The sequence below is a fragment of the Streptomyces sp. NBC_01142 genome, from assembly GCF_026341125.1.
GTDB lineage: Bacteria > Actinomycetota > Actinomycetes > Streptomycetales > Streptomycetaceae > Streptomyces.
The window spans coordinates 2959552-3014382 of sequence record NZ_JAPEOR010000002.1 but is presented as its reverse complement, the minus strand read 5'-3'; the positions used below and the strand labels follow the sequence as shown (position 1 = coordinate 3014382).

At 69.9% G+C, this 54831-nt stretch carries 63 protein-coding genes and 5 pseudogenes (2 of these 68 cut by a window edge); 17 read left to right on the top strand and 51 right to left on the bottom strand.

Going from position 1 to position 54831, the window contains the following annotated elements:
- A protein-coding gene (locus tag OG883_RS31360; RefSeq protein WP_266547835.1) for a hypothetical protein crosses the window boundary here: on the bottom strand, positions 1-966 show its 5' portion. Its footprint begins 315 nt before the window's first position; 966 of the gene's 1281 nt are visible here — the first part of the coding sequence; the start codon lies at positions 964-966; its stop codon lies off the left edge, out of view.
- Positions 967-1178: 212 nt separating this feature from the next.
- On the opposite strand from OG883_RS31360, the pseudogene OG883_RS31355 reads away from it, so the two are divergent.
- The 3 genes and pseudogenes from OG883_RS31355 to OG883_RS31345 all read left to right on the top strand — a co-directional run.
- Positions 1179-1319 (top strand): annotated as a pseudogene (locus OG883_RS31355) (IS5/IS1182 family transposase); the annotation flags it as partial.
- A 152-nt stretch (positions 1320-1471) separates the two neighbouring features.
- Positions 1472-2308, top strand: a complete 837-nt coding sequence (locus tag OG883_RS31350) for a hypothetical protein (RefSeq protein WP_266547833.1) — start codon at positions 1472-1474, stop codon at positions 2306-2308.
- 332 nt (positions 2309-2640) lie between these two features.
- Positions 2641-2961 (top strand): hypothetical protein, encoded by a 321-nt coding sequence (locus OG883_RS31345; RefSeq protein ID WP_266547830.1) that lies wholly within the window; start codon positions 2641-2643, stop codon positions 2959-2961.
- 191 nt (positions 2962-3152) lie between these two features.
- Here OG883_RS31345 and OG883_RS31340 read toward each other — a convergent pair.
- Positions 3153-4054: pseudogene (locus OG883_RS31340) on the bottom strand (bifunctional DNA primase/polymerase).
- 348 nt (positions 4055-4402) lie between these two features.
- Here OG883_RS31340 and OG883_RS31335 point away from each other — a divergent pair.
- The 8 genes and pseudogenes from OG883_RS31335 to OG883_RS31300 form a co-directional block, all read left to right on the top strand.
- Positions 4403-4708: pseudogene (locus tag OG883_RS31335) on the top strand (hypothetical protein).
- A 222-nt stretch (positions 4709-4930) separates the two neighbouring features.
- Positions 4931-6121: an acyl-CoA dehydrogenase family protein gene (locus OG883_RS31330; protein WP_266547828.1), complete on the top strand. Its 1191-nt coding sequence runs from the start codon at positions 4931-4933 to the stop codon at positions 6119-6121.
- 121 nt (positions 6122-6242) lie between these two features.
- Complete coding sequence (locus OG883_RS31325; protein WP_266547826.1) at positions 6243-7163, top strand: bifunctional MaoC family dehydratase N-terminal/OB-fold nucleic acid binding domain-containing protein; 921 nt, start codon at positions 6243-6245, stop codon at positions 7161-7163.
- A 1-nt stretch (position 7164) separates the two neighbouring features.
- Complete coding sequence (locus OG883_RS31320) at positions 7165-8202, top strand: acyl-CoA dehydrogenase family protein (RefSeq protein ID WP_266547824.1); 1038 nt, start codon at positions 7165-7167, stop codon at positions 8200-8202.
- On the top strand, positions 8189-8581 hold the full coding sequence (locus OG883_RS31315) for a MaoC family dehydratase (RefSeq protein ID WP_266547821.1): 393 nt from the start codon (positions 8189-8191) through the stop codon (positions 8579-8581). The genes OG883_RS31320 and OG883_RS31315 overlap by 14 nt, the downstream gene beginning before the upstream one ends.
- Positions 8578-9744 (top strand): lipid-transfer protein, encoded by a 1167-nt coding sequence (locus OG883_RS31310; RefSeq protein WP_266547818.1) that lies wholly within the window; start codon positions 8578-8580, stop codon positions 9742-9744. The genes OG883_RS31315 and OG883_RS31310 overlap by 4 nt, the downstream gene beginning before the upstream one ends.
- 237 nt (positions 9745-9981) lie before the next feature.
- On the top strand, positions 9982-10554 hold the full coding sequence (locus OG883_RS31305; protein ID WP_266547815.1) for a SigE family RNA polymerase sigma factor: 573 nt from the start codon (positions 9982-9984) through the stop codon (positions 10552-10554).
- A 149-nt stretch (positions 10555-10703) separates the two neighbouring features.
- Positions 10704-10928, top strand: a pseudogene (locus OG883_RS31300) (fatty acid--CoA ligase); the annotation flags it as partial.
- Between the two features lie 334 nt (positions 10929-11262).
- Here the strand turns inward: OG883_RS31300 and OG883_RS31295 are convergent.
- From OG883_RS31295 to OG883_RS31280, 4 genes are all read right to left on the bottom strand, one after another.
- Positions 11263-12330, bottom strand: coding sequence for a methyltransferase domain-containing protein (locus tag OG883_RS31295; protein ID WP_266547812.1), 1068 nt, complete (start codon positions 12328-12330; stop codon positions 11263-11265).
- 17 nt (positions 12331-12347) lie between these two features.
- Entirely contained in the window at positions 12348-13328 is a 981-nt protein-coding gene (gene tgmB, locus OG883_RS31290) for an ATP-grasp ribosomal peptide maturase (protein ID WP_266547809.1), read from the bottom strand.
- Positions 13325-13546: a hypothetical protein gene (locus tag OG883_RS31285; protein WP_266547806.1), complete on the bottom strand. Its 222-nt coding sequence runs from the start codon at positions 13544-13546 to the stop codon at positions 13325-13327. Before OG883_RS31285 ends, tgmB begins: the two co-directional genes overlap by 4 nt.
- Positions 13547-13767: 221 nt before the next feature.
- Entirely contained in the window at positions 13768-14157 is a 390-nt protein-coding gene (locus OG883_RS31280; RefSeq protein ID WP_266547803.1) for a hypothetical protein, read from the bottom strand.
- Between the two features lie 125 nt (positions 14158-14282).
- On the opposite strand from OG883_RS31280, the gene OG883_RS31275 reads away from it, so the two are divergent.
- Positions 14283-15632, top strand: a complete 1350-nt coding sequence (locus tag OG883_RS31275; protein ID WP_266547801.1) for a hypothetical protein — start codon at positions 14283-14285, stop codon at positions 15630-15632.
- A 70-nt stretch (positions 15633-15702) separates the two neighbouring features.
- Here the strand turns inward: OG883_RS31275 and OG883_RS31270 are convergent, their stop codons facing one another.
- The 21 genes from OG883_RS31270 to OG883_RS31170 all read right to left on the bottom strand — a co-directional run bounded on the left by OG883_RS31270 (position 15703) and on the right by OG883_RS31170 (position 32285).
- Positions 15703-15960, bottom strand: coding sequence for a hypothetical protein (locus OG883_RS31270; protein ID WP_266547799.1), 258 nt, complete (start codon positions 15958-15960; stop codon positions 15703-15705).
- Positions 15957-16193: a hypothetical protein gene (locus OG883_RS31265; protein WP_266547796.1), complete on the bottom strand. Its 237-nt coding sequence runs from the start codon at positions 16191-16193 to the stop codon at positions 15957-15959. The genes OG883_RS31270 and OG883_RS31265 overlap by 4 nt, the downstream gene beginning before the upstream one ends.
- A 44-nt stretch (positions 16194-16237) precedes the next feature.
- The gene (locus OG883_RS31260; protein ID WP_266547794.1) at positions 16238-17191 is read right to left on the bottom strand and encodes an N-acetylmuramoyl-L-alanine amidase; all 954 of its coding nucleotides are present in this window, start codon (positions 17189-17191) and stop codon (positions 16238-16240) included.
- Between the two features lie 67 nt (positions 17192-17258).
- The gene (locus OG883_RS31255) at positions 17259-18620 is read right to left on the bottom strand and encodes a hypothetical protein (protein ID WP_266547791.1); all 1362 of its coding nucleotides are present in this window, start codon (positions 18618-18620) and stop codon (positions 17259-17261) included.
- 192 nt (positions 18621-18812) lie between these two features.
- On the bottom strand, positions 18813-19541 hold the full coding sequence (locus OG883_RS31250; protein ID WP_266547788.1) for a hypothetical protein: 729 nt from the start codon (positions 19539-19541) through the stop codon (positions 18813-18815).
- A gap of 11 nt (positions 19542-19552) precedes the next feature.
- Positions 19553-20647, bottom strand: coding sequence for a hypothetical protein (locus OG883_RS31245; RefSeq protein WP_266549618.1), 1095 nt, complete (start codon positions 20645-20647; stop codon positions 19553-19555).
- A gap of 12 nt (positions 20648-20659) precedes the next feature.
- Positions 20660-21661: a hypothetical protein gene (locus OG883_RS31240; protein WP_266547785.1), complete on the bottom strand. Its 1002-nt coding sequence runs from the start codon at positions 21659-21661 to the stop codon at positions 20660-20662.
- Positions 21662-21673: 12 nt separating this feature from the next.
- A complete protein-coding gene (locus tag OG883_RS31235) occupies positions 21674-22552 on the bottom strand; it encodes a phage tail domain-containing protein (protein ID WP_266547783.1) in 879 nt (292 codons plus the stop codon).
- A 2-nt stretch (positions 22553-22554) separates the two neighbouring features.
- A complete protein-coding gene (locus OG883_RS31230; RefSeq protein ID WP_266547780.1) occupies positions 22555-24777 on the bottom strand; it encodes a hypothetical protein in 2223 nt (740 codons plus the stop codon).
- A gap of 44 nt (positions 24778-24821) precedes the next feature.
- The gene (locus OG883_RS31225; protein WP_266547778.1) at positions 24822-24974 is read right to left on the bottom strand and encodes a hypothetical protein; all 153 of its coding nucleotides are present in this window, start codon (positions 24972-24974) and stop codon (positions 24822-24824) included.
- Positions 24975-25018: 44 nt separating this feature from the next.
- Positions 25019-25489: a hypothetical protein gene (locus OG883_RS31220; protein WP_266547776.1), complete on the bottom strand. Its 471-nt coding sequence runs from the start codon at positions 25487-25489 to the stop codon at positions 25019-25021.
- Entirely contained in the window at positions 25486-25941 is a 456-nt protein-coding gene (locus OG883_RS31215; protein WP_266547773.1) for a phage tail tube protein, read from the bottom strand. The genes OG883_RS31220 and OG883_RS31215 overlap by 4 nt, the downstream gene beginning before the upstream one ends.
- 11 nt (positions 25942-25952) lie before the next feature.
- Entirely contained in the window at positions 25953-26381 is a 429-nt protein-coding gene (locus OG883_RS31210; RefSeq protein ID WP_266547770.1) for a minor capsid protein, read from the bottom strand.
- Positions 26374-26727, bottom strand: coding sequence for a minor capsid protein (locus OG883_RS31205; protein ID WP_266547767.1), 354 nt, complete (start codon positions 26725-26727; stop codon positions 26374-26376). Before OG883_RS31205 ends, OG883_RS31210 begins: the two co-directional genes overlap by 8 nt.
- Positions 26724-27041 carry a hypothetical protein gene (locus OG883_RS31200; RefSeq protein WP_266547764.1) on the bottom strand — a complete coding sequence of 106 codons (318 nt, stop codon included), beginning with the start codon at positions 27039-27041 and terminating at the stop codon, positions 26724-26726. Before OG883_RS31200 ends, OG883_RS31205 begins: the two co-directional genes overlap by 4 nt.
- A complete protein-coding gene (locus tag OG883_RS31195) occupies positions 27038-27430 on the bottom strand; it encodes a hypothetical protein (RefSeq protein ID WP_266547762.1) in 393 nt (130 codons plus the stop codon). Before OG883_RS31195 ends, OG883_RS31200 begins: the two co-directional genes overlap by 4 nt.
- A 3-nt stretch (positions 27431-27433) precedes the next feature.
- On the bottom strand, positions 27434-27682 hold the full coding sequence (locus tag OG883_RS31190) for a hypothetical protein (RefSeq protein ID WP_266547760.1): 249 nt from the start codon (positions 27680-27682) through the stop codon (positions 27434-27436).
- Positions 27682-28692 carry a major capsid protein gene (locus OG883_RS31185; protein WP_266547757.1) on the bottom strand — a complete coding sequence of 337 codons (1011 nt, stop codon included), beginning with the start codon at positions 28690-28692 and terminating at the stop codon, positions 27682-27684. The genes OG883_RS31190 and OG883_RS31185 overlap by 1 nt, the downstream gene beginning before the upstream one ends.
- Before the next feature lie 17 nt (positions 28693-28709).
- Complete coding sequence (locus OG883_RS31180; protein WP_266547754.1) at positions 28710-29471, bottom strand: hypothetical protein; 762 nt, start codon at positions 29469-29471, stop codon at positions 28710-28712.
- Positions 29472-29883: 412 nt separating this feature from the next.
- Positions 29884-30057 carry an Rmf/CrpP fold protein gene (locus OG883_RS31175; protein ID WP_266547751.1) on the bottom strand — a complete coding sequence of 58 codons (174 nt, stop codon included), beginning with the start codon at positions 30055-30057 and terminating at the stop codon, positions 29884-29886.
- An 11-nt stretch (positions 30058-30068) separates the two neighbouring features.
- A complete protein-coding gene (locus tag OG883_RS31170) occupies positions 30069-32285 on the bottom strand; it encodes a phage minor capsid protein (protein WP_266547749.1) in 2217 nt (738 codons plus the stop codon).
- 113 nt (positions 32286-32398) lie between these two features.
- Here OG883_RS31170 and OG883_RS31165 point away from each other — a divergent pair, with 113 nt between their 5' ends.
- Positions 32399-32842, top strand: coding sequence for a hypothetical protein (locus tag OG883_RS31165; RefSeq protein ID WP_266547747.1), 444 nt, complete (start codon positions 32399-32401; stop codon positions 32840-32842).
- Here the strand turns inward: OG883_RS31165 and OG883_RS31160 are convergent.
- From OG883_RS31160 to OG883_RS31050, 23 genes and pseudogenes are all read right to left on the bottom strand, one after another.
- On the bottom strand, positions 32817-34304 hold the full coding sequence (locus OG883_RS31160) for a phage portal protein (protein WP_266547745.1): 1488 nt from the start codon (positions 34302-34304) through the stop codon (positions 32817-32819). The genes OG883_RS31165 and OG883_RS31160 overlap by 26 nt on opposite strands.
- A complete protein-coding gene (locus OG883_RS31155; protein ID WP_266547742.1) occupies positions 34291-34476 on the bottom strand; it encodes a hypothetical protein in 186 nt (61 codons plus the stop codon). The genes OG883_RS31160 and OG883_RS31155 overlap by 14 nt, the downstream gene beginning before the upstream one ends.
- Positions 34477-34489: 13 nt before the next feature.
- The gene (locus OG883_RS31150) at positions 34490-35722 is read right to left on the bottom strand and encodes a PBSX family phage terminase large subunit (protein WP_266547739.1); all 1233 of its coding nucleotides are present in this window, start codon (positions 35720-35722) and stop codon (positions 34490-34492) included.
- A complete protein-coding gene (locus OG883_RS31145) occupies positions 35712-36239 on the bottom strand; it encodes a helix-turn-helix domain-containing protein (RefSeq protein ID WP_266547737.1) in 528 nt (175 codons plus the stop codon). The genes OG883_RS31150 and OG883_RS31145 overlap by 11 nt, the downstream gene beginning before the upstream one ends.
- A 146-nt stretch (positions 36240-36385) precedes the next feature.
- The gene (locus OG883_RS31140) at positions 36386-36847 is read right to left on the bottom strand and encodes a hypothetical protein (protein WP_266547734.1); all 462 of its coding nucleotides are present in this window, start codon (positions 36845-36847) and stop codon (positions 36386-36388) included.
- Positions 36848-36929: 82 nt separating this feature from the next.
- Entirely contained in the window at positions 36930-37424 is a 495-nt protein-coding gene (locus OG883_RS31135; RefSeq protein WP_266547731.1) for a hypothetical protein, read from the bottom strand.
- A 58-nt stretch (positions 37425-37482) separates the two neighbouring features.
- Complete coding sequence (locus OG883_RS31130; RefSeq protein ID WP_266547728.1) at positions 37483-38970, bottom strand: hypothetical protein; 1488 nt, start codon at positions 38968-38970, stop codon at positions 37483-37485.
- 164 nt (positions 38971-39134) lie between these two features.
- Positions 39135-39980 carry a hypothetical protein gene (locus OG883_RS31125; RefSeq protein WP_266547726.1) on the bottom strand — a complete coding sequence of 282 codons (846 nt, stop codon included), beginning with the start codon at positions 39978-39980 and terminating at the stop codon, positions 39135-39137.
- Positions 39981-39999: 19 nt separating this feature from the next.
- Positions 40000-40218 (bottom strand): hypothetical protein, encoded by a 219-nt coding sequence (locus tag OG883_RS31120; RefSeq protein WP_266547723.1) that lies wholly within the window; start codon positions 40216-40218, stop codon positions 40000-40002.
- Positions 40215-40823, bottom strand: coding sequence for a hypothetical protein (locus tag OG883_RS31115; protein ID WP_266547720.1), 609 nt, complete (start codon positions 40821-40823; stop codon positions 40215-40217). The genes OG883_RS31120 and OG883_RS31115 overlap by 4 nt, the downstream gene beginning before the upstream one ends.
- 97 nt (positions 40824-40920) lie before the next feature.
- Positions 40921-41409 carry a single-stranded DNA-binding protein gene (locus OG883_RS31110; RefSeq protein WP_266547717.1) on the bottom strand — a complete coding sequence of 163 codons (489 nt, stop codon included), beginning with the start codon at positions 41407-41409 and terminating at the stop codon, positions 40921-40923.
- A 2-nt stretch (positions 41410-41411) separates the two neighbouring features.
- Entirely contained in the window at positions 41412-41924 is a 513-nt protein-coding gene (locus OG883_RS31105) for an HNH endonuclease signature motif containing protein (protein WP_266547714.1), read from the bottom strand.
- A gap of 114 nt (positions 41925-42038) precedes the next feature.
- Entirely contained in the window at positions 42039-42209 is a 171-nt protein-coding gene (locus OG883_RS31100; protein WP_266547711.1) for a hypothetical protein, read from the bottom strand.
- Entirely contained in the window at positions 42206-43033 is an 828-nt protein-coding gene (locus tag OG883_RS31095; protein WP_266547709.1) for a cell surface glycoprotein, read from the bottom strand. The genes OG883_RS31100 and OG883_RS31095 overlap by 4 nt, the downstream gene beginning before the upstream one ends.
- Positions 43030-43980, bottom strand: coding sequence for a mucin-2 (locus OG883_RS31090; protein ID WP_266547707.1), 951 nt, complete (start codon positions 43978-43980; stop codon positions 43030-43032). Before OG883_RS31090 ends, OG883_RS31095 begins: the two co-directional genes overlap by 4 nt.
- Before the next feature lie 218 nt (positions 43981-44198).
- Positions 44199-44363 (bottom strand): hypothetical protein, encoded by a 165-nt coding sequence (locus OG883_RS31085; RefSeq protein WP_266549713.1) that lies wholly within the window; start codon positions 44361-44363, stop codon positions 44199-44201.
- Positions 44364-44383: 20 nt separating this feature from the next.
- Complete coding sequence (locus tag OG883_RS31080) at positions 44384-45205, bottom strand: hypothetical protein (RefSeq protein WP_266549711.1); 822 nt, start codon at positions 45203-45205, stop codon at positions 44384-44386.
- Between the two features lies 1 nt (position 45206).
- Positions 45207-45662, bottom strand: a pseudogene (locus OG883_RS31075) (DNA cytosine methyltransferase); the annotation flags it as partial.
- A gap of 134 nt (positions 45663-45796) precedes the next feature.
- On the bottom strand, positions 45797-46486 hold the full coding sequence (locus OG883_RS31070; protein ID WP_266547705.1) for a hypothetical protein: 690 nt from the start codon (positions 46484-46486) through the stop codon (positions 45797-45799).
- On the bottom strand, positions 46483-47601 hold the full coding sequence (locus tag OG883_RS31065) for an ERF family protein (RefSeq protein WP_266547702.1): 1119 nt from the start codon (positions 47599-47601) through the stop codon (positions 46483-46485). The genes OG883_RS31070 and OG883_RS31065 overlap by 4 nt, the downstream gene beginning before the upstream one ends.
- Positions 47598-47972: a hypothetical protein gene (locus tag OG883_RS31060; RefSeq protein ID WP_266547699.1), complete on the bottom strand. Its 375-nt coding sequence runs from the start codon at positions 47970-47972 to the stop codon at positions 47598-47600. The genes OG883_RS31065 and OG883_RS31060 overlap by 4 nt, the downstream gene beginning before the upstream one ends.
- Positions 47969-48256: a hypothetical protein gene (locus OG883_RS31055; protein ID WP_266547697.1), complete on the bottom strand. Its 288-nt coding sequence runs from the start codon at positions 48254-48256 to the stop codon at positions 47969-47971. The genes OG883_RS31060 and OG883_RS31055 overlap by 4 nt, the downstream gene beginning before the upstream one ends.
- Before the next feature lie 179 nt (positions 48257-48435).
- Positions 48436-48627 (bottom strand): hypothetical protein, encoded by a 192-nt coding sequence (locus OG883_RS31050; protein ID WP_266547695.1) that lies wholly within the window; start codon positions 48625-48627, stop codon positions 48436-48438.
- Positions 48628-49090: 463 nt separating this feature from the next.
- Here OG883_RS31050 and OG883_RS31045 point away from each other — a divergent pair, with 463 nt between their 5' ends.
- From OG883_RS31045 to OG883_RS31030, 4 genes are all read left to right on the top strand, one after another.
- Positions 49091-49537, top strand: coding sequence for a helix-turn-helix transcriptional regulator (locus tag OG883_RS31045; protein ID WP_266547692.1), 447 nt, complete (start codon positions 49091-49093; stop codon positions 49535-49537).
- Positions 49538-49596: 59 nt separating this feature from the next.
- Positions 49597-49914 carry a hypothetical protein gene (locus tag OG883_RS31040; protein ID WP_266547689.1) on the top strand — a complete coding sequence of 106 codons (318 nt, stop codon included), beginning with the start codon at positions 49597-49599 and terminating at the stop codon, positions 49912-49914.
- Positions 49911-51530 (top strand): recombinase family protein, encoded by a 1620-nt coding sequence (locus OG883_RS31035; protein WP_266547686.1) that lies wholly within the window; start codon positions 49911-49913, stop codon positions 51528-51530. The genes OG883_RS31040 and OG883_RS31035 overlap by 4 nt, the downstream gene beginning before the upstream one ends.
- Positions 51531-51606: 76 nt before the next feature.
- Positions 51607-53253 (top strand): long-chain fatty acid--CoA ligase, encoded by a 1647-nt coding sequence (locus tag OG883_RS31030; protein WP_266547683.1) that lies wholly within the window; start codon positions 51607-51609, stop codon positions 53251-53253.
- A 56-nt stretch (positions 53254-53309) separates the two neighbouring features.
- On the opposite strand, the gene OG883_RS31025 is transcribed toward OG883_RS31030, so the two are convergent.
- Positions 53310-54831, bottom strand: the 3' end of a protein-coding gene (locus OG883_RS31025; RefSeq protein ID WP_266547681.1) for a PAS domain-containing protein. Its footprint extends 2471 nt past the window's final position; only the last 1522 of its 3993 coding nucleotides appear in the window; its start codon lies beyond the right edge, outside the window — the gene reads right to left on this strand; the stop codon is at positions 53310-53312.

Below are 54831 nucleotides of genomic sequence, written 5' to 3'. Positions count from 1 at the left end.
GTCGTTCGCCTTGTTCTCGTCGTACGGACGGGGCTGCTCCCCACCGAGCTGCACCGAGCCCTTGGCCCCCGGCACCTTCTTCTCGATCTTCAGCTTGAAGGTGTAGGTCTCCGTCGCGCCCTCGTCGATCCAGGACTGTCCGGTGCCGCACCGGTAACTTCCTGTCTCGACCTTCGTGCAGCGCTTGTTCTCGACCACCGTCGTGCCGTCAGGGACCTTGATCAGAGCGAAGACCGGCGGCACGTCGACAGGCCTCATCACCCAGGCGGGCCCGGCGTTGGTGAACTTCACGTCCAGGGTGACCTTGTCCCCGACACGGCCCTTCAGCTTCGCTCCCGTGACCTGCAAGTCGGCCGTGTTCACCGAGGTCACCCGCACATCGGCCGCGTCCCAGTCCAGTTCTTCCGCCGCAGTGGCGTCATCAGCCGGGGAGGCCGCAGACTTTTCCACCAGTTTCACAGCGGGAGCGGTTCCCTGTACGGGACCGGAGGCGTTCTCGTCGGCGCCCTCATCGTAGTTCGTGACCGCCACCCGGAGGTCGTCGTACAGGGCGTGGTCGAGCGCCTTCAGCGTCAGTGGCCTCTCGGGCGCGTAGACCCCACCGGGTGCCACGGTCTGGTCGAACTCGCAGATCACCGTGGACTTGGCCGTCATCTCGTCGTACGCGATCACCTCCCACCGCTCGCAGTTCGAGGGCACCTCGGTGTGGCTCAGGCCTCGCGTGACCGAGTACGACAGCCAGACCTTCTTCAGCGCCTCGGTGCCCTTGTTCGTGAAGCTCACCGGCACGTCGAAGGTGCTCCCCGGCTTCACCCCGTTGACGGGGGCGATCTCGCCCAGCACCAGCCCCGTCTCGGCGTCCTCGGCCACGGCACCGGGCGCGGCGCCCAGCGCGATCAGCGCACCGGCGCCGATGACGCCCGCGGTCCTGCGCAGGGTACGGAGGCCGGGAGTGGTGTGCAGCATGCGGATCCCCTGGTGAAACGACGACGATGGACGGGTGAACTGCGCGCGAACGACAGTTCCGCACATGAGACACGCGACGGGGCGCAAGGGTTGTGCGCCGGCGGGAATCCTCACTCACTCACGGACGGCCCGGGGCCGGCTGCGGCGTGGCGCCGGTCGGCGCGGGCACTAAAGCGTGTTGCAGGAGGCTGTGTTCCGAACATTTCCCTTGTATGCGTGGGGTGTTGAGGGTTGAGCCGTTGTGGATGGAGATGTTCACCGGGCTGTGGATGAGGCAGTTCGAGGGGCTGTTGCGGGTGGTGCGGGAGCGGGGTGGAAACGGTCCCGGTGGCGGGCGGCCGTGGTGCCTGCCGCCGACGGCAGGCACCTACTGGCCGGCGAGCTCCGTCAGGAGCTCCGGTCTGAGACTTCACCTACGTGGGTGCCTGCTCATCCAGGCACCTGGCGGCTTACGAAGCCGCAGCCGCAAAAGGGATTTTCCACACCAGAAGGCTAAGGTCGGCAGGTGACCCGAATTGAGGAGCACGCGGAGGGCGCGGGGCCGTTCACAACCCGGCTGACCTGGCGCCTACTGGATGGGGGCACTGCGGTCTGGGAGTCACGCCCGGCACGCAAGCGTGGCCTGCTCACCGTGCGGGCCGCGGGCGAGCTGGAGCCCCGTTCCCGAAGAGCGGACAGCGTGTCGGTCGGCCGTCTGCGCAGGCTGAATGTCATTGCCGCGGGCGCGTTCGCAGTCGGCGGTGCCCTTTTCGCTCTCGGGGCCGGGGCGGCTCAGTTCGGCCCGGGCGATGCGACGAGCGCCTGGATCTACTTCGCAGGCGGCCTGTTCTTCAACGCCGGTGGATACGCCTCATTGCTCCAGACGATCAACGCTCCTCGCCGGGACAGCGGGGCTGGTGCGCTGGCCGCACGGAGCTGGAGATGGTGGAGCTACGAGCCCACTCGGATCGACTGGCTCAGTACCTTCCTGCTGTTCGTGGGAACGCTCGTGTTCGGCATCAACCTGCTGAATTCTTTGCTGGAGGGGCTCTCGGTCCAGCAGGTGAACAGGCTGATCTGGGCCCCCGACATGGTCGGGTGCATCCTGTTCCTGGTCTCGGGGCACCTCGCACTGGTCGAGGTCTGCCATGGCCGGCCAGGCGTCCGCCCCCGAGACCTGGGCTGGTGGATCGTCGCGATCAATCAGCTCGGATCCTTTCTCTTCCTGGGTTCGGCGCTGGCTGCCTTCACGCGTCCCACGACAGGAAGCATGGTGAACGTCGACATCGCCAACTGGGGAACGCTCGCGGGAGCACTGTGCTTCTCCGTCGGAGGCCTGTTCCAGTTCTTCGAGCGCCCCTGACCCATCGTCTCGGCTGACGGCCGCCCCGGGCCGGTCGCCCGTTTCTCGTCAAGAGGGGTGTGTGGCAAGGCCGGGGTGCTCCAAACCGCTTGAGTGCGCTCGCGAGGCAGATGGCGCAACACTGTTCAACGCTGCACTGACTGGTGTCCGGACCAGGGGCGTTGGCGTCTACGTGCCACATGCCGAGCGGATAACTCGGCTATGCGGGCGGTCGTGTCCATTGCAGAAACGATCAAGCCCCCGTGAAGTCCGTTCGCACCGGTTTCCTGTGGAACGTTGGCGGTCCAAGTCCCGCCGGAAACGCCGGCGGGAGCTGAAGAGCGGAGCGAGCCATGAGTACTCAATTGCCGCCCGGCGTAGTCCAGATCACCCCTGACGGTGCGCCCTGTCCGCCCAAGACTCTGGGCCTCTACCGGCACTACAACTGTCAGGGCACGGGGTACGGGATCGGAGCCGGCTTCGAAGTGGACCTCGGTCAGCTTCCCCTCCCCGGCGGCGGAAGCATGTCCAAGAATGTCTCGTCATGGGTGAACCTGACGGACAGCGACGCGAAGCTGATCGGCAAGGGTGAGCGCATCCTGAAGGCCGGCGAGAAGCTCGAGGAGCCGGCGGGGTACAACGACACGGTGGAACGAATCGACTGGGTGCAGTAACCCTGCCGACCCATGTGCGGGGCGAGCGTAAGAAGCGGCGCCCGCCCCGCATCGGCCGGGACCGGACATCAGGCGCCGAGACGTGCCGGGCCGAAGGCGTTCACGGTCCCAGAGGTGCAGGGGTGTCCGGAGTTTCCGGGCACCCCTTTCGCGCTCGGGCCGTGGATGAGGGGCTGCGATACCCGGCGGGTTCAGCGGCCGCGGACCGAGGTGAGGCGGTCGGCCGAGGCGATCGTGGCGCGGGCCTCGCGTTCGGTGAGGCCGGCGTGGACGGCGGCCTCGGTGAGGGCGTCCGCGAGCTTGTCGCCGAAGCCGTTCTCGTACGCGCGGCAAGCCGCCCAGAACAGACGGGTGTTGCGCTGGCCCTCGTGGGCCGCGAGCACGAACTGGACCAGGCCCTGCCCCTGGGGCGAGCGCGGAGATGCAAGGTTCGTGGGGTTCTCGGGGCGGTGGGGGCGTGCTGAGGGGTCACGAGGCGCAGGAGTGCGCGGGGGCAGGGTGCGGGTGACAGATCCGCCGTGCCGGGGGCGAGGCGGTACGCGCCGTGGGCGGCGACCGAGCCCGGGCCCACCAGATAGCCGCCGGCGCCGCGGATGTCGATGCCGGGGGCGAGACGGCTCGCCGAGTTGGGGACGACCACGTCGGGCGGGCCGGTCAGCCAGAGGTGGCGGCCGCCGCTGGGGGTGAGGACCGTGACTGTCTCCGGGATCGTGAACAGATGCCGCAGGGCCAGGTCCTCAAGCGCGGCCACCGAGTCGGTCGCGGACGAGGAGTCCGTCGCGGACTTGGTGTCGAGGTCGATGCCGATCAGATGGTGCGGGGGCCGGCCGCAGGCGATGCCGTAGCCGGTGGCCCAGGGGGCGGCGGCGAAAAGGGCGCGTACGGCCGCCGGGTCCGTGGTGGCGTCGTGGACGCCGTGGCCCGGGAGGCCGCATTCGCCACGGCACAGGACCGGCTCGGGGTCGCCCCGGTGGGGGGAGCGCAGGGCGGGGAGCTTGGTGGGGGACAGCGGGATGACAGGGAGCCCGCGCTCGGCGGCGGAGAGAGCGTGGGCAAGGGCCAGGGTGGCGGTCTGCCGGTCGGTGGTGGCCATAGCCCTATGTTCGTACAAGTGTTCGAAGAAGGGAAGGGGCCTCTGCGGAGGCCCCGGGGCGGATTGGCCGAAAACATGCCGGAACGCTTCCTCCCTTGCGGTGGCGGGGTTCGGCGGCTTGTGGCGGCCCGGGCCGGGGTTCTGGTGGCATGAAGGTGTTTATCGACATGTCATCACGCTTGAGGGGGAATCAGGGTCTCCAGGGTGGTTTGCCGGGGATTCGGTGGGCAACTCTGATCTCGCGACGTCGTGACCAAGATCCCGGGCGGTTGGGCAACGGTTGGCCAACTGCCTTGGAGCAAGCCGTACTTCCGTCCATTCGCAGTGCCGGTTCCTGGAGGAAATGACATGGCAAGCATCCGTGCCGCCCGCGTTCTCGCCGCTGTTTCCGCTCTGCCCCTCGCGGCCGCCCTGTTCTCGGGTGTTTGCCCAGGCCGACAGCGGCTCCTTTGCAGGCGACGGATCAAACGCGACCGTGGTCACGGTCCTCGGTAGCGGCGTCGGCGGCGACAACAACGGAATTCGACCACCACCCAACAAGTGGCGACCGGCGCCGGCGCGACCAACCAGAACAACACCGCCGGCGTGGACGGCTCCGGCTTCGCAGCTGTCGACCAGTCGAACACCCTGGTGAATTGCACGAACTTCTGGTGACCGACGGCCCGAGGGGGGTTTGACCGAGAGGGGTTTGACCGAGGGGTGAATGACCGCCTGTGCGACGGTGCTTCGGCGCGCCGTTCGCGCAGGCGGTTGTGCGTGTGCGGCATCGCAGGGGTGCGACGGTGGCGAAGTGGGCGGCGGCCCGGACCTTGACAGTGAGTACAGATCTGACGGACAGTCAGAAACCCTGATCCGTACGCCCGGGAGGCGGCCGCCGTGCACCTCGCCCCGACGGAGCGGCAGCAGCAGCTGCGCGCCGAACTTCGTTCGTACTTCCGTGATGTGATGCCGGACGGTCCACCGCACGCCGACGACGGTACCGAGCAGCGCCGGCTGCTGCGGCGGATCGGTGCGGACGGGATGCTCGGCCTCGGCTGGCCTGTCGCATACGGGGGCCAGGGGCGTGGTCCCGATGAGCAGTTCGTCTTCTTCGACGAGGCGTACCGGGCCGGAGCGCCCGTCTCCATGGTGACGCTGAACACCGTCGGCCCGACGTTGATGAAGTACGGGACCGAGGAGCAGAAGTCGTTCTTCCTGCCGCGCATTCTCAGCGGGGAGCTCGTCTTCGCCATCGGCTACAGCGAGCCGGAAGCCGGGACCGACCTCGCCTCGCTGCGTACGAGGGCCGCGCGGGAGCGAACTGCCGACGGCGACTTCTGGGCCGTCGACGGGCAGAAGATCTTCACCAGCAACGGCCAGAACGCGGACTGGATCTGGCTCGCCTGCCGTACGGATCCCGAGGCGCCCAAGCACAAGGGCATCTCGATCATCCTCGTGCCGACGGATGTGCCCGGCTTCGCGTGGACGCCCATCCAGACGGTGGGCGGGCTGACGACGACATCGACGTACTACGACGGGATACGGGTGCCCGCCGCGAATCTGGTCGGCGAGGAGAACGGCGGCTGGGGGCTGATCACCAACCAGCTCAACCATGAGCGGGTGGCGCTGGCGGCGATCGGAATGCAGGCCGAGGACTTCTACGAGGCGGCGCTTCAGCGGGCTCGTACACCCGATCCAGTGGCTGGCGAGCGCCGGATTGACGAGTCGTGGGTGCAGTTCAGGGTGGCCGAAGTACATGCCCGGTTGGCGGCAACGCGCCTGCTCAGCTGGCGTTTGGTGGGGGATGTGGGGGCGGGTGGACCGGCGCCCGGGGATGCGAGCGGCGTGAAATTCGCGGGAACCGAATCCGCTGTCGAGGTGTATCGAATGTGCCAGGAAATCACGGGGGAAGCGGGCCTGATCCGGGCAGGTTCGCCCGGCTCGGTCGACATCGGCGTTCTGGGGGACGGGGAGCTGGAGCGGATGAACAGGGCGGCGCAGATCAACACCTTCGGGGGCGGGGTGAGCGAGGTGCAGCGGGAGATCGTCGCGACGATGCGGCTCGGCATGAAGAGGGGGAAGAGGTGACCAAGATGCCGGAGATGCCGGAGATGCCGAGGGTGGCAGGGGTGGCAGGGGTGACTGGGGTGGCTGACATGGCTTGCGTGACGACATGACTTACGTGACGGGCACGAAGGACATGACGGACGTGACTGACGGGACTGAGGTGTCCGACGAGTTGTACGTACGGCTGAAGGCGTACGAGGGGAGGGCAACTGCCACCTCAGTCGTCGGCAAGGATCTGGTCAACGAGGCGATGATCAGGCACTGGTGCGAGGTGATGGGGGATGCCAACCCCGCGTACGGCGGGCCGGACGCCATAGCTCCGCCGGCCATGCTGCAGGCGTGGACGATGGGCGGTCTTTCGGGGCACACGGACCGGACCGTGGTGCACGACGAACTGTTCGGGCTGCTCGACGGGGCGGGATTCACCTCGGTGGTTGCGACCGACTGCGAGCAGGACTATCTGCGGCCGCTTCGGCCTGGGGACCGGATCACGTTCGACGCGGCCATCGAGTCGGTGTCGGAGCGGAAGACCACCAAGCTGGGGACGGGCTACTTCGTCACCACGCGGATGGACGTCCGGGCGAACGGGGAGCCGGCGGGCACACACCGCTTCAGGATCCTCAAGTACGCGCCGGCCGCGCGGCCGAAGCGCCCGGGCAAGCGGCCGCGCCCGGTGATCAACCGGGACAACGCCGGGTTCTGGGACGCAGTGGCCGAGCACCGGCTGCTGATCCAGCGCTGCGGGGGATGCGAGGCGCTGCGCTTCCCCTGGTTGCCTGGGTGCAGTGCGTGCGGGTCCCCCGAGTGGGACACGGTCGAGGCGAGCGGCGCGGGGAGCGTGTACTCGTACGTCGTGATGCACCACCCGCCTTTCCCTGCCTTTGACCCGCCCTATGCGGTGGGCCTGATCGAGCTGGCGGAGGGCGTGCGGATGGTCAGCAATGTGGTCGGGGTGCCGTACGACAAGGTGCGGATCGGGATGCCTGTGCAGCTTGAATTTCTCCGGGTGGACGAGGAATTGGAGCTTCCTGTCTTCCGGGCCTCGGAGGGGGGTGCGGGCTGATATGGACTTCACGCCCACGGAGGAGCAGACGGCTGCGCGGGAGCTGGCGGCGCAGATATTCGGCGACCTCTCCACCCACGAGCGCCTCGCCGCGGCGGGGACGGGCAGTGACGCCGAGCTGTGGAAGGCGTTGTGTGCGGCGGGGCTTGTCGGGGCCGCCGAGGACATAGGCCTGCTCGGTCTGGTGCTGGTGCTGGAGGAACAGGGGCGGACCACCGCGCAGGTGCCGCTCGCGGCCACCTGTGTATACGGACTGCTGGCGGTGGCCGCGCACGGCACCGACGAGCAGCGGGCCCGGCTGCTGCCGGTGCTCCGCGACGGCAGGGCGGTGGCGACCGGCGCGTTCCCTGCCCAGGGTGGTGTACGAGCCTCCGCTCCGGGGCGGCTGACCGGATCGGTGCCGTACGTCCCCTGGCTGCGGGACGCCACGCATGTGCTGGTCCCCGACGCCGACCGTGCGCTGTGGCTCGTACGGACCACCGATGCGGAGGTGGCGGAGGTGGAGACCACCGCGCCCTGGGCGGCCGGGCGGCTCGTCCTGTCCCAGACCCCGGGCGAACGGATCGGCGGGCCCGGTGCGTACGAGTCCGTACTGGCTCTGGGCCGTACCGCCTTCGCGGGGCTGCAGGCCGGGGTGTGCACGGGCTCGCTCGCCCGGGCCGTGGAGTACACCTCGACCCGCGAGCAGTTCGGGCGTCCCCTCTCCACCAACCAGGGCGTGCTGATCCGCGCCGCCGACGCATACATGGATACCGAGGCGATACGGGTCACGGCCTATGAAGCGGCCTGGCGGTACGACGAAGGGCTGCCGCACGCCACCCAGGTGCTCACCGCCGCCTGGTGGGCCTCCGAGGCCGGAAAGCGCGTCGTCCATGCCGGGCAGCATTTGCACGGCGGGACGGGCGCCGACCTGGACCACCCTGTCCACCGCCACTTCCTGTGGGGGCGCCAGCTGGACGCCTACCTCGGATGCGGTTCAGAACTCCTCGCTGAACTCGGCCAGTTACTCGCAAGGGAGCCCTCGTGTGAAAGCCGGTGACGCACTGCCGCCGCTCACCATCCCCATCACCCGCACCCTGATCGTCGCCGGAGCCGTCGTCTCCCGCGACTACCAGGACGTGCACCATGACACGGAGCTCGCCAGGGAAAGGGGCTCCCCGGACATCTTCATGAACATTCTGACGACCAACGGACTGGTCGGGCGGTACATCACCGACTGCATCGGAGAGCGTGCCGTGCTGCGCAAGGTAGCCATCCGCCTCGGGGCGCCCAACTATCCGGGAGACACCATGGTGTTGAGCGGCACGGTGACCTCCGTCGAGGGCGCCACAGCCGAAGTGAGGGTCGTCGGAGCCAATGGCATCGGTAACCACGTCACCGGCACGGTGACCGTGATCCTCCCGGAGGCCGGCGCATGAGCATCCATCACCGCGACTCACTCGGCGGCAGGGCGGCCGTCGCCGGGATCGGGGCCACCGAGTTCTCCAAGGACTCCGGGCGCAGCGAGCTCAAGCTGGCCGTCGAGGCGGTGCATACCGCCCTCGACGACGCGGGGCTCTCCCCCGCCGACGTCGACGGCCTGGTTACCTTCACGATGGACACCAGCCCCGAGATCACGGTCGCCCAGGCGGCCGGTATCGGCGAGCTGTCGTTCTTCTCCCGTGTCCACTACGGCGGTGGTGCGGCCTGCGCCACCGTGCAGCAGGCCGCCCTCGCCGTCGCGTCGGGCATCGCCGAAGTCGTCGTCTGCTACCGGGCGTTCAATGAGCGTTCCGGACGGCGTTTCGGCTCCGGTGTGCAGCACCGGGAGCCGTCCGCCGAGGGCGCGGCGCTCGGCTGGAGCCTGCCCTTCGGGCTGCTTACCCCCGCATCCTGGGTCGCCATGGCCGCCCAGCGCTATCTCCACACATACGGGCTCACGCCCGAGGCGTTCGGGCCCGTCGCCGTCACCGACCGCCGTCATGCGGCGAACAACCCCGCGGCGTACTTCTACGAGAAGCCGATCACCCTCGCCGACCATGCCGCATCGCGCTGGATCGTGGAGCCGCTGCGTCTTCTCGACTGCTGTCAGGAGACCGACGGCGCCCAGGCGATCGTGGTCACCTCCGTCGAGCGGGCCCGGGATCTGCCGCATCCGCCCGCGGTGATCGTCGCCGCGGCGCAGGGGGCCGGCCGCAACCAGGAGGCGATGACCAGCTTCTACCGCGACGACCTCACCGGCCTGCCCGAGATGAGCGTGGTCGCCCGGCAGCTCTGGCGGACTTCCGGGCTTGCGCCCGGTGATATCGATGTGGGCATTCTTTACGACCATTTCACGCCATTTGTGCTGATGCAGCTGGAGGAGTTCGGGTTCTGCAAGCCGGGTGAGGCGGCGGAGTTCGTGGCGGCGGACTCCCTCCCGCTGAACACCCATGGAGGGCAGCTCGGAGAGGCGTATCTGCACGGGATGAACGGCATCGCGGAGGCGGTGAGACAGTTGCGCGGCACCTCGGTGAACCAGATACCGGGCGCGGCCCGCGCCCTGGTCACGGCGGGCACCGGAGTTCCCACATCCGGGCTGATCCTGGGCGCGGACTGCTGAACGGGCTGCTGAGCGGACTGCTGAACGGACTGCCGAACGGACTGGTGAGTGGGCTGCTGAGACAGCTGGGCGCACCCTGTGCCGACGGCTGGGGAGCCGGGTGGCCCGTATCCGACCCTGAGGGTCTCCTCCACCTTCAGGAGGTGGGGGCAGCACCACCACTACAACCTGAGGCGGAGAGGGCTTCGGGACCTGGGGCCGATCCGCGACGGTAGTGCCCGCTCCTAGCGTGGACCTATGACCACGCCAGTCTGCACAAGCGCTTCCAAGCCCGCCGCGCCGGTGCCGTCGTACGCGCCCCAGACGCGCAGTGCGACCTACTCGTCGTTCTCCTCGTACGTACGGGCGCGGGGGCCCGTACTGCTGCGTACCGCCCGCTCGCTCACCGCGAACCCGAGCGATGCCGAGGACCTGCTGCAGACCGCGCTCACCAAGACCTACGTCGCGTGGGAGCGGATCGAGGACCACCGGGCGCTCGACGGCTATGTCCGCCGCGCACTGCTGAACACCCGCACCTCACAGTGGCGCAAGCGCAAGGTGGACGAGTTCGCCTGCGACGAGCTGCCCGAGCGGGAGGCCGTGCCCGAGACCGACCCGGCCGAACAGCAGGTTCTGCACGACGCCATGTGGCGCGCCGTGATGAAGCTGCCGGACCGGCAGCGGGCGATGGTCGTCCTTCGCTACTACGAGGATCTGAGCGAGGCCCAGACGGCCGAGGTGCTCGGCGTCTCGATCGGCACGGTCAAGAGCGCGGTATCGCGGGCGCTCGGCAAGCTCCGCGAGGACCCGGAGCTTTCGCCGGTCCGCTGACCTGCCGCCGGCGGCGCGGTGCCCCTGCGGATCCGGACGGCCTCCACCGTGATTCCTTACTCCCGGGTAGTGACATACCGCGCGGTATGTGAGCAGAATCTACACACCCGTAACTGCCACGTAGCGCTAGCGCCCACCGGGAGGACGCCGTGCTGAGCACCATGCAGGACGTACCGCTGACTGTGACCCGCATCCTTCACCACGGGATGACGATCCACGGTAAGTCACAGATCACTACCTGGACAGGGGAAGCCGAGCCGCAGCGCCGCACCTTCGCGGAGGTGGGTGCGCGGGCGACCCAGCTGGCCAACGCCCTGCGGGACGAACTCGGAATCGACGGCGACCAGCGCGTCGCCACCCTCATGTGCAGCAACGTGGGTAAAACACTCTCGGTGTGACCTGGGGTTTTGCGGCGTTAGGGCAGACAGACGGCCCCGGCCCCTCCTGTGGGAGGAACCGGGGCCGTCGTGGGCAGGAGACCGCGCCGCCCGGTGGGGGAACGAGGGCGGCGCGGCCGGCTCGTGCGGGGCCGGGGTTCAGCGGCCGGGATCGCCGAGGATGGCCAGAGGCAGCACCACAGCGACCGAACTGATGATCATCACGAGGCAGAAGAGGCGTTGTCTCATCGTGAGCGGCCTCGGTTGTGAGTGAGGGTGTAGTAAGCCGTTGCCGCGCCGCATAACGCGGCGATGGTGCCGAGCATGGTGATCATGGGCCGTCTCCTCCGGGCAGTTCCCATGAAGGCCCGTCGGGCGCGTTGTACCAGACGGTTTGCCGACTGGGCGTGATGGTCATGTGGAAGTCATCGCGATGCGGCACGTTCTCGAAGATGGCAAGGTCTTCCACGACATCCCACAGGCGCCGTGGCCCGATCTGGCGGACGGAGCCGGAGACGTGGGCGGTTGCTGTTGAGCCGTCCTCGGTCCACAGGCCAACGGCCGTGAGTTCGCCGTCATCGTCCCGCCACGAGCACGAGCTGTGGCCGGGCAAGGCGATCGACAGGGGAAAGCGCAGGCGGTCGAGGACGTCGGTTGGCGCCACCTTGGTATCCGTTGGTTCCACGCTACGCACCGCGTCGAACGCAGGGGCAGCGCCGGGCGTCCGGCGAGGCATGAAGTGCGCGGGTGTCGGCAGGAACCTGCCCGTGGCGTGGCCGGGGGCGGTGATGGTGGCACGTAGTACGCCGTACCCGATGGGGGCGACGATGATCGCGCCAGGTGCGGCCTGGTCGAGGAATGGGGCCGGCACGGCACGCAGCGCGGCGGTGGCGATGATCCGGGTGTAGGGGGAGCGCTGCGGCCAGCCGCGGGCGCCGTCGCCGGTCGTCACGAAGGGGCGGTACCCGGCCTTTTCCAGCCGGAAGGCCGCAGCTTCCACGAGGCTCGGGTCGACATCGATACTTGTCACGTTGTCGTCGCCGAGCCGGTGCGAGAGCAGCGCCGTGTTGTAGCCGGTGCCCGTCCCGAGTTCGAACACCGTGTCGCCTTGGTGAGCGTCGAGGGCGTCGAGCATTTCCAGCATGAGGGCGGGTTCGCTTGACGAACTGGTGGGGATGCCGTGTTCGTCAAGCTGGGTGGTCAGTGCCTGGTTCGAGTAGATCGTTTCCATGTAGCCCGGGTCACCCAAGGTGACACTCCGCCACGACCTGTCGTCAGACTGGGCGTAGTAGCGGGGGACGAATACGTGCCGGGGGACGGCCGCGAACGCGTCTACCCACCCTCTGTCGAACTGTGGGTCGAGTTCCGCGGCGAACGTTTGCCGCAGCGCGGCCGACACTCCGGTGTCCGGCCAAGTCATTCGGTGTCTCCTTGCAGGTAGTCGGCATGGGCAGCGGCGATCGGCAGGCCGGTTCGGTTCTCCACCCATGCCCATGTGCCGGCGGGGTTGTTCTCGAAGAACACCCACTCGTCATCAGGAGTCACGGCGAAGTCGAACGACCCGAACACGATCCCGTAGTAAGCCAGGAAGCGCCGTACGCCGTAGATGATGTGGTCGGGAACGGACGTGGTGCCGTACTCGATGTGTTTGTAGTCCGTGCGCCAGTCGGTACGCGCGCGTTCCGACGTGGTGTGCAGGGTGCCGCCGAACACCTGATCGCCCACGGCTACGAGGCGTACCTCGTATGCCTTGTCGATGGCTTCCTGGAAGTAGTGGGCGGTGGTGCGGATGCTGTCGTCGAACTCCTTGGCATTGACGTAGTGCGTGGCCACCATCAGGGAGCGACCTTCTTCGACAGGGAGGCGCCCGCCGAGGATGGGCTTGCAGATGATCGGGGCGTCGATCTGCTTTGCGAATGCTTGGGCGGCCTTGGGGTCGTTCGTGATGAGGCTGCGTGGCACCCTCAGTCCGCAGTGCGTTGCGGTGGTGAGCTGCTGGGGCTTGTGGGCGGCGATCCGGTCGTGATGAGGGTTGTTGATCCATCGGACACCCGGGAGGGCTGCTAACAGGTTGAGTAGGGCGGCGTCAGCCTGGTTCTGGGCCCACGTCGCATATGGCTCGGGGACGGTGTCGGCGATGGCGGAGCGTCCGGGCCGCCTCCAGTAGACGGCCCGGACGTCTTCAAGCCGCGCCGTCCGGTGCCCGTCGTCCAGTACCCCGGTCCATCCCAGCTCGGTCGACCCGTGGCCGGCTGTGAGCGTGAGTTGTTGGGGGAACACGGCGGCGTCGAACCGTATGACGGGAATGTCGCGCTGGTTCAGCTGGTCGACGACCATGTCGGCAGCCGCATCGAGCTGTTCAGCGACGATGAGCACAGGGCGGGCGGCGCTTGTCATGACGCGGGCGCGTAGTACGGGTCAGAGACGTCGTCGCCCTGGCCGTCGAGGTTGGTGTCGGTGGTCGAAGCGGCCATGTCCCCCGTGTGCCAGGGGGTGCCGTCCGCGTTCTCGTTCAGCTGCCGGCCACTGTTCCACGTCACCCCGGCGATTGAGGTGGTGACTAGGCAGGGCGGTGCCGCGGCACGCGCGGCGAACGGAATCGTGGTTGTCGTCATGTTCCCTCCAAGGGAATGCGATGGGTGGTGCAGGGCTCCCGCCGCGCGCTCGATTTTCCTGCGCGTTCGCCGTTCGGCGGACGCAGCAGAGCGCGCGACGGGGGTCTATGGGGTGGCGCTGCTGTAGAGAGCGGCGCCGAAGGCGGTCACGATCAGGGCGACGAGGACGGTCGTGATGACGATTTCGCCGATCTGTGACAGGCGGCGTGGCGGTCGCGCGGTCACGGAACCTGGTACCGGCGGTGCAGGTCGAGCAGCGTGTGAGTGGCGTTGGCGAGGTTGCGTGTGTACATCCATGCCGTGTAGTTGGTCGTGGTCGGCGTGGGTCTGTGGGCAAGGTCGAGCAGTTTGTACAGGGCGCGGAACGCTGCGATCACAACCGGGTTGTTCTGCTCGCCTGCCGGGTAGTCCTCGCGTAGCAAGCGCTGGGCGTGCTCGGTCAGTTCTTGCGTGTGCTGGTCGACTTGGCGGCGCGGGGGCACGTCGAGCCAGATCGTGTTGGCTTTGCTGATCGCCTCTTGAACGGCGTCGACGTTGATGGGCGGTTCGGCGTTGGCGCTGTGCGCCCCTGTGGCCGTGCCGACTGCCTTCTTTTCGGTTGTGGTCACCATCAGCCCCCTTTCAGGCCGAGAACTTTCGGGGTTCGGTGAAGAGGTAACCGTGCGGTCACCCTCCGCGGGTACCGTTGGAAGCTGGTGACAACGTGAACGCCATGAACGCCGTCGGGAGATGAGGCATGGCCACGAAGAAGCGCACACCCAACCCTGCGCTTGCGGGGTTACTTGACCAGGCGAAATTGACGCGGACGCAGCTTGCGCAGCGCGTGAATCGCCTCGGCGTGCAGGCGGGATTGGATCTTCATTACAGCCAATCCACCGTTTCGCACTGGATTGCCGGTGCGCAGCCGAAAGCCGAGGCCAGGGCGCTGATCGTTGAGGTGCTGTCGGCGCAGCTTGGTCGACCGGTCACGCATGCCGAAGCTGGCCTGACGCCCGCTCCGTCTGTCTTGAGGTCTGAACCGGCGGACACTGTCGAGGAGTTGATTGACCTCGGAAGGGCGGATATGGACCCATCCCGTCGCGGCGTGCTCGCCGCAGGCGTGTTCTCGGCGGCACTGGCCGTTCCCGGCTTCTCCGGCGCCGTGCATGCTGCTGATCAGCCGGTGAGTCCCGGCAAGAAGACGATTCGTATCGGTGCTTCGCAGGTTCAGGCCGTGCGCACCATGACGGAACGTATCGCGGACATCCTCGACGAACTCGGAGCGGGGCATGCCCGCCCCATGGCCGCCGCGTTCCTTGTCAATACCGTAGGCCCCTGGCTACGTGCACAGGCGACTGAACGGGTTCGCCTCGACATGCTTGCCGCATCATCCGACCTCACGTACCTCACGGGGTGGATGGCCATGTACGAGAAAGCCCACGGCCTTGGCCAGACCTACTACGTCAAGGCATTGAAGCTGGCGAACGAGGCGCAAGACCACGTGACCTACTGCCGGACGCTGCGCGGCATGAGCTTGCAGGCGTCCAACCTGGGCTACGGCCGGAAGTCATTGGAGCTTGCTGACTCGGCTGCGGAAGCGGCGCCCGCCGCAGGGCCTCGACTCGTGGCGTTCCTGCGGGGGCAGCAGGCACACGCCGCGAGCATGGTCGGCGATCGGCACTTGTCGCACAGGCGTCTGCGGGAGGCCGAGGCCGCACTATCCAAAGCCGACAGCCGGCGAGATGCGATCGGTGGGTACGATCAAACAGCGTGGCTGTTCCACGTTTCCCATGTGCTGTACGAAGAACGAGATCTTCCTGGCAGCATCAAGGCACTTCAGCAGTCCATCAAGGTGCAACCGAAAGTGGAGCGTCAGGGGCGCGTGCACTCGTACGCGTTGTTGGCGCAGCGGCAGTATGCCTTTGGACACCTCGACGCCGCCTGCGACTCCTGGGGGCGGTTCCTGGACGAATACGAGCATGTCTCTTCGGCTCGTGGTGACGACCACTTCGAGATGATGACCACTCAGCTGCGGAGGCATACGAACGCCCGGCCGGTTCGAGAACTGGCCGGCCGCGCCCGCAAGGTGGCGGCATTGAAGAACTGACGGGGAACCCTGAAAGCACAACGACGCCCCCCGTACGGCCACGCAGGGCCGTACGGGGGGCGTTGCTGTGTCACTTGGTGGCGAACTGCCAAAGGGACAGGGTGAGGCCGAGAGCTCCGACCAGGGCGGCGACCGATGGCAGGGGCCACCGGGAGCGTTCGAGGGCGTCGAGCCGTTGGTCGTGGTCGGTGAGCTGCTGGTCGGTCTGGTCGCCACGTTGTACGAGCAGGGCGAGCGATCCGTCGACGCGGGCGAACCCCGCAGCCATCGTGCCGCGTAGCTTCTCCAGCTCGACGGCGACGGACTCGGGCCGGGATGGCTGGGTCACGCGCTACCGCCGTTCTCCTCGTCGACCAGGCCGAGGCCGACGCGGTCGAGCAGCTGCTCGACGGTGGGCAGGGCCATGACGCGCGCGAGGCCACCTGCGGCGGCGAGGCCGCTGGCGACCCAGGGCAGGGAGTCGGACACTCCGGACGCGGCGACGATGCCGGGGAGCGCGACGGTGAACGCAATGACGCCTTGCAGAACGGTGCGGATGGTGCGCTTGTTGGCGGGTGCCATGGCTATTTCTCCGGTGGGGTGAGGAACGTACGGGCGGGGGTTGATCAGGCGGCGACGCCGAACCCGTGCCGTTTGGCAAGGGCGTCCAGCGAGGCGCGGCCCGGGATGCCGTCGGCGGCGGCCCCGGAGTAACCGCATCGGCGCTGCCACGCGGCGTACGCCGCCTTGGTCTGCGTGCCGTAGTGGCCATCGACGTACTTCCGGGCGAGCAGTCCCTCGGCGGCGAGGGCGTCCTCGACGATGCGCGCGCCCGCGTACGAAACGGGGGTACCGGCCTGAACCGAGTCGTGGCGGGCGGCGGCGATCAGCTGGGAGAGGGCGACGACCTTCGCCGGCGGCTTGCCCGGCGTCGGCTTGCCCGGCGCCGGCGCGGTGTCGTCGTCGAGGAGCTGGGCGACGCGTGCCCTGATCTTGTCCATGGTGAGGGCGGGCCCGCCCTTGTGGCCGATCGGGCCGCGGGGGTCGACCTTGCCGGTCTGCCATTCCGAGTGTCCGATCACGGAATGGGCGCCCCACCCGTGCGCGCGGCAGATGCCGGCGGCGGTGCGGGCGATGGCCTCGACCTGAGCCTCGGGCCACGGGTCGGCGTTGTCGCCCAGGTTGATGCACTCGAACCCGTAGAACGACCGGTTGCCGTCGGCGTTGAGTTCGTTGTCGACGGGGAGCGGGGACCGCTCGGCGATGACGGCGTCGAGTACGTCGTCGTCGCCGCTTCCGGCGTGGTTGGCGCGGCCGAAACCGACGAGGTGCACGGTGCCGGTCTTGTCGATGACGCCATGGCACAGAGGGCCGGGCAACTTGGTGTATCCGCTGCGGCACAGAGCGACGCTGTGCGCGGTGCCCTCGCTCACGGTGTGGTGGATCATCACGCCGTGCAGCGGGCCCCATGCGCCCTTGTGGTTGCGGTTGTGGGTAGGCCAGGAACCGACCTCGACGACGCTCACGCCTTCGCGCTTGATGGCGTCGCGGAACGCGGTTGCGGACAGGGGGGATGCCATAGGGGTTGTCTCCAGACATGAAAAAACGCCCGCAGCGCGGTGCCGGGGCGTACGGAAGGTGGGAGCGTCAGACCATGGCCAGGGCCATGACGGCAGGGTCGAGGCCGACCTCGCCCGTCGACTGGTTCACGGTTGCGGGCAGTGACGCCTGGCTGTTGAGGCACCATGCGCGCTGAAAGGCGGTGCCAAGGAAGAAGTTCGCCGGGGCGCTCGGGCTCTCGTTCTGAACGTGCATGTAGTAGAAATCCGTCGCACTTCCGGCGGACAGCAGGAACGCAGCCCAGTACCGGCCTGGTTGCAGGTCGGCCGTTGCCGTGAGCGATACCGGGACGGCACCGATGTGGTTGTCGTTCCCGCCGGGCGCGGTTCCGGCGATCTGGCCGGCGGCTGGCAGGCTCGACACGAGTCCGGATGTGGCGACGCGTGACCCGCTCTCGTTGTAGATCCCGGCATAGAACCGGGCTGCGGGGACAGCCGTCGATCCGGCCCACCCGCGAGCGAAGATCACCACGCGGTTTACCTGGGTGGGTTCCGTGATGTTGATCCCGCTCATGTAGATGCGTTGCAGTACGGCGGCCTTGAGCGTCGTCGGGTTGCTGACGTGGGCTGGGTCGCACGACCACGCCTGAAAGCCGAGGCTCTGCGGGGTCCATGTGTTCTTGGCGACCGCGGTCGGCATCTGTGCGATGGGGAGCCTGGTCGAGGCGTCGAGGGACGCGACACCGTTCGCTGCGCTGCGGGCGGTCGTTGCGAGGGCGCCCACAGTCGCGGCTGTGTGGGTGTGGGTGGTCGCCGAGGCGCCCACATCGGCGGCGGTGAGGTTGACGGCGCCCGTGTACCCGTTGACGGACGCGACGGCGCCCCCGCTCGATGCCGGGAGCTGCGCGGCCGGGACCTTACCGGATGCGTCCAGCTGGGCGACGCCGTTCGCTGCGCCCGGTGCGGTGGCGGGCACGGCGCCTACGTCGGCGGCGGTGAGGACGACTGCGGCGAGGGACTGCCCGTTGACGGACTGGACGACGCCCGGCGTACCGGGCGTTCCCTGGTCGCCGTTGACGCCCTGCGGGCCGACCAGCGAGGCGAGCCACTGGGCGACGGTGCCGGTAAACCCGTTCTTGACGGCGACCTCGTACGCGCTGTCGCCGCGTACGGCAACGTAGTTCGGCGTTGAGGGATCGGTCGGGGCAATGTCGGCGAGGTCGACCGCGGGCGTCTCGGCGGGCAAGAGGATCTGATAGACGCGGTTGACCGGCACGCCTGCGAGCTGTTCGGCGACGGTGTACGACCAGCCGCTCGGGTTCATCCCGGGGGCGTTGGTGGCCGGTAGAACGATCTCGAACGCGCCCATGGCGTCAAGCGGCGCGGTGACGGGCCCGCCGAGGATCACGTCGTACGCACCGAACGTGACCAGGCCGGGCGCGCGCCACACGACTTGGCCCGTCAGGGGCTTTCCGTCAGGCGTCAGGAACCGGCCCGTTACTCGGACTGTCGGTATTCCCTCGGGGAGCGGCATCGGTGGTGTCCTCCATTGGCGGCGGGGCGCTGGGGTTGGGGTCGTTGCCCGGTTCGGGCATCACGCCGCTGCTCGCGGAGTCCGGAGCGGGGGCGGGGGTCGGGGTGGTCACGGGGCCTCCGAGGGCGTGAACGTGTTCCGGGTGTAGACACCGAGGCAGTTCGTTTGGATCGGGCCGTTGCCGGACCGTACGGAGTGTTTCAGCCGGTAGTTGACGTGGTTCATGAAGTCCTGCCGGACAGGCTTGGTGATCTGCCGTAGCGTCCAGCCGTTCGAGGTGTTGGCGACCCACGACTCGATCACGCCGTCGCTGTCCTCGAACCGCACGTCGGCCGTGGTGCCGGCGGGCGTGTAGGTCTCGAATGCGGCATAGAGGACCGGGTTCATGAGCCTGGTCGCGCCGGTCCATGCGGTCGTGTCGTTCGTGCTGGCGGTCATCTGTCCGGCGGTCGATTGCATCGGGATCGGCATCGACGGCCGGCCGAGGAACCGGCCCGAATAGGCGTCGTCCATGACGATGATCCGGTCGGGCGCGGTGGTGTCGCGTGACCACATGCGGATCATTTGGGCTTTGCCGCTGTTCACGTCGTCGCCGACGGTAAGGGCGGCCGTGCCGTTTTCGCGGCCGAGGCCGACACCCCAGTCGCCTTCCGGGGTCTGCCCGACGACGAACGTCCGGATGCCGCCGGGGGTCTTGGCGATCAGCTGCCCGCCCTCGCCGATCACGACGTCGCCGTTCAACACCTGGTTAAGGGCGGGGCGCATCTGTGCGCGCCCGCGAAGCTGCCTGATCTCGCGCTCGATGGTGGCGAGGCGGTCGAGTACGTCCTGTGGCACGTACGGCACGGTTACGGGACCTCCAAGTACAGCTGCGCGGTTTCGGGGCGTCCGCGCTCGGGCGGGGTGACGGACATGCCGACGACGCGGTATCGGGCGTCGAGGGCGGTCGGGTGCCACAGGTCGCGGATGCGGATTCGGATCGTGGCGCCGAGCAGGGCGGGCGTGATGGTCCCGCCGAGCAGGACCGTGATTTCTGGGATGGTCACCGGGTTGCGGGCGGCGGTCCAGTCGGCGCGGGCGTGCGCGTCGAGGGTCGTCTGTCGCTCAACGGTGGTGTAGTCGCTCGATCCGTCGAGGCGGGGCCACCCGGCGTCGATGTCGTCCTCGGCGACCAGAACCGGCGAGGTCAGGGGGTAGCTGTCTACGGCCTGGTTCTTGTTGATGCTCGCGCCGCGGCTCTGCCACCCGTTTGCCTTGGCGGTCGCGTCGATTGGCCATGTGTAGGACAGGACCGGCCCCGGATGGTCGAGGACGATGTCGGATGCGCCGGTACGGATCACGGGGTGCCCCAGTTGCAGCCGCTTGACCCTGCGGCCGTCGCGGTCGCGGAAGCTTGCGATGCGCCATTCGAAGCCGTCCTCGACTGCGGCGAGGTCGTCGAGCAGGTCGCCGATGCTGTTCAGGTCGTAGCGGGTGAACGTGCGGTCGCGCGGTACGCCGACGAGGCCGGTGTCGTATGTGATGCCGATGTCGCCGCCGCGGGTGTTCTGCGCGTAGTCGACCAGGCCGCGCACGATGTCGAATTGATCGACGCCGTCGGCGGTCTGGGTGTCGAACAAAAGGCGCCGGTAGAGATAGGACTCCCACCCGCCGGCCTGTATCTGTGCGCCGAGGCGCCCGCGGCTGTCCGAGGCGAGGGCGAGCGTCCACAGGACACCGCCCCACCACAGCTCGCGCCCCCGCTCGACCCATACGCCCGTACGGCCGGGCAGGATCGCCCGGCGTGCCCGCTCGGCCATGGCGCGGTTGGGGATCGGCACGGTGCCGGTGAGCCGGCCTGTCTTGCCGATGTAGTCGTCAAGGGCGACGCCCTGTACGGGCAGGGCGTCGAGCAGCTGGTCGGATCGCAGGTCACAGAACAGGACCCGGTAGGGGGTGGCCACGTTCACCCCCGATCACGTGACGAAGCATCCGGACATGCGGATGGTGCGGCCGGTCTGGATCGTTCCGGCCGGCACCCACACGCGGAGGGTGATCAGTCCGGCGGTGTTCAGGTAGGCCGTTCCGTCGCCGAATCCGTCGGATGCGGCGAGTTCGAGGTCGTGCCCGCTCGGGGGGCGCCACCCGGACGGGAGGGTGACGAGCGGCTGATCGGCGATGTTGCCGCCGGCGGGCGAGGTGATCGTCGCTCCTGTCCGCTGGACGGCGACAGTGAATGACTGAACGCCGGGCACACGACGGGCGTGAAAGGACGTAACCGAGTAGCCGGTCGAGGCGGTCGCCCCCGTGGTGGTGACGAGTGGCGTCTCGGTCGGGGCGCGGTAGGTCTGCCACGCGCCGAGCGGGCCCGACCAGCGTTCCAGTACGCCCCCGCTGTCGCGGTACTGGCCGTCGTAGGCGCCATCGAATGCGAGTCCCCAGCCGCGCGGGATGATGCCGCCGGCTGCCGCGGTGTAGCGGCGCCGGTCGGCGAGGGCGGCGGCCCAGTTGATACCGCCCACGCCCGCGGACGCGCCCGCGGGTACCGTCACGTCCCACAGGCGCAGCGTGGCAGAGGGCATGTTCGGCGCCTCGGGGGTCGCTGACGGGGTACCTGGGACGATTTCGACGCGGGCGAGGTTCTGCCCGCTGGTGTCGAACAGCTGGTCGTAGACGCGCAGCGCGACGGCGTCGATGCGGCCGAACTGTGCGTCGCCGTCGGCGAACTGGACGGTCACGGGTGCGTCGAGGGCGATCGGGTATGCGCCCTGCGCGTCGGTTCCCTGCACCATGGCGCGCCCGACACCTATCTGTAGGCCCATCGCGCCGGCTCCGGTCGCGGCGAACGGGTTTCCGCCGGCGAGCACTCCGTCGCGGATGCGGGTCTCTGTCTCGGGCGTCATCGGGGCGACGGGCGCGAGGCGGGTGTCTTCGCGGGTCTGTCCCTCCGGCAGAAGCCATGCGGTACGCACGGTCACGGGCGTGTCTCCTTACCAGTAGGCCGAGCGGTAGCGCACGGTCGCGGACGCTGCGGGATCGCTGCTCCCGGTTGCCGCGCGAAAGTGGAGGGTCGATGTGCCGGGCGGGAAAGTGAACGTCTGCTCGGGCACAGAGCGCGAGGTCGCGGTGTAGATCCGCGACGCGGTGCGGTTGAGGACGACCGTCCCAGCAGCCGTGTCGATGCTGAGGACGTCGTCGGCGGCGAGCGCGATGTCGTATTCGAGTACGTCGCCCGTGCCGATGTTGGTCAAGGACGGGCGCACGACAGGCCCCCGGAACTCGATCACGGGATGTGTGTCGGCGTCGCCGACGTTCGCCGCCGTGACTGCTCCGGTACTGCCTGGCGCGCCGAAGGACAGCGGCCACGCCAGCGGCCACGACAGTCCAGCCTCGGACGCGGGCAGCATCGAGGAGGCGGCGCGGGCGGCGAGTTCGTACCGGCGCGGGTCGGTCGCCACGAACTCAAGGGCGCCGCCCGTGATGGTACCGAGCCGGTACCCGAGCGTCGCCGGAACGGCCCGACGGGTCGCTCGCGCGTACGCGAGCAGGGGCCCGCGGTCGTCGAGCCACGCGACGAACGGTCGCTCGTCCTCGACCGGCACCGTGCCGGCGTTCAGGGCGCCGACGACCGCGCCGACGGATGCCCGCGGGGCCCGGATGACCAGGCCGTCGAGGCCGATCGTCCGGGCCTGTGCGAGCAGGCCACCGGGGAACGCGCCGTGCGCATCGCTGCGCACGGCCGTTCCGGAGTCGAGGGCGGGCAGGTCTTCCCACCCGGTGATACCGCGCCACCGGTACGGGGTGCCCGCGCCGAGCAGCAACTCGCCGTACTGCACCTGCCCGGGGCGGGTGACCAGGGAGCCGACCATCGTCACCCCCTTGCCTTCGCGAGCCAAGCGAGGGCCTTCGCGTTGTCGTCGGGGGTGCCGTTCTCGGCGGCGTGCCAGTGCTCGACGTGGACGGTCGCGCCGGACGCCGAGGCGGTGAACGGGTTCCCGTACGCGCCTGCGCCCGCGAGGGCGGGCGAGAGGGACGGAACGTTGGGAGGGGTCACCAGATTGCGCATCGTGCGATCCACCGCGCCGGCGCCGCCTTCGATGCCCTTGACCAGACCGGCGGGAATCCACCGGCCCACCTCGCGTGCCATGACGCGCGAGGGCGAGGCGATGCCAAGAGCCTTGGCAATCGGGCCCGGTACGAGATCCTTCGCCCAGCTGGTGAGCGTGGATCTCAGCCAACTGCCCATGGATTTGATGCCGTTCCACAGGCCGCGAACGACATCCTTGCCCTTGTCGACCAGCAGGGTTCCAAGGTTGCCGATCGCCGAGCCGATCCGGCCGGGCAGGCCGCGCACCCACGCGATCGCCTCGCTGGCCTTGGTGACGATCGAGTCTTTGAAACTGGACAGGGCCGACACCGCGCGGTCACGCAGACGCCCAGAGAGAGGGGCGAGGGCGTCGAACGCGCGGCCGGGCAATCCCTTGATCCAGTCGACGGCGGCGGAGACTCCCGCGCCGACGAATTCGCCGATCTTGATCGCGGCCTCGCCGATCAGCCGGCCGGCCGCTTGTACTGCGCCCTTGGCCAGCTCCCACGCCCTGCCGAAATCGCCAGACAGCAGCGCGACGATGGCGCCGATGATGGGTACGACGACTTGCTCGATCACGGCGGCGAGGCCGTTCGCGAGGATGCCCGCGAGCTGTCCCACCAGGCCGATCAACGGTTCGATGATCGGCATCAGGGCGTTCAGGGCACCGATCAGCAGCTCGCCGATGGCGGGCAGCAGCGGGGCGAGGGCGACCAGGATTTGCCCGAACGCCTCGCCGATGGTGGCGAGCGCCGGCGACAGGGCGACGATCAGCCGGGCGAGGATCGGCAGGACCGTTTCCGCGAGATCGCCGAGGACGGTCGCGAACGGAGCGACCAGGCCCGGCAGTTGGGCGATGATCGGCCGCAGGGCGCCCGCAAGGGCGTTGACCAGCAGCATGACGACCGGCGCGGCCTGGGCGATCACGTCGCCTACCGCAGTCAGCAGTGGTGTGAGGGCCGGCAGCAGTGACGCGACCAGCTCGCCGATGACGGGCAGGATCGGCGACAGGGCGTCGATCAGGACGCCGAACGCGTCCGCCGCGACGGCGAGGACCGGGCCGAGCGCGTCGACGATCGGCTCTAGGCCGTCGCCGAGTGCCGTGACCAGCCGCGCGAGCGGCGGGCCGAGCGAGGCGAGGGCGGGGCCGAGAGCGTCCGCAAGGGACGACACCAGCGGGCCCAGCGCGCCCGCGAGGGCGGACAGGACCGGCCCGCCGGCCTCGGCGAGGGCACCGATCAGACCGCCGAGCGCGGGCAGGATCTCGCCCACCGCGCCGAGCAGGCCGCCCAGTCCCTCAGCCGCGCCGCCCGCGCCGGTTGCGACGCCCTCGAAGAAACCGCCGAGGCCGTCGCCGACCGCGCCGAGGCCGGTCGACAGTGCGTCGATGACCGGCCCGGCGGCCTCGACGGCGGCGACCAGGCCGGGCATTGCGCCCTTGGCGAGGGCGCCGATCCCCTCGACCAGCGGCTCGACCAGCGGGGCGACGCCCTCGAACAGGGAGCCGATCTGCGGGGCGAGGCCGTCGAAGATGCCGCCCAACTGGTCGGCCGCATTGACGAACGGCTCGACCAGCGGGGCGGCGAGTTCCTGCATTCGCCCCTTGACGTGCTCCGACAGGTCGGTAAACGCGCCCTTGACCTGCTCGTTTTCGGCGAGCACCTTCGCGCCGAGGCCGATCACGGCGAGCGGCACGGCGGCGAGCGCGCCCGCCGCGACCACGGCGCCGCCGGCGAGCAGCTTCGCACTCGTCGCCGCCGCGCCGATCAGGGGGCCGATACCGGCGAGGCCGCGCCCTGCTTCCTCGGCACCCCCGCCGATGCCGTCGCCGAGGGCGCCGCCCATCTCTGCGCCCGCGGCGACGAACCGGCCCCGCAGGTCCCTGAGTCGCCCGTCGGCGTCCCGCTGGAGACCAACGAGAGCGGCCTCGGTCCGGTCGACTCCGCGCTGTGCCCCGGAGTCGTCGAGGTCGATGAAACCGACCAACTCGCCGATGGTGAGGGCCATTGAGCACCCCCGGCTATGCAGTTGTTATGGAGTTGTCGCGCTGATCACCGCCCGGTGAGCCGGGCGATTTCCTCGGGATCCGACACCATGCGGGGCGTGGTACGCCACGCATGCGCGAACCGAGATTCGGAGGGCAGACCGGCGAGGCGGACCAGGAACGCGCGCGTGGACAGGCCCGCGATGTCCTGGGCCGACATGCCGTACGTCTGAGCGAGGTCAGACTCGACCGCGCCCCAGTTGCTCAGGACCGCTTGCCAGAACTCCGCGGCTTGCCCTTGCCCTTGCTCTTGGGCCTGGGCTTGGCCGGGGCCCGCCGCGGTGTCGCTTTTCCCTTGGCGGCCTCGCGCTCGTCGTACAGCTGCGCGGCGCGTTCCATGGACACGCCGTCCGGCTCGGCAACGTTGGCGGTCGACCACAGAAGGACGATGCCGAGGTGACGGTCGGACATGCCCGCCTCGGTCCAGTGGTCGACGGCGTCCGGGCCGAACAGCGAGCCGAGCAGGCGCCGGATGTCGTCGGGCCGGGCGGAGTGCTGCACGCGGTGCAGCTGGAGAGTGAACAGGGCGGGCAGGGTCGGCGGCAGGGTGTACGTGCGCCCGTACAGCCTGAGCGGTACACCCTTGGGTTCCGGCTCCGCCTGCTCGGCGAAGAACGCGTCGAAGTCGGCGACCTCGACCTCGACCTCGGCTGGCTCGATCAGGGGGTCGGTCACGGGGTCGTCACCACCGCGGCGGTGGTCGGGGCGCCGCACCGGGTGAATGTCGCACCCCATGAAGTCTTGGCGTTCGTCTCGCCGCCGTTCTCGCCCGGCGTGACCGTGCATTCCCACACAGCCCAGGTGGTCTGTGAGGTGTGCCGGTACCGCAGCTTTCCGCGCGACTCCTCGCCGAACTTGAACGCCCACGTCTTGTCGATGTAATCCTGTCCGGCGTCGCGGGTGCCGGACGTACGGGCGTACAGGCCGCTGACCTCGATCTTCGCGCCGCGCTGCATCACATCCTGTTCGTAATACCCGTCGCTGTCGAACGTGGTCGTGTCGGCGGTCTCTTCGTTCTCGCCCGGGTTGTGGGTCCAGCTGGTGAGGTTGCCGATCCGGACGAACGTGCCGGCGGTCTCGGTCGCGACCTCGAATTCCCAGCCGCGGGCGTCGATGGGCCGTCCCATGCAGGGGCCTCCTATTCAGTGCGGTGGTCGGTGGGGGCCGACACGTCGAGGTCGAAATTGACGACGTGTTCGTGCCGGCCGGCGGAATCGGGGCCCATCGGGGCCGGGGTGCCGCGCGCTGCGGCGAGCACAAGCCATGTGCCGTCGGGCAGTTCGACGCCGGCGAGGCCGTGCAACGCGCTGTAGATCGCCCAGCAGCGGCGGCGCGAGACGCGCGGGTCGGGCCCGCCGCGCACGCGCACCTGGAGGCGCGGGGTGTCGTAGGCATTGCGGGTGTCGGGCGCCTCGCCGTCGTACAGCCACAGGGCGACCGCGGCATCGGGCGCGGGAGGCATGATCTCGACGAACAGATCGCCGGTCGTGCCGGTCGGGTCGTAGGTGACCAGGCCGCGCGCGGCGAGCAGGCGGGCGACTCCGTCGAGCGGGTCGGCGTCAGCCACGGAGCGACCTCCGCAGCTGCGCGGCGATGATCTCGGCGACGGTGTCGGCCTGCTCGGTGAGGGGGCGTTCGAGGTACTTCGCCGAACGCCCGGCGTCGTGCCGGTAGTTCAGTTCCTCGTGCTGCCTGATCGCGTAAGGCGTGTCATACGACACGGCGGCCGTGAGCGACGACTCGTCGACCGTGGCGACCCCGGAGCGTTCGAGGGTGGCCTCTTCAATCGGGACGACCTTCCTCGAATCAGCGAGGACGTGCTCGGCGGCGATCCGCAGACCTCGCACGGCCCCGGCGCGGGTGCCACGCATGGCGGCGGCGCCGTTCCATCTGAGGCGGGCCCGTTGAGTCACTCGGCGCTCACCTCCGTGCACTGTGGCACCGGGAGCCCCGGCGCGGTGTGGTGGGCGACGCTGATCGCCCGGGTGGTGCGGCCGTCGGGGAGGGTGATCCGCGACTCGGCCGGACAGTCGAGGCCGGGCGCGGCGATGATCTGCGCGGTGCTGGTGACCTCGCGTCCCTCGCGGTCGCGCACGGTCCGGATGGTCTCGGCGACCAGGGCGGGCACGTTCGCGACCGGCGGGCCGTACCGCTGGCCGTACGCGCTGTCGCCACGGTAGGACTCGATCGTGATCCGGTGCCGCAACAGGTACCGGGGGACGTTCACCAGATCACCCCCGGCAGCAGTCCCGCGCGCGTGAGGGCGCGGTGTGCGCGCGGCGCGAGGTCCACGTCGCCGGCGGCCTGGGGGGCGTCGCGGCGGTCGCCGAGCGATACGGGGCCGATCGAGACAGTTCCCCACCGGCCCGCAGCCCCCGTGCCGTCGTCGCCCGTGGCGAGCTGGTATTCAACCTGGGCGCACGCGGCATCGGCGAGGGCCTGAATCACCTTCGTGTCCGTCGGCATGCCGAGGTCGTCCGTCCGGTACACGGCGGTGAGTAGGGCGTCGTCGATGTCCTCGGACGCCCGCGCGAGCAGCCGGTCGGCGTCGGTCGGGGCCGGCTGGCCGGTCCACGCGGCCAGCTGCTCGGGGGTGGCGTAGACGCGACCGGCCACCGGTCACCCCTCCTTCGCGGTCTTGCTGCGGGAACGCGAACGCCCCGCCGGCTCGGGCGGGGCGTTCGGCGCGTTCGGGGTAGCGGGCGGCGGCCCGTCGTCCGCCTCGACGGTGAAGCCGTGGCGGCGGAACCACAGCAGGACACCCGGCGGGGGATCGTCGAGCGGGGCGCGGCCGTCGGTGAAGTCGGCGCCGAGCAGCCGCCCGGCGCGTCCCTCGTCGGGTGCGGTGATGGCGTAGCGCACGGACATCACTGAGCCTTGACGTTCCGCAGAACCGCGGCGGCCTTGGTCGCCTTGAGGACGACCGCGACCGGGCCGAGTTCCACCTCGCCCTTCTTGACGGCCCCGGCGCTGGTGAAGTCCGGAAGCCACTGGCGCACGACCGTTCCGCCGGCGGTCGACACGCCGTGGAAGCCGTCGAGGCCGAGGCGCGCCGCGTACAGGTCGGACAGGCCGGTGATGTTCCCGCCAGCCCCTGCGCCGTCCACGTCCCGAGTCTCAATCGGGATGATCGGGGTGGTGCTGCCCGCCTTCTCACCGAGGTCGACGAACGGGATTCCGTTGTACGACTCGACGGTCTGGCCGAACGCGTTCTCGGTCCGGCTGTAGTACCCGGCCCGCCGGGCGAGAGACCGCACGCGCGCAATGGTCTTCTTGTTCCCGAACAGCGCCGACGGGGTGCCGTCGAGCAGAGACAGGAACTCGTCGAGCAGGTCGAGCGCGTCATGCGCCTTGGCCTGGTCGGTGCCGAGGGTGGCGCCGGTCCAGTCGACGGACGCGTTCGCGTTCATCTCGGTTGCGGTCCCGGTGAGGGCCACGTCGAGGCCGTCGAACCCCTTCTCTGCGGCGGCGGTTTTGTCGCGCACACCGTTGATCACCTGGTCGGCGAAAAACGTCCGCGCGGCCTTGATCTGCTGGCCCATCTGAAAAGCGGTCTCGTTCGTCGCGGCCGGGCCGAGGTTGCCGAGGATACGGTCGACCTCGAACGCGCCGCCGAGCGGGGACAGGTCGACCGTGTACCGGGCGCGCTTCGCCTGGGCCGTCGGGTACTCGGTGTTGAACGGGCGGAACTGGGCGCCCCGCTCGGAGACGAGTCGGGTGTATCCATAGGTCAGGGTCGCGCCCCCGCCGGCGGGGTTGACCACGTCGTCGAACGTGAGGTTGTCGAGCAGCCACGACGACTTGCGGAATTCGTCGATGACCATCAGGTCAAGGTCATCGGTTGTGTTGAGCTTGGCGTCGGCGAGGGTGATCGCCATGGGTGTACTCCTGGGGGTCAGCCGCCGAGCTTGGCGGCGATGGCGTCGGTGAGGGTGGCCGGGCGCTTGTCACCGGCCGGAGGCCCGTTGAACTCGGCGCCGCCGCGGGCAGGCCCGGCGGATGCAGCGCGGTACAGGTCCGGATCGGTGGCGACCGCGTCCGTGATCGCCTTGCGCAGCTGCTCGGCGAACTCGGCGGCCTTCGGGTCGAGGGCGGCGAGCTTGTCGGCGAACTCGCGGGAGTTGAGCAGCCGGTCGGCGTTGGCGCCTTCCTTGCCCGCGGCGCGGTACGCGGCGAGTTCGGTACGCGCGGCGCGCAGCTGCCCGGACAGGTCGGTGACCTGCTGGGTGAGCTGGGAGGGGTCGGCGGGCTTGTCGTCGGTGACCAGGCCGAGGGCCTTCCCGATGTCCTGCGCGAGCTGCTGGCGCGCCTCCTGGGCGGCGTTCTGCTTCGCGACGGTCCGGGCCTTGCCCGCTTCCTTGCGGGCGTCGGTGATCTCCTTCTGTGCCCAGTCGGGCAGGGTCTTGATGTCAGCCTCGGCGGCCTGCTGCGGCGCGCCCTGGGCGCCGGTCGGGTCCTGCCCGCCGGTACCGTCGCCGCCCTGCTGCTGTCCGCCGTCGCCTGCCTGCTGGCCGGTCCCGGCGGCGCCCTGTCCGCCATCACCGCCCGCCGCGCCCCCGCCGTCGGCGTAGAGGACCGGAGAGAACGGGTCGAGCGGGTACGGGTGGGCCCAGCCGGCGCCGTCGAGGCGGTGGCGGGCGAGGGTGCGTATACGCATGGGGTGCACTCCTGGTGCGTCAGGCCCGCTCCTGGCGGGCGCGTTCGGGCATGCAAAAGGGGCCCGCACCAGGCGGGCCCCTCGGTCGTACTGTCGGTGGTCTGTGCTAGGCCGTTTCGTTTGGATCACACCCGCTGGCCGGGGTTGTCGTTGATGATGTCCGTGTGACTAACCGCATCAGCGCTCTGATCTCGGCCTTCGGCGTCCTTGCCAGCATGTTGCTGCTCGTCCTTGCCGTTCGTGAGTACCGCTCCGGAGCGTCGGCCCTCTGGATCGGGACTGGAGCTGTGATCTTCCTCAGTGTCTTGTACACGCTCGTGAGGGACGTGCGGCGGCTCCGCACGGGGCCGATGACCTGACGTGCGTTCCGGGCATCTTCCTCTGGTCCGCCCGTTGATCCAAACGAAACGGCCTAGTCGGCGGCGCGGTCCGTCTCACGCGCGCGGCGGGCGGGCGCGTAGCCCTTGACCCACGCCGTACGGAGGATCGAGGCGCGCGGGTACGGGCAGACTGTCGGCTCCTGGCCGCTCTCGCCTGCCTCGCGGCCCTTGAGGATCGACTCGGCGATCTCCTCGCGCGTTCCCATGCTGCGCCCCCTTACCACTTTTGCTGTTCCTTGGCCTCATTGAACCGGGCCCCGGCGGCCCATCGCTGCGGTTTGCCGGTCGCCTGCTCGACGAACTCAGCTTGTGTCATACGGCCGTTGTTGGCCCACCACTCCCTGAGTTCGTCCGAGGCGTGCGCGTACGCGATACGCGCCGGACCTGAGAACAGAGTGATGGGGTTGCGTTTCTCGGCGGCGGCCTTCTTGTTGAGCAGGTAGCCGTTGCAGTCCGCTTCCGCTTTGAGGTACTGGAGATACACGTACTCGTCGTACAGCTCCCGTGCCTGCCGGCGGGTGATCCTCAGCTCGTCCTCGCCCTGGTCGTCTGGCGCGGTGTCGGCCTGGTCGTCGCCGACCATGGCGGCCCACACGGCGTCGTCGGCGAGGGCGCCCCACCCGTCCGGGTTCGGGGCGGGGTCGAGGGCGTCGGCGAGGGCGTTCCGGTCGGCGAGCAGGTCGGCGACGGCGTCGCCCGTGTCCGCCGGTTGCGGCATGTCGAGGGCGTCGCGCCGGTCCATCTCGCCGGCAATTCCGGGCAGTTCGTCGCGTGTGGCGTACTGCATGCACCATGCGAGTTCGTCGTCGGTCACGTCGGACAGGTCGGCGCGCAGCTGCCCGCCGGGGAACAGGCGGGTGAGCAGGTCGCGGCGGGCGGCCTCGGCGGCGATCAGGGCGAGCGTGTCCGGGTCGGCGCCGCGGGCGCGCGCGGCGAGGTCGTGGTCGGACAGGCCGACCAGGTCCGGGGACACCCCCGGCAGACGTCCCGCGAGGTCGCGGCGGTCCATCTCCGCCATGACGCTCAGCGCGTCGGCGTCGTCGAGGTGGGGGAAAGCCTTCGCGAGTTCCTGGTCGCCGAACTGGGTCAAGTCCTCGGCGAGGGTGCCGCCGGGGCGGATGCGGGCGAGCAGGTCGTCGAGGTCGCGGCGGTCGGCCTCGGCCTCGATCCGGGCGCGGGCGCGGTCGTCGAGCAGGTTCGAGCGCATGGCGGCGGCGAACTGGTCGTCGCTCATCTCCCGTACGGCCTGCTCGTCGCCCGACCACACGCGCGCGGCGTCGACCTGCTCGGGCGTCGCCTCGGTCCGCTGTTTGGGGAGGTTCGAGGCGCCCGGTTGCTCGCGGTGCCGCAACCGGCGTAGATCGGGGTTCGCCGTGAGGTGGTCGCGCATCGCGTTTTGCCACTGCCTGACCTTGAGCCGTGCGGCGCGCTGCGCCTCGGGCGTGACGGCCGCGGCCTCGCGCTTCTTGTGCTTCCTGATGTTGCGCTCGATCGCCCGCTGTCGCTGGCCTGCCTCGTACCCGGCGGAGTCGCTGGTGGCCTGCTCGATCGTTGTCAGACCTGGGGTGTAGGCGCTTACGGAGTGCCTGCAATTCGGATGCTGAAATCCTGCGAGGCGAGCCTCGTCGAGGGTGCCGGCGACCCGTACGGGGATCATGCGACCGTCCTCGATCGCGTGCTCGACCTCGACCGTGCGCTCGCCGGTCGGGCCGTCTATGGCCAGTACGCGGCCCTCCCATGGGCGGCAGGCCGGGCACTCGCGCGGCGCGTTCGAGACAATCACCAGGTCGATACCGGCGTCGGACAGGGTGCGCATGTGCGCCTCGGTCGCGGCACGGCCAACGGATGTCCGTACGGCCATTTCCGCGTAGGAGGTGAGCTGCCATCGGCGGCCGGCGCGGTCGGTGAACGACCCTATGCCCTCGTCGGCGAACCGGCGCATGGCGTCCTGTACGGCCTCCCTGCGGGTGCCGGTGCCGAGTAGGGGTGTTGCGGTGACCTGGGCGACGATCGCCCGGAACCGGTCGACTACGGCCCGCAGAATCGAGCGGTGCGTCGAGGTGACCACGTCGACCGTTTCCTGTGCGAGCCGGTCGAGGGTCTGGGCGTTCGGCGTCACGTCGTCGACCAGGGCCCGCGCGTCGTTGGACAGGGCGCCGATTTCGGCGACCGCGGCGCGGTGCCCGATGTTGTACGCCTCGGCGACCACGTCGAATACCTCAAGGCTCACGGCCTTGCCCAGTTCGTCGACCACGCCCTGTGAGGCACGGCGTAGCTGCTGGACGGCGGCGAGCTTCCGCTCGGCCCACCCTGGTGCGTCGAGGCCAGCGGCGAGCTGCCGGGCGATGATGCCCAACAGGCGTTGCTCGGCGGCGGCGTAAAGGTCGCGCGTGTTGGAGGCGAGGTCTTCGACCATGCCCGGATGGATCGGCACGGTGCCCCCCTGCTCTGGTCGAGTGATTAAGTTGTCAATTCACGCGTGGACGCTTGAACGGAAATGCCCACTGAGTCATCTTTGGTACTCGCTATGTCGAATGCGAGTTCGCAATGAGTCAACTGGTCCGAGCCGTACCTCGCCGCCTTGAAGAAGCTATTGCAGGTGCGCGCCATTGGTCGGACGCGATGCCTCGCGAAGCAAGTAAATTGGTGCGCACTATCCGAAATTACAACGGCGCTTCTGCGATCGTGAGTGGAATCACGGGTCTTACCGCGTGGGCCGTCATTTCCCAGAGCTCAGAGATTGTGGCTCAGGTAGTAGTCACCTTGGTGTCATTTCTCGCTGCTGTGCTGGTTGCGTTGCCAACCGCTCTTGGAATGCGTGAACGCTGCGAGAAGATGCTCACGCTGTGTGGCGATTTTACTGCTGCCTACGATGAACTTCTGGCTGCCAGGGACGGTTGGGTTGCGGGGACAGCCCCCCCACAGCAGGTGGGAGAAGCAATTCGGAAGTTCGACGGAGTCAACGTTAAGAAGGCTGAATTGGGGATGTAGGAAACATCAGATCCGGAACAACGACACCGGTCTCGGCGAGGATCGCGTCGACCTCGGGACGTATGGCGGTGTCGTCCCAATCGGGGTGCAGGATCTTGACCTTGGTCGAGGTCGACACGGCTCCGGCGCGGTTGAGTAGGTCGAGGGTTGTCGCCGTCGACTGCTCCGACTCCGCGATGCCGTCGCCAAACTCGACGCGCGGGCGGGCAGGCGTGATGCGCTGCCCGAACAGCTTCGCGTCGAGCTGCAACATGACGTGGCACATGTCGGCCACGCCGTGTCGCCAGTACCCGGCTTTCTTCCGACGGGTGACCATGCTTCGTTGGTCGCGGCTGTCGACCTCGGTCGCGGTGACTGGCTGTCCGTCGCCGTCGAGGCCGAACGACTGGGGCGAGTAGCCGGCGGCCTGGGCGGCCTGTCGCATGGTCGCCTCGGCCGTGGCGCGGTGCTCCTCGACCCGGATATCGAACTGATTCAGGGTGATGCCCGCGCCCTCGTTGGGCGGCATTTTGAGGCTGTGCCAGACTTCGCGGTCGTCGTCGAACGACGCCCCGCGCCCGGCTCCCTCATTGCGCATGTACCCATCGGGGACGATCAGGCGCGCGCGGGCGAGGCGGATGTCGCGCATCCACGATGTCCACGTCTCGTCGAGGGCGTCGAACAGGTCATAGATCGGCGCGGCGTAGTCCGAGCGTCCGATCGGGGAACCGCGGTGCAGCCGGTTGGGCAGCATGTTGGGGATGTACGCGGCGGTGAGGTCGCGTATGCCGGTCGTGATGCCGTCGCCGTCGCCGTCGAGGGAGTCGACCAGGTCGGCCGTGTCGGGGTGCTCGGTGAGCGGCACCCGGCGGCCGACGTTCTCGCGGGTCCCCTCGTAGAGGGCGTGCACGATGCGGCCGGACTCGTGCCGCTCGAAGTGGCGCCAGACGGTCGACTCGGTCGAGCCGTCCAGCTCACGCCAGAACGACACTGCGCGCAGCATTCCGAACCGGAACTCGGGTACGGCACCGTCCGGCTGCATCACGGTGAGCAGGGGGCGCGGTGCTAGGTCGCGGTCCCACGTCACGCGCAGGAACACGCCGGACAGGGCGGCGGCTTGTTCGGCGGCGCCGAGGAACACCTGTTGCGCGCGGCCCTCGTCGAGGAGCTGGTCGAGGCGGTCCTGTGTGGCCTTGTCCTCGACGGTGATCGTCGGCATGTCGGCGAACAGCAGGTCGGCCGAGGTCGAAGCGATGTCGCCGGCGAGCGGGACGTGTAGGCGGTGGTCGCGTCGGTCAGGCCGGTTCTCGAATGGCTTCCGTCCCCACAGGCGGCGGCGCTCGGTGGGGCGTTTGTGGTTGCTGTGGACATGCGCGAGGCGCTGGCGGTCGCCGCTGTACCACGCGTCATCGATGCGCATCGCGTCGTAGTAGGCGATCCACGCCGGGGGCGGCCACGCTGCGCCCTGGTCAGGGAGTGGCATCGTCTCCCCCCTCCTGGGTGGTTGCCTCGCACGCCTCGGCGGCGCGGCGGAACAGTCCGGCGAGGGCGGGGCGCACCTGCTCGCCGGGGGCGAGGGTGAGTTCGCCTGCCTCGACGGTGTGCTCGCCGATGGTGAGGGATACGGGCAGGGTAAGCGGTGGCATTGCGGCCATGACGGCGGCCTCCTTACGCGGCGAGGGTGAGCAGGTGCCGCCACTCCTGGGCGGTCGAGTGGATCACGTACCGCAGCGCGTCACAGCTGTGGTCGTTCCGCTTGACGGGCCTGTCCTCGCCCTTGTCGGCGGCGGACTCGTCCCACACGTAACCGGGCAGTTCGTCGAGCAGTCCCTCGCACGATCGGTGTATGCGGAGCAGGCCGGCGCCGAGCAGGCTCGCCACGGACCGGATTCCGTCCACTACTTCGTTCGAGGCGCGGGCGACGCCTGGATAGGAGTCGGCCCACAGTTGCGTGATGAACGACGCCGCGGACGGGTCGATGAACGTCCACTCAGGGGCGACGCCCTGCTCGGCAACCCACTTGCGCAGTGCGGCGCTGTACTGGGCGTCGGTCATCTGGCGGTGCGCCGTGCGGGAGTCGTGGCGCCACTCGGCGCACGCGTACAGTCGGCCGTCGACACCCTCGCCGAGCAAGATCGCCGACGTAGCGTTCACGGTGCCGTAGTCGAGGCCGATCCAATGCCGGCGCATGGCGGGCAGTTCGTCAACGACGTGCGCGGCCTCGTCGTACATGTCGTAAATCGCGCCCTCGGCCTGTACCCACAGGCCCAACACGTTGCGCTTGTAGAACAGGCCGGTGTGCGTCGACTTGATCCGGGCTTTGTACTCCTCGTCGAGGCCGGGATTGTCGTCCAACTGGAAGTGCCACGACCTGAGTCGGGCCTCGGTGGGCCTGAGCAGGTAGTCGCGGCGTAGCCAGTGGTTCGGGTTTTCGGGGTTCGTCGTCGCGAGGACCTTCGACCCTGGCACGCTGCAACGGGCCGTGAGCTGGTCAAAGAACGACTTGGGGAGCGTCGTCGCCTCGTCCACGTACGCGCCCGCGCACGTCAGTCCTCGTACCTTCGGTTCGGCCTGGGCGTCATTGGCGCCGAGGGCGTGAACGGTGCGGCCGAGGACATGCGCGGTCGGGGCGCCGCTGGTGTAGTGGATATCCTGCGCGACCTCGCCAAACACGTCCGGGTTCATGAGCGGCCCGAACACGTTCCGGGCGAGGCTGTCGCGGGTGCGCCCGACCATGACCAACTCGCCGCCCTTGGGCGGATCGGCGACGTACCCCAACCACGCTATGAGGCTGGCGATCGTCTTCCCGCTACGCACCGACCCTTCCCACAAGTTCAGGAACTCGGCGGCCTCGACGATCGAATCGACTTGCTTCGGGGACAGGGCAAGATCAGTGTTCATCGTCGCCGCCCGGTGCGTTGCCGTGGCGCTCGGCGTAGTTGCGGGCGAGGCCGTCCATAAGGCGGCCGATCACGGAACGGGACTGCTCGCCGGCTTCCTCGCGCGGGGGCGCGAGCTTGAGGGACCGGTCGAGGGCGGCGCCCGCGGTGGCCATCAGGGTGCGCCGGTCTGCGGGTATCGGCTCGTCCTGCCACTTCTGGGCGTAGGTGTGATCCTTCCCGCCCCACTCGAAGTAGAGAGTGCGCGCGGTCATCCGTGAGAGTTCGCGCTCGGCGATGTCGTGCAACGTGATCGCGAGATCGGCGCGGCGCGCAGCGAGGTCTGCGCGGCGTACCTGGGTGGCGACGGCGACCTCGGCGGCGCGGTCGAACGTGAGGGGCGGGTCGAACGATGCGGCGATCTTGGAAACGGTCGAGGGTGACCTCTTGATCGCCCTCGCGATGTCGTTCCGGCTCTTGCCCGCGGCGTGCAGTTTCCGGACTTGGTCGCGGTCGTGGTCGTCGATGGGGCGGCCCACAGGCGATCACCCCCTCGCCGAGGACATGCGAACGCCCCGCCGCTCGGGGTAGCGACGGGGCGTTCGGGAAGGGCGTCCGTTTCCGGGCACGCCGAAGACAGCGCCAACTTTAGGTCACGAACTGATAACGGCGCAAGCTTGATCGGTCACGTGCGCGCGGGTCGCTCCGCGTCCGGTCGCGCGGGCGGCGTCACCTCTGTCGGACGGCCGAGCAGTTCCTCGGCGAACTGGTGCCGGATGTGCGGGCCGGGCGGCCGACCGGCGAGCATGCGACCGACGTGGGGCGTCGGACGACCGGCGGACGTGTCCGACCGGCCGTCATACCCGCTGGTCGGGCGCCTGCCGGGCAGCTGCTCGACGAACTGGTACGCGCCGAGTGTCGGCGCGGTGCCGCGGGGAACGATGCCGTGGGCCCACGCGGTCCGGTATATCCCGGCGAGCTGTCCGACGGCCTGTCGGACAGCATCGGCGAACGTGCCATCGGTGCCCATGGTGCTCATGATGACGGCGAGGTCGTCGGCGAACGCGTCGGTCACACGGACGGTCGGGCGGTCGCCGGCCTTCGGTGCAGTCGGCTTCTTGCGCTCGGTAGGGTTGGCGGCGGTCATGGTGGGGGTTGCTCCCATCGTGGTTAGTCGGGCCCGCCCGGTGGTGACGTCACCGTGTGCGGGCCCGCAGCTGTGTGCGGGGCTACTGGTCGGCGGCGGAGCGCTTGCGCAAGATCCGGTAGACGTACGACTCGGTGGCGCCGAGGTCGGCGGCCGTATCGGCGACGCTCACCCCCGCGTCTGCGTCCGCGTAGATGAGCCGCGGGGTGATGGCGGCGGCGGCCTCGGCGGCGAGGCGCAGCGCGCGTACCTCGCTGGTGTCGAGGCTGTCGGCGAGGTGGTCGAGCAGGGCGGCGCGGGCCTCGGTGTCGTCGGCGCTGCTGGCCCAATCGTTGGCGATGGCACGCACCGTCTCGAACGGGTCGCGGTCCTCGTCGGGGTCTCCGCCGGCGGCGATGATCTCGGCGCGGCGGGCCTCCTCGAACTCATTCATGATGATGAGCATCTGCTCGGCGAGGCGCTGCCCGGCGGGGGTGGATTCGAGGCGGCGCGGCCCCCGCATGGCGCGGCGGATGTCGCCCGGGGTCCGTGCGTCGCGCTGCTCCTCGTCGGGTCCGGGCTGCTGCTCGTCGCTCATCTCTGGTGCTCCTGTTCGGGCGGGGCCCGCCCTCGGTCGAGGGCGGGCCGGCGGGTGATCAGTCGGTCGGACGGTGGGCAAAGACGCACTGCGAGGACCTGAGCATCTTCTCGACCTTCCAGCCGCGGCGAGTGAGGGTGTGGGCGAGGCAGTCAAGGGCGGCCCCGTCGATGGGGGTGTCTCGGCGGATGGTGCGCCCGCCCTCAAGCCAGTAGACGGCGACGCGGGCGCCTCCGCGGGGCTCGACCAGATAGCCGCGTATGTCCTGCTCGGCCTCGGTGGGGTCGCTCACGTCGTGGTGGTCGGTCATGCGGGCGGCGGCGAGGCCGTCGAGGGCGGCGCGCGCGGCGATCACGTTCGGGTGCCCGGCGTCCGCGGGCATGCTGCCCTCGGCGGTGCCGGCGTGTCCCACGATGACGCCCTCGATCACGCGGCGGGCGGGCAACTGCTCGCCTTGCTCGGGGGCGGCCTCTGTGGCGCGGCGGGCGTCGATGCGGGCCTGTACGGCGGCCGGCACGGGGGCGCCGTGGGCGATGTGGTCGGCGGCCTGCCGCTCGTCCATCGTGGCGCGGTACGTCTTGCGGTCGGCGGCGGCCTTGGCGCGGATGCGGGCGAGGCCGGCGGGGTCCGGGGTCATGCGCACGGTGACGGCCTCGCGGGTGGGCTGGTCGCCCTCGGTGAACAGGGCGCCCTGTTCGGCGGCCGGCTCGATGGTGAACAGGGCGTCGCCGGCCTGCTGCTCGCCGATCCACTCGCCCCGCCACGTGCCGGCTACGGCCTCGGTCTCGGTCACCTCGGCGGCGGCCTGCTGCGCCTCGATGTCCTCGGCGGGCTCCTCGGCGGGCTCGACGTGGCTCGGGTGAATGGTCGACTCGGTGCCGTGGTCCCACGTGATGGTCACGTTGTCGTGCGTGGTGGTGAGCGTGCTCAGGTGGAACGTTTCGACGTTCACGGCCGTCACGGTGCCGAGGCGGTTGCCCTCACGGACGCGGGCGCCTACTGGGTAGTTCACGGGGGTGTGTACGGCGAGGGGGAAACCGTAGCTATGGGCGGCCTGTTCGGCGGTCTCGGCGGCTTCGGCGTATGCGCCGCCCTCGATCTCGCGGGCCGGCGCGGTGAGGGTGTGCAGCTCGCCGTGCGCCTCGGTGATCGCCGCGGGCCACGCCTTGACCAGGATTCCGACAACGCGCTCGGAGCGGACGACCAGGACGTCGCCGTCTCGGATGTCGTCGCGGCACTGCGTGTGGTTGTAGGCCTCCCGGGTGTTGTCGAACTGGTGGGTCATGCGGGCGGGGGCGTGGCCGGCGCGCTTGATCCACAGGCGGGCGGCGTCGCGCTGGGCGCGGGTGCGGATGCTCGGGTACTTGAGCAGGTGCTCGGCAAAGCGGCTGATCACGTGCAGCACGCGCGGGCTGGTGGGCTCGATCACCAGCGTGCGGCCTCGGCCGCGGCGGGCTGCGTCGAGGGCGGCGGCGGTCTCGTCATCGCTGATGAACTGGTTGCTGAGGTAGTCGGCGAGGGCGCCGGGAATGGTGACTGCGCTCATTGGGGGTTGCTCCCTTGGCTGTCGGTCTGTTGCCGGGTGACGTCCGGCGGGAGCGCCACTGTATCGAGTTCAGAACTGGGTACACAACTGAGTTCAGAACCTTGTTCAGTAACGGTCTGGTAACGGAGGGGCGGGCCTAACTCCAGTCGGCCCCAAGGGAGTTGCTACGCATCGCCTCGCCGGCGCGCGTCGAGGGCGACCCACAGGCCGACCATGTCGGCGCCCCGCCACGCCCGCCGGCGCCGGCCGTCGAGGTCGACGGGCGCCTCGCACGCCTCGCCGGTCGAGCAGGTGACCACAGGCTCGCCCCCGGGGCGGGTGTGGCCGGCGAGCTGCCCACCACAGAACGGGCACGGCTCGTCGAGGGCGGTCGTCCGCCCGTCGCGGCCGAGGGCCAGCTCGACCGTGAGGCGTGCCCGGCGGGCGGTCGCGGCGACCTCGTCGAGCAGGCGCGGGGGGATCGGCTCGAACAGGTCGCCGCTCATCTCGTCGAGGGCGCGCCCCTCCAGCCATACGGCGGCCCAATGCAGCCCGTACGCGCGGCTACCGGCCGAGGCGGCGCTCGCGGGGCCGGCGTCGCGGTGCGTGGGCGGGTGCCACCGTGCGGGGTCGGCGGTGTCGGCCTGGTCGGTGATGAACCGGCCGTGTGCGTCGCGGGCCGGCCGTATGGAGCGCTGCACCTGCTCGGCGACGACGTCGGCGAGGTCGAACAGGTCACGCTCGATGGCGAGGGCGGCGTCGAGGGCGTCGAGGTTGAGCGGGGCGGGGTGCTCGCGGATGGTGAGCGGGAGTCGACCGACGACGGCCTCGACGGGGTGCTCGTCGTTCTCGGCGCGGTCGTCGGCGGCGAGTTGGTCGAGGAATCCGCGGGCCTCGCGCGGCGGCCACTCCGCGGCCGGCCGGCGGCCGATAGCGGCGAGCAGGTCGCCCCACTGCTCGCGCACGGCGGCGAGGTCGACCGCGGCGCGGCGGGCGACCGGCGGCGCGGCGTAGTCGAGGGTGGTCGTCATGGTGTGGCTGCTCCTGGTGCTACTTGCTGTTGGCGCGCTCGGCGAGGGCCGGGCAGGTCGGGCACTGGTCGGGGCGGACGCATCCTGTGTGGGCGAGGCGCAACAGGGCGCGGTCGGCGTCGGCGCGGGCGCGTCGGCTGGCGAGGGGGCCGGGGTCGCGCCGGCATGCCCACAGGCCGAGGGGCACGCTGGACGCGAGGAGGCCAGCGACGATCGCGAGGCCGGTAAGGCTGCTCACTGGCCGGTTTCCTCGTCGAGGCGGGTCGCGTGGCGGTCGAGCAGCTTCCGCGTGTGGTCCATGCCGGTGAGCAGGCCGCGCGTGCTGCGGTTCACGCCGTGTTCGTCGCGGTACTCGTCGGCGTCGCGGCGGGCGAGGGCGGACAGTTCGCGGGTGTGGGCGGCGAGGACGGCCAGGGCGGCGGCGAGGGCCTGCTCGGGCGTGCGCGGGGCGTCGTCGAGCAGGATGTCGCGCAGCGTGATCACGGCCGGATGCTGCGCCCCCTCGTTGAACGCGAGGGCCGACCGAACGTCGGCGACCCAATCCGTCGGCGCCTGCTGGTCCTCGTCGGGCAGCTGGTCGGCGACCGCGGCGAGCAGGGCGTCGAGGCCGGCCGGGCGCGGCGCGGGTGCGTCATGGATGGGGCACGGCGCGGCGGTCGCGAGGGCGGTGTCGCAGTGCCCGGCGGGGCCTTCAAGGCTCGCGGCTATCTGGCGGAGGACGCCGACGGCCACGGTGCGCGGGAGGTTGCACGCCACGTCGGCCGGGCCCTCGTTCGGGACGGTGACGATCAGGCGGTGAGTGTCGAGCGAGGCGAACGCGACGGCGTCGGGGATACGGGTCATGGGGTGGTGCTCCTGTCTCGGGTCCGAGGGGGTCGAGGTGCTGCTCGCGTGCGCGGGAGGGCCCGCGACCGGACGCGCGCCGGTCGCGGAGGGCTGATCAGAACGGGGGTTCGTTGCCGTATCCCGGGGTCGCCCATGGGTCGCCGGCGCGCTTCTGGCCGTATCCCTGGGGCTGCTGGTTGTACGGCTGCTGGGTGGCCTGCTGGGCGCCCTGGGCGTTGCCGTTGGCCTTGGTCACGACCGCGGTCGCGCGGAGCAGGCTCGGGGCGACCTCGTCGGCCTGAATCTCGTAACTGCTGCGCTTGCTGCCGTCGTTGGCCTCGTACTGGCGCTGGGTGAGGCGTCCGACGATGATCACGCGCATGCCGCGCTGTACGGACTCGGCGACGTGCTCGGCCTGCTGGCGCCACACGGCCACGCCGAGGAACAGCGGCTCGCCGTCCTCGAATTCGTTCGTCTGTCGGTTGAACTTCCGCGGGGTCGAGGCCACGCGGAAGTTGCAGACGGCGGCGCCGGACGGGGTGAACCTGAGTTCGGGGTCGGCAACGACGTTGCCGGTCATGGTGATGGGGGTGTCGCCACTCATGGTTACGCGGCCCTTTCGAGGTGGGTTGTACGGGGGCGGATGTGTTCGACGGGGGCGAGGCGGTCCTCGCGGGCGCGGGCGCGGGCGGTGCGGGCCTGGGCGTTCTTGCACGCCCGACACTTCCGCGTTCCGTTGCGGGCCCGGATCGTGTTGGCCTCGTCGTAGGCGTGGCCGGCCGGACAGTGCGTGACGGCGGCGCGGGCGGCAACGTGGTTCGTGGAGCGGAGGATGTTCACGCGGTGCGTGACGGCCTCAAGGTGCACAGGTGCGACGCATGCGCGGCGGCGACATCGGTGGTCGACCTCAAGGCCAGCCGGTATGGGGCCGTTGGCCTGTTCGTAGGCGTAGCGGTGGGCCTTGACGGTGCGGCCGGCGACGTAGAACGTCCCGTAACCCTTCTCGTTCTCGGCGCCGTCCCACAGGTGACAGCGGCCGAGGCAGTCCCGGCGGAGTGACCAGGGGCCCGCGGTGTTCACCTTGGCGGCGAACCGTGCGGCCGGGGTGGGCCGGTCCATGGATGTACCTCCGTCGGGTTAATCGTTCTATGGATGATGCTTTCCATCCATGGATGGAAGATACATGACGGGGGGCGGGGCGGTCCGCTCGGATTCCCACCCCCTGTCGAGGCGCTACGCGGTCGTTGAGCGGTCGTTCTCGGGCTCGGCGAGGGTGATCGTCCAACCCACGGCGGTGAGTTCGTCCGCGATCAGCTCGGCCACGTCCTCGGCGCTTCGTAGGCCGTTCCCGTGGGCGACCTCGACGCCCGCGCGGATGGCGGCGACGGCGGCGGGCGGCATCATCGCTGCGCCCCGGTAACGTGCCGGGCCTCGCGCCGTCCGCACTGCTCGCGGGCGACCGGCGGGCGCGCCATCATGCGGGCGAGGGCGTCGAGTTCGCGCTCGGACTGCTCGGTGGGGCGACGCTGCGCCTCGGCGCGGTCGCGTGCCTCGGCCTCGGCGGCGAGGTCGAGGCGGGACGGGTGCGGGGTGCTGCGGTCCGTGCGGCGCTTCCCGCCTTGCTGGCACGGCGTGCCGGGCCGGGCGCGGCACGTCACGTACGGGCACGTCACGTCGAGCGGGTCGGGCAGGCCGGCGGCGGCGCGGTGCTCGCGCTCGGCTCGCGTCTTGCGGAATTCCTTGAGTTCGGCGGCGACGGTGCGCGGCATGTAGTCGCCGAGGGCGCGCAACCGGGCGGCGGCGAACTCGTTGCGCTCCTCGCGGGTGCTTCCGCCGGTCAACTCGCGGTACACCGACGCGGCGGCCTGCCCGGCGGCTATGGCGGTCCTGGTGCCGGCGAGGGCGGCACGGTACGCCTTGTGGTCGTCCGGGTCGACCGGCGGCACGGGGTCGGTGTGGCGTCCCAGTACGTCGGCCTTGAACGTGTGCCACGGGCGCGATACGTCGCTCGGCTGGAGGCGGTACGGGCTGCTGGCGATGTGGTGGCGGACGATGTGGCCGGCGTGCCAGTGCCGGCCGTCTGGGTGCGGGGCGGTTGGGGGCACGTCTTCGAGCAGGTTGAACCACTGGGCGAGGCGTTCGTCGGCCTCGGCCTGGTCGGCGGGGGCGAGGCGGGGGTCGAGGCTCACGGCGTAGGCGAGCAGGGCGGCGACTTCTTCGCGGGTCACTGGGCGTTCTCCTGGGGGTTGAGGGCGGCGGCGAACATGTCGGCGGCGCGGGCCACTCGGCCGGGGCGGGCGGCGTCGAGGGGGATCACGTCGGCTCCGGGCGCGGTGGGGGCGCCGGCGGGGACGGGCGGGAGTGCGGTCCAGCCGGGCAGGAAGTAACGGACCGACCGCGGGCGGGAACGGGCGCGGTGCCACTGCTCGCGGGCGTGGTCGACCAGGGCGGGAACGGCGGTCCGGGTGACGATCGCCTCAAGGCGGAACCACTCGGCCGTTTCGAGCGACCACTCGACGACGATTCCGGCGGCGGTGAGTTCGTCGCGGAGCTGGACAACGTTCGGGGGCACGGCGGGTGTCGAGCCGTAGCTAGCTAGCTGTACCTCCGTAGGAGGTACAGCGGGACGGGTCGGGTCGGGTCGGGGGGACCGTGACGGGTCCATACCGTCACGCTGTGACGGGTCGCCCTGACCTGCGATGTCGTCGGGAAATTCGATCTGATTCGCGGACGGTTCGCGATTTTCGGGCGACGGATCGTCGTCGATTCGCGGACGATTCGCCGACGAATCGAGGGGATGACGCTCCTGGTTCCGCTGTTCGGCGGCGCGCTCGCGGGCCCGCTTCTGGCGCTCGGCGGCGGCGGCTCGGTCGTCCTCGACGCGCGCACGGCTCGGGTTGTAGATCAGGAAGTCGTGCATCACGTAGTCGCCGGCGACGGGCTGCTTGCACCGGGTGCAGTCGTGGCCGTGGGGGTGCCACAGGCCGGACGCGACCAGCTTCCGGGCCTGGGGCGCGGTGCCGTACAGCTGGGCGACGACGCCCGGAATCACGCCCTCGGTGAGGTGCTGCGCGGCGTAGGCGCCCGCGCGGACCCACAGGCCGAGGGCGGCATTGCCGGCCTTGAGCAACTTCGGGTGTGCGTGGGCGGTGTCGTCGACTTTGAACCAGGTCACGGGGGTTGTGCTCCTGTCGGGGTGGGGCGCCCGGGGCGAGGGGCCGGTCGTCGGCAAGCCCTCGCCCCGGGGCGTTCACGGGGCGGCGCGGAAGTACGGGCGGGTCCGGGCGGGCTGGTGCTCGTCGCATCTCCAGCCGCACGGATAGGGGCGGACCGGCCGCGCGCCGCATCGGGGGTTGCCGTGGCCACACGCGGGCGGCGGCGGGGGCTCGGCGGTCATGCGGCGAGGCCAAACCGCTCGGCGATACCGGCGCGGTGCAGCAGGAACCGCAGCGCGTACGCGGCCTGCTGGGGTACAACGCCGTTCCCCAACGCCTTGAGCTGGGCGGAGCGGGACAAGCCTGGGACGGCCGTGACGTGACCGGCGGGCAGTCCCATCATCCACTCAACGAAAGCCGCGGTCAGGCGGCCTCTATCGTCAGTTGGCCGGGGTGCCGGTCGGCCCGTGACCGCTTCCCACCGCTCGACGGCGGGGGCGTAGCGGCCCCAGTCGACACCGACTTGATCGCGTCCGACAGATACACCTGATGTCCGGCCGCTTGCCGTTGCTCCGCGGTGTTGCTGCACGAACCGTGGTCGCTCGCCTGGGGCGTCGGAAGCAGCCGTGCCGCCGCGCTCGCCAGGGTCGGTGTGCCGTCCCCGAACTTCTGATTCGGGCTCGCCTTCGTGCCGTCGCTCGCCCTCGGCGTGGGGAACATCGGCAGCACGACCTCGGACAGTGGAGGCCGGAACCCCTCGCCCGCCCGTCGGCCCGGCGTCCCCGTGTCGCTCGCCCTCGGCGTCGGCAGCAACGCCGTGGCGTCCGTCAGCGTCTCGCCGTACCCCGGGCTGTACGGCGTCCCGTCCCTGCGCCGGTTCCTCGTGCCGCGCGAGTCCGCCACGGTCGCCGTCGGTAGCAGGTGCTCGACCTCGTCGGCGAGCGTCGGGCCGTGCCCGCCCTGCTTCCTCTTGTCCGGGTGCTGCGACCCCCCGTTCACCCCGAGTTGCGCCGTGGGCGTCTTGAGCAGCTGCACAACCGCCGGTAGGCCGTCCTCGTACCCCACGCCCTTGCTGTCCCTCGCCCTGGGCGTCGGCAGCTGCCGGTTGCGGGCCCGCAACGTGTCGTTGCGGTTCCCGTCCGGTGCCCCCGGCCCGTTCCACTCGCTCGTGGTTGGGGTCGGCAGCAGGCCACGCGATGATGAAAACGCGCTCGCGCTGGTGCGGGGCCCCGATGTCGGATGCACGCTGCACATGCCATTCCGCATCAAACCCGAGGTCGGCCAAGTCTCCGAGAACGGCGCCGATAGCTCGAAGAGTGCTGGTTCCGTCGTCGCCCTCATCCAAAGGCGCGCCGTCCGGTCCCACACCGCGAGCGGCCTTGGCCGAGAGAAGGCCACGGACATTTTCGATCACTACCAATCGGGGGTTCAGTACGGATATGGCGCGGGCGACGTGGGCCCACAGGCCCGACCGCGTGCCCTCGGCGATGCCCGCGCGCAGACCGGCGAGGCTCACGTCTTGGCAGGGGAAACCGGCGCACAGGATGTCGACCGGCTCAACGGCCGACCAGTCCACGGCCGTGATGTCGCCGTGGTTGGGCACGTTGGGCCAGTGATGCGCGAGGATGCGCGCGGCGTACTGGTGCCGGTCGTCGGGGTCGTACTGGCAGTGCCACGCCACGGACGCGCCGAGCAGGTCCATGACGGCCATGTCGAGGCCGCCGTACCCGGAGCACAGGGAGCCGATACGGGGGCCGTCGTTGAGCGCGAGCTGTCCGGGCACCATCTCGGCGGCCCGTTCGGCGAGCAGCTGCGCGACCTGGTCGAGGGTGAGCGTCACGCGGCCTCACCCCCGGCGGTTATCGCCGCGAGCTGCGTCGCGAGGGCGCCGGAACGCCACGCCTCGGCGGTCGCGTCCTTCCCGCCCTTGCGCCAGGTGATCGCGTACGTCCGCGCGCGCGTCGGCTTGATCACCACGCCCGGCACGTCGAGGACTTCACCCGTGACCTTGTCGACCAGCCTCGCGGCCCCGGCGGCGTCCATCTCGGCGAGCAGTTCCGTGAGCTTCCACGGCTTGACCTCGCGCACGATCCGGGTCGTGGTCCACTCCTCATCAGGCCACGTCTGCCGGACGAACCGGGCGAGGGCTTCCTCGTCGGTGACGACCGGCCCGGTCTCGCCCTTGCGGAGTGAGATCGTGGCGACCTGCTCGCCCGTGGGGAGCGATGCGGTGACCCGTTCGGTTCCGTCGCGTTTCTCGGCGGTGTCGAGGGCCCGCTGTGTGCGCGCCTTCACATCCTTCTGTGCGGCGGCCACCCGCTCGGCGAGCAGCTTCAACACGGCGGCCTCGGTGGCGAGGTCGCGCAGAGACTCGGCCGGCTGCGCGACGGCGGGCTCGCTGTCGAGCGACGGCTCGCGTCGGGAGGCGGTGTCGGCCTCGGCGGCGAGGTGGTTCACGCCGAGCCGTTCCGTGATCGTGTCGTAGTGGTGCTGTTCGATCGGGCCGGCAAAGGTGGGCGCGGTCATGGCGTGCCCCCCTTCGCGGCGTCGAGCAGGTCGTCGCGCTGCTCGCGCAGCTGCTCGGCGGTACCGGCGGCCGGGGCGCACCCGTACCGCGAGCTGAACAGCTGGTCGGCCTCGGCCTGGTCGACCCCGGCGGCGCGCGCGGCGTCGTACATTTCGCCGAGGGCGGCGGGCTGCTCCTGGTCCTGCCCGGTCGAGGCGGCGCCCTGCTGTGGCTGGTCGCCCGGCTCCGGGTCGCGGTGGCGCTGCGGCTGGTTCGCTGCGTTCGCCTTCTGGCGCGCGACGGCGTCGAGGCGGGCGAGGAATTCGGCGGGGGCCCCGGCCTTGACAGCGTCGGCGCGCACCTTGTCGAACGCCTTGCGGTTCGGCGCCTTGGTCGCCTCGGCGAGGTAGTCGCGGCGCGGCGGTGCGGCCTGCTGGGCGGGCGGCTGCTCCCACGGACCGGCCTCGGCGCGGTTGCTGCGTCGCGGCTGCTGCTGGCGCTGCTGCCCCTGTCCGCGCTGCTGTCGCCGGTCCTGCTGGCGCTGCTGCTGTTCGGCGCACTGCTCGGGAGTCGGCTCCGGGTGGTGGCGGTCGCCGTCATCGATGCTGCGGCCGTCCACGGGCAGCATGAACAACGTGAACAACAGATACTTGAGGGCGGCGGACTGGGCCTTGTTCATGCTCTTGTCCGCGTAGTCGAACGCTTCGCCGGGCACCTCGGCGACCAGGCAGTCACCCGCGGGCCCGTACACGCGGTACCGCATCGTGATCAGGGTGCGGGTCATCTTCCCGTCACGTTGCTGCGTGTGCTCGGCGATCGTCGGCAGGATGAAAACGCCGTGCGCGCGCATCGGCCCGGCCATCGCCGACATGACATCGTCGATGCCCCGAAAGGCGTAGTTCTGCTGTTCGTTGCGCTGGTTCTTGCCGACGGGCATCGCGTCGCGCATCACGTCGTTGATCGCGGCGAACACGCGCGGCGCGTCGGTGGGGGCTCCCTCCGGGGCGGGCACGTAGACCACTTCCGGCGCGGGGGTCGGGCCTGGGGCGGGGGCGACGGCCTCGACCAGCCGTGCGAAGAGTTCGGGGGTGAGGCGGGTGTCGGAAATGCCGGGGTGCAAGGGGGTGACGGTCACGGGCGCGGGCTCCTGGGCATGGTGTGCCGGATGTGTCCGGCGAGGCGGGTGATCCGGCCGGCGAGAGTGATCGCCGTGTCGGGGTCGAGCAAGTCGTCGAGGTCGGCGGCGATCGGCGCCTCGGCGGCCAGTGCCTCGCGGCTCCCGTCGGCGGCGGCGGCGCGCATCGCACGCTCGTGCTCGGGCACGTCGTGCCGGTAGATCGCGTGGTCGAGGGCCCGCACGTTCTCGCCGTGGTGGGCGAGCAGGCGGCCGAGGGCGTCGGAGTCCTCCACGTACGCGAGGGCGAGGTCGTCGAGCAGCTGCTCGACGCGGGCGGCGATCGGTAGACGGACGGCGAGGCCGTCGGCGGACAGCTGGGGGCGGATCATCGGCGCGGTTCCTGGGCGAGGTCGAGGTCGGCGGGCGCCAGGGGCTCGGCGAGGTCGAGGTCGCCCGTGTGGGCGTCGTAGGCGAGGGCGCGCGTCCAGTCGGCGGCGGGGAACATACGGCGCAGCAGGCCGCGGGCGGCACGGTGCGCTGCGCGGTCGGCCTTGATCGGCAGGCCGAGGGCGTCGTCGAGGGCGACCCACGTTGCGAGGCGGCGGGTGCCGTCGCGGTCGGTCCACACGGGGACGGTCCGCACGTGGACCGTGCCGGGCGCGATGGCGTCCAACTGTCGGGCGATCAAGGCCGTGCGGGCGAGGTGCCTCCGGGCATCGCGGGCACCCTGTAAGGCGCGGGCGGCTCTGGGAGAACGGTCGGTACGCTGGGGGTTGTTCACGATCGTCCCTCTCTGGTTGGCGGTCGTGGCGAGGGCCGTTCGGGCGCAATCCGGGCGGCCCTCTTGCGTGGTCAGGCGGCGGCGCGGGGCGTGGCGCGGGGGCGCTGCTGGCGCTGCTCGCGTTCGAGTCGGCGCATGATCAGCTCGATCTCTGTGGGGAGCAGACCGGCGGCGCGGTCGCGATCGCGGCGGGCGCGGGCGGCATCGAGGACTCGGCGGGCGTTGGCAAACGCCTGTCCGCGGGTAATCACCTCGCCGCTCATGCGGCGCCCGGTCGGATGAGCTGGCCCGCAGATATGCCGTAGTGCTTCTCAACTGCCGCGGCAACGGCGGCACTTGGGGCGGTCTGGCCCCTCCACAAACGCCATGCCGTGTTTCGCGCAACCTTCAGCCGTCTTGCGGTATCTGACGGAGTGCTGTCGCCTGCCTTGCGGGCTGCGGCGACGAGTGAGGCGCGGTCGTACATGCGAGCATCGTCCTTCCATGGGTGGACTGTTTCCGTCCATGGGTGGAACATTACACGAGTGGCAAGGGTTCGGGTGGTGCCTATCGCCTGGTCGGAACCCTCCAATTGCCGTTGACGCCCGGCGCATGCGCGACAATAATCGGACGCCTGTTCGGCTCAATCGCCGCAGCTGGAGGGCAGATTCATACCAAAGGCGGATGTTCCGTCCAGACTTAAACGATCATGTATGCGGCACGGTCCACGCGCGGTATGTTCCACCCATGGAACACACGACCCCACGCGGGAACGACCACGCCTCTCCAGATCAGTTCGCCACCTGGTTGAAAAGACAACTCGAACAACGCGGCTACGACCTACGACCCAGGGGCGGCGGACAAAGCCGGTTCGCCGCCGACTCCGGCATCGGTGCCGGAACTGTCAGCCGGATGCTTCGCGGCGAGGGCGCCACGGAGACCCGCGTGCTCAAGATGCTCGCCGACGCCCTACAACTGCCGCTCGCCGAGGTCCTGGTCGCCGCCGGCGTGCTCAGCGCGAGCGAGCTGTGCAACGTCCGCAACCCCGCACGCCCCGATCCCCTAACCCCAGAGGAGGCCGCAGACGAACTGGGCATCACCGACCCACAGTCACGCCGACTCTTCGTTTCCATGACCGAGACATTGCGACAGCAGAGAGCCGAGAACGGCGAGGGACGCATCGCCGAGAACTAACGCACGGAGGCACAGTGACCCACCGACACGCACCCTTATTTGCATTCTCCCTGCTCCTGGTGGGACTGGCCGCGGGCGTTCTCGGGCTGCTCTGCAACAACGACGACTTGTGGCGGGTTGGACTGTTCGTCGTCATCACCGCCACACCCCTGATCATCATCCGCACTGTGCACACCTCCCAGCACGCCACGGCCCACCAACTCGCCGAGGCAGACAACGCCGGATACCGCCGCGCCCTCGAACACGTCGCGCGCGGCCTGCTTGACGCCCCCGCCGGCCCGACCCCTGGCAAGCGCAACCGCGCCGAGCAGGCCGCGGGCAACGTGATCCCACTGCGCCCGCAGCACCTTCGCCAAGCCGAACGGAAGGCACAGTGACCCAACTCGACATACCAGCCACCTTCCGCGGCTCGCCGACCGATGAGGACGGCGAGCCGTGGCTCGCTTACATCCGCGTATCGACGTGGAAAGAGGAGAAGATCAGCCCCGAACTGCAACGCGACGCGATCACCCAATGGGCGCGCCGCACGGGGCGCCGCATCGTCGGATGGGTCGAAGACCTCGACGTGTCCGGCCGGCACTTCAAACGCAAGATCATGCGATGCATAGAGCGCGTCGAGGGCGGCGAGGCGCGAGGCGTAGCAGTCTGGCGATACTCCCGATTCGGCCGCGACCGCACCGGCAACGCGATCAACCTCGCCCGGCTGCAACAGGCAGGCGGCGAACTGGAATCCGCAACGGAACCAGTTGACGCCTCGACCGCCATCGGCCGGTTTCAGCGAGGCATGATCCTGGAGTTCTCCGCGTTCGAGAGCGACCGCGCCGGCGAGCAGTGGCGAGAGACCCACGACCACCGCCGCTACAAGCTCCAGTTGCCCGCACAAGGCCGGAAGCGCTTCGGCTACGCCTGGCACCGCCGATACGACCACGCCACCGGAAAACTCCAAAAGGAGAAGTACGAACCGGAGGAGATCACAGGGCCGGTCGTCGCCGACCTGTACCGCACATACGTCGAAGGGTTCGGCTTCAGCGCACTGTGCGGCCGACTCAACCGCGCCGGGCACCGCACCACGCAAGGGAGCCTATGGAGCACGGAAACCCTCACCCGATACATGGACAGCGGCTTTGCCGCCGGTCTCCTGACCGTGCACAACCCCGAGTGCCGATGCCGCAAGACCGACGGGTCATGCAAAAGCCACGTTTACATTCAGGGCTCCCAAGAGGAACTGATCGACTTTGACCTGTGGCAGGCATACCAGCAACGCCGAAAGGAGGTGAAAGAGACCGCGCCGCGCTCCCGAACCGGCATCTACGAACTCACCGGCCTATGCAAATGCGCTGGCTGTCACCTCGGCACCAGCCTGAACACAGCGCGCCGCGACGGCGCCAACGTCCCAGGCTTCGCGTACCGGTGCAGCAGGCGCGCCAAGTCCGGCGCCATGGCATGCGACGGCGTCCTCATCGAACGGAGCGCGGTCGAGGAAGAGATCCTGGCGTGGCTCAAACGCGAGGCCGCCCAAGGAATTGACAACGCCCCACCGGCTGAGATCACCCCCGAGCGCAACCTCGCGAACGAGCAGGCCGCCAACATGGCCGCACGCGCCCGAGCGCAGGCCGAGGTCGACAAGCAGCGGCAGGCACTCGCTCGGCTACGGGCCGAGCACGCGGCCAACCCGGACGATTTCGGTCCCGGAGAGTACGAGGAAGCGGCCGACCTCGTCCGCAAGAGGCGGGCCGAGGCACAGCAGCTACTCGACAGCATTCCGGAAGTGGAACCCCTGCCGGAGCGGGCGGAGTTTGTACCGCTGGTCGTCGGCACAGTCAAGGAGTGGCCGACCCTCGACACCCGCGAGCGAAACATGATCCTTCGGAAGCTCATCCGCCGTGTCGCCCTGATAAGGAACGGGCCAGGAACCGAAAACCACGAGATCGCGGTTCATCCCATGTGGGAGCTGGACCCGTGGCCCGCTCCGAAGAAAGCTACCGAGAGGTAGTGACATACCGAATGGTATGTGCGCAGAATCTTCCCACGTGTCGCGACGGAGCGATAGCGCCCACCGGGAGGACGCTGTGCGAAGCACAATGCAGGATGTACCGCTCACCATCAGCCGGATTCTGGAGCACGGCCGAACCATCCACGGACGATCGACCGTAACCACCTGGACCGGCGAAGCAGAACCCCAGCGCCGTAGCTTCGCCGAGATCGGCGACCGCGCCGCACAGCTCGCCAACGCCCTACGCGACGAACTCGGTATGACCGAGGGAAGTGTTTTGGGGACGTTGATGTGGAACAACGCGGAGCACGTGGAGGCGTACTTCGCGATCCCCTCCATGGGCGCCGTACTGCACACGCTCAACCTTCGGCTGCCCGCCGAGCAGTTGGTGTGGATCGTCAACCACGCCGCCGACCGCGCCGTCATCGTCAACGGCTCCGTGCTGCCGCTGCTCGCGCCGCTGCTGCCACATCTGCCGACGATCGAGCACATCGTCGTCTCCGGCCCCGGCGACCGCTCACTGCTCGCCGACGCGCAGGCGCAGGTGCACGAGTACGAGGAGCTGATCGCCGGCCGCCCGACCACGTACGCCTGGCCGGAACTGGACGAGCGCACCGCGGCCGCGATGTGTTACACCTCCGGTACCACCGGCGATCCCAAGGGTGTCGTCTACTCCCACCGCTCCATCTACCTGCACTCCATGCAGGTCAACATGGCCGAGTCGATGGGGCTGACCGCCAAGGACACCACTCTCGTGGTCGTCCCCCAGTTCCACGTCAACGCCTGGGGCCTGCCCCACGCCACGTTCATGACCGGCATCAACATGCTGATGCCCGACCGCTTCCTGCAGCCCGCGCCGCTCGCCGACATGATCGAGCGCGAGAAGCCCTCGCACGCAGCGGCCGTCCCCACCATCTGGCAGGGCCTGCTGGCCGAAGTCACCGCGAACCCCCGGGACCTGAGCTCCATGCAGCAGGTCACCATCGGCGGCGCGGCCTGCCCGCCCTCGCTGATGGAGGCGTACGACAAGCTGGGCGTACGGCTCTGCCACGCCTGGGGCATGACGGAGACCTCCCCGCTCGGCACGATGGCCCACCCGCCGGCCGGTCTGAGTGCGGAGGAGGAGTGGCCGTACCGCATCACCCAGGGCCGCTTCCCGACCGGCGTCGAGGCCCGGCTGGTCGGCCCCGGCGGCGAGACGCTGCCCTGGGACGGTGAGTCCGCGGGTGAGCTGGAGGTGCGCGGCGCGTGGATCGCCGGCGCATACTACGGCGGCGCGGGCGGCGAGGACTTCAGGCCCGAGGACAAGTTCAGTGAGGACGGCTGGCTGAAGACGGGCGATGTCGGCATCATCAGCCCGGACGGCTATCTGACGCTCACCGACCGCGCGAAGGACGTCATCAAGTCCGGCGGCGAATGGATCTCGAGCGTCGACCTCGAGAACGCGCTGATGGCGCACCCGGATGTTGCGGAGGCGGCGGTCGTCGCGGTCCCGGACGACAAGTGGGGCGAGCGGCCGCTGGCGACCGTGGTGCTGAAGGAGGGCTCGACCGCGGACTACGAGACGCTCAAGGCGTTCCTCGCCGAGAAGGTCGCCAAGTGGCAGCTGCCGGAGCGGTGGGCGGTGATCCCTGCGGTGCCGAAGACGAGCGTCGGTAAGTTCGACAAGAAGGTGATCCGCAAGCAGTACGCGGCCGGCGAGCTGGACGTCACCCAGCTCTAGTACGTGGGTGAGGAGAGCGAAGGGGGCGGCACTCGACGAGTGCCGCCTCCTTCACGTCAGTTGGTGCCGATCTTGGCGAGCAGGTCGACGATGCGTGACTGGACCTCGCTGCTCGTGGAGCGCTCGGCGAGGAACAGCACCGTCTCCCCGGAGGAGAGCCGGGGCAGTTCGGCCTGGTCGAGGCCCGCCGAGGTGTAGACGACCAGCGGCGTGCGGTTCAGCTGGCCGTTCGCCCGGAGCCAGTCGATGATCCCGGCGCGCCGGCGGCGTACCTGCATCAGGTCCATCACCACCAGGTTCGGCCGCATCTGGGTGGCGAGCGTGACCGCGTCCGTGTCCGCGCCCGCGCGGGCGACCTGCATGCCTCGCCGTTCCAGCGTCGCCGTGAGGGCGAGCGCGATCTCCTCGTGCTCCTCGATCAACAGCACGCGCGACGGATGCTGTTCGCTGTCGCGCGGGGCGAGCGCCTTGAGCAGTACGGCCGGGTCGGCGCCGTACGCGGCCTCCCGCGTCGCCTGCCCCAGGCCCGCGGTCACCAGTACCGGCACCTCGGCGGCCACCGCGGCCTGCCGCAGGGACTGCAGGGCCGTCCGGGTGATCGGGCCGGTCAGCGGGTCGACGAAGAGCGCCGCAGGGAACGCGGCGATCTGCGCGTCGACCTCCTCGCGCGAGTGCACCACCACCGGGCGGTAGCCGCGGTCGCTCAGCGCCTGTTGCGTGGAGACATCGGGAGCGGGCCAGACCAGCAGCCGGCGCGGGTTGTCCAGCGGCTCCGGAGGCAGTTCGTCGTCGACGGGCCGTGGCTGCGGCCGGTTGGCCACCTCGACCGCGCCGCCCGGGCCGTCCAGCGGCTGGGGACCCTCCGCGCCCTCGTCGGGCGCGCCGATCGCATACGAACGTCCCTCGGCCCGCTCGGTGGCGAGCCGCGATCCGTTCTGGGTCTGGGGCGGGGTCGGGGCCTGCGGATGCGGACGGGCGGCGGGCTGGAGCCGTTCGCTGTCGGGGCGTGTTGCCAGCTTGCGGCGCCGGCCGGAGCCGAGCGTCTGGTTCTGCTGCTGGGTGATCTGCTGTGCGAACGGCACGCCCTGCCCGAGGGTGCGCACGCTGAACGCCCGCCCCTGCGTGGAGTCGGCGGAGACCGGCTCCTCGGCAGGCAGCGGCTGTGCCGCCGGCAACGGCTGTGCGGCGGCCGGCTGGGCCTGCGGCTGGGGCTGCTCTGCGTCGGGCAGGGGCAGGGGCAGCGGCAGTGGCAGCGGCAGCGGCAGCGATACGGAACCCGTGTCCTGGACCCCTTCGGCCGAAGCCGAAGCCGGCACCGGGGCCGGACCCGGTGCGGGGGCCGGCACGGGGCCGGTGGCCCCTGCGTTCTCCGCGGGCGCGGCGGCCTCGTCCTCGGTCGCCGTGTGCTGACCCGTCGAGTCGTCCGTGGCGAGCGTGGTGATGCCGCCGCCCGAGGTGCCCCCCGCCCAGTCCGGCTGCGCACCGGGCGCCTGAGCGGGCAGTGGCTGCGCTTCGTTGCCGGCGCGGCGGCGGCCCGTCGGCTCGGGATGCTGTTGCGGTGGCGTGTGGTGCTGGGTG

Bases quoted from the DNA above. Each gene is read 5' to 3' on its own strand.
- OG883_RS31100 (WP_266547711.1), bottom strand. From the start codon at position 42,209: ATGATGCCGCCCGCCGCCGTCGCCGCCATCCGCGCGGGCGTCGAGGTC.
- tgmB (WP_266547809.1), bottom strand. From the start codon at position 13,328: ATGACAAGCGCCGCCCGCCCTGTGCTCATCGTCGCTGAACAGCTCGAT.
- OG883_RS31230 (WP_266547780.1), bottom strand. From the start codon at position 24,777: ATGGCCCTCACCATCGGCGAGTTGGTCGGTTTCATCGACCTCGACGAC.
- OG883_RS31190 (WP_266547760.1), bottom strand. From the start codon at position 27,682: ATGTCCGTGCGCTACGCCATCACCGCACCCGACGAGGGACGCGCCGGG.
- OG883_RS31235 (WP_266547783.1), bottom strand. From the start codon at position 22,552: ATGGTCGGCTCCCTGGTCACCCGCCCCGGGCAGGTGCAGTACGGCGAG.
- OG883_RS31175 (WP_266547751.1), bottom strand. From the start codon at position 30,057: ATGGGAACGCGCGAGGAGATCGCCGAGTCGATCCTCAAGGGCCGCGAG.
- OG883_RS31160 (WP_266547745.1), bottom strand. From the start codon at position 34,304: ATGCCACTCCCTGACCAGGGCGCAGCGTGGCCGCCCCCGGCGTGGATC.
- OG883_RS31050 (WP_266547695.1), bottom strand. From the start codon at position 48,627: ATGAGCGGCGAGGTGATTACCCGCGGACAGGCGTTTGCCAACGCCCGC.
- OG883_RS31265 (WP_266547796.1), bottom strand. From the start codon at position 16,193: ATGGCACCCGCCAACAAGCGCACCATCCGCACCGTTCTGCAAGGCGTC.
- OG883_RS31280 (WP_266547803.1), bottom strand. From the start codon at position 14,157: ATGGTGACCACAACCGAAAAGAAGGCAGTCGGCACGGCCACAGGGGCG.
- OG883_RS31275 (WP_266547801.1), top strand. From the start codon at position 14,283: ATGGCCACGAAGAAGCGCACACCCAACCCTGCGCTTGCGGGGTTACTT.
- OG883_RS31150 (WP_266547739.1), bottom strand. From the start codon at position 35,722: ATGAACACTGATCTTGCCCTGTCCCCGAAGCAAGTCGATTCGATCGTC.
- OG883_RS31180 (WP_266547754.1), bottom strand. From the start codon at position 29,471: ATGCGTATACGCACCCTCGCCCGCCACCGCCTCGACGGCGCCGGCTGG.
- OG883_RS31285 (WP_266547806.1), bottom strand. From the start codon at position 13,546: ATGACGACAACCACGATTCCGTTCGCCGCGCGTGCCGCGGCACCGCCC.
- OG883_RS31105 (WP_266547714.1), bottom strand. From the start codon at position 41,924: ATGGACCGGCCCACCCCGGCCGCACGGTTCGCCGCCAAGGTGAACACC.
- OG883_RS31140 (WP_266547734.1), bottom strand. From the start codon at position 36,847: ATGACCGCCGCCAACCCTACCGAGCGCAAGAAGCCGACTGCACCGAAG.
- OG883_RS31305 (WP_266547815.1), top strand. From the start codon at position 9,982: ATGACCACGCCAGTCTGCACAAGCGCTTCCAAGCCCGCCGCGCCGGTG.
- OG883_RS31260 (WP_266547794.1), bottom strand. From the start codon at position 17,191: ATGGCATCCCCCCTGTCCGCAACCGCGTTCCGCGACGCCATCAAGCGC.
- OG883_RS31070 (WP_266547705.1), bottom strand. From the start codon at position 46,486: ATGACCGCGCCCACCTTTGCCGGCCCGATCGAACAGCACCACTACGAC.
- OG883_RS31320 (WP_266547824.1), top strand. From the start codon at position 7,165: ATGGACTTCACGCCCACGGAGGAGCAGACGGCTGCGCGGGAGCTGGCG.
- OG883_RS31155 (WP_266547742.1), bottom strand. From the start codon at position 34,476: ATGGCCGCAATGCCACCGCTTACCCTGCCCGTATCCCTCACCATCGGC.
- OG883_RS31130 (WP_266547728.1), bottom strand. From the start codon at position 38,970: ATGAGCGCAGTCACCATTCCCGGCGCCCTCGCCGACTACCTCAGCAAC.
- OG883_RS31310 (WP_266547818.1), top strand. From the start codon at position 8,578: ATGAGCATCCATCACCGCGACTCACTCGGCGGCAGGGCGGCCGTCGCC.
- OG883_RS31045 (WP_266547692.1), top strand. From the start codon at position 49,091: ATGGAACACACGACCCCACGCGGGAACGACCACGCCTCTCCAGATCAG.
- OG883_RS31135 (WP_266547731.1), bottom strand. From the start codon at position 37,424: ATGAGCGACGAGCAGCAGCCCGGACCCGACGAGGAGCAGCGCGACGCA.
- OG883_RS31185 (WP_266547757.1), bottom strand. From the start codon at position 28,692: ATGGCGATCACCCTCGCCGACGCCAAGCTCAACACAACCGATGACCTT.
- OG883_RS31085 (WP_266549713.1), bottom strand. From the start codon at position 44,363: ATGATGGGACTGCCCGCCGGTCACGTCACGGCCGTCCCAGGCTTGTCC.
- OG883_RS31115 (WP_266547720.1), bottom strand. From the start codon at position 40,823: ATGACCCGTATCCCCGACGCCGTCGCGTTCGCCTCGCTCGACACTCAC.
- OG883_RS31060 (WP_266547699.1), bottom strand. From the start codon at position 47,972: ATGATCCGCCCCCAGCTGTCCGCCGACGGCCTCGCCGTCCGTCTACCG.
- OG883_RS31345 (WP_266547830.1), top strand. From the start codon at position 2,641: ATGAGTACTCAATTGCCGCCCGGCGTAGTCCAGATCACCCCTGACGGT.
- OG883_RS31215 (WP_266547773.1), bottom strand. From the start codon at position 25,941: ATGGGACGGCCCATCGACGCCCGCGGCTGGGAATTCGAGGTCGCGACC.
- OG883_RS31165 (WP_266547747.1), top strand. From the start codon at position 32,399: ATGAGTCAACTGGTCCGAGCCGTACCTCGCCGCCTTGAAGAAGCTATT.
- OG883_RS31125 (WP_266547726.1), bottom strand. From the start codon at position 39,980: ATGACGACCACCCTCGACTACGCCGCGCCGCCGGTCGCCCGCCGCGCC.
- OG883_RS31110 (WP_266547717.1), bottom strand. From the start codon at position 41,409: ATGAGTGGCGACACCCCCATCACCATGACCGGCAACGTCGTTGCCGAC.
- OG883_RS31225 (WP_266547778.1), bottom strand. From the start codon at position 24,974: ATGTCGGCCCAGGACATCGCGGGCCTGTCCACGCGCGCGTTCCTGGTC.